The sequence below is a fragment of the Tenacibaculum sp. UWU-22 genome (assembly GCF_041021355.1).
Lineage (GTDB): Bacteria > Bacteroidota > Bacteroidia > Flavobacteriales > Flavobacteriaceae > Polaribacter.
Map to the genome: position 1 here is coordinate 1 of NZ_JBFNGP010000004.1, position 57,671 is coordinate 57,671.

The window sequence follows — 57,671 nt, forward strand, 5'->3', positions numbered from 1 at the left end:
TTACCTATTTCAATTCTGTCGTTCAATTCTTTTTCAAAAACATCTTTAGGTTTAGTTAAGACAACTTCCTGTTTTTCGATTGGTATTTTCTTTTTTGCCATTGGTTGGTTTTGCTTGTTGCTAACGTCCAAATATACAGAATTCATTTTAATTTATCTTTATAAATTCGGCATAACCATACTTATAAAAACAAAATAATACCCTTAAAAGTTCGATATCTACTAATAATTTCATAAATTGCTATGAATTACACATTTTTAAAATGCAGAACTCATGATACATGTTGAAAATGAAATAAAAACTTTTGTAAAAATGTTAACCATTCAAAACTATGCTAAACAAACCATAGCATCGTATCAATATTCTGTTAAACAATTTTTAAAAGCATTTAAAAAGTATAAAATAGATGCTATAATGCCTCTTAATATAAGTAATTATTTACACCATTTAATAACTTCTCAAAATATTAGCGTTTCCACACAAAAAATGACATTAGCAGCAATTGGTAAGTTTTTTGAGTTAAATTATAATACCATTTTACCGCTAAAATCATTGTACCCAAAACGTAAAGAAAAACAGTTGCCAAAATCGTTAAGTAAAAACGAAATTCAACGTCTTATTTCAGTAACAGAAAATATAAAACATAAGTGTATAATTATGTTACTTTACAGTTCAGGGTTGCGTATAAGTGAATTATTAAATTTAAAAATTTCGGATATTGATTCTAATAATATGATTATCCATATATATAAATCGAAGGGAAATAAAGACCGTAAAGTAATGCTTTCAGAAACCGCTCTTCAGAGATTACGCACCTATTACAAAGCGTATAAACCTGTTAAATATTTGTTTGAAGGATATAATAACACAAAATACTCGGCAAGTAGTGTACAAAAAATGGTAAAACGTATGGCTTTTATTGCCAATATTAATAAGTATGTAACCCCTCACATTTTGCGACATAGCTTTGCAACACATCTTATTGAAAATGGTACTGACATACGCTATGTTCAAGAGCTTTTAGGACATCATTCTATAAAAACTACACAAATTTACACTCATATTACCGATATAACAAAGTCTAAAATTAAAAGTCCGTTAGATGCATTAAGCTAATAGAGTGTTTAAAAAAATGTTAAATTTATACTAACGAAGTAACCTTTAGCTATTAAATGGGTCTTACTAAATATAACACACTAAAATTAGTGATTATAAATTAGTTAGTTTTTAATAGTTAATAAAAAAGAGCTGGTATTTTTTTAAAAAATTCCAACTCTTTTTTTTAAAAACAAACTCTCGTGTTATTTTATTTAGAATTTAAGCGAAAGCCCTAGTATTATTTGATTTACTCGAGTATCAAAATTTACGTTGCCTTGCGTATTGTTATCTACAAATTTAGTTTCGGTATCCGATAAAGCTCTTTCCCATCGTAAATCAAGACCAACTTTACCAAACTCAATACCTGCACCAAACTGTAGCCCTAATGAAAAACCATCTGAATTGAGCTCTTTTAAATCGTTAAAATCAAAATCAGATTTTAGTATGTATTGAAAAGAGGGGCCCGCAAAAATATTGCCGATACCAAAAATTTTAGTACCTAGTAAAATAGGGAGGTCAATTTTCTTAAAATCATAAGTGGTTTTAGATGAATTTGACTCACCCTCAGGGGTGTAAACTACCTCGTTTTTTAACTGTGTGTAAACTAATTCAGGACGAATGTACAGGCCTATAAGTGGTAATTTGCCACGTAACCAAACTCCCACATGGTATCCTGTTTTACTTTTAGCTCCAGAAAACACATCGTTTTTTACGTCTTGAAATGAATCAGAATTGTAGTTAATACCAGCTTTAATACCGCCTTGTAGTTGACCAAACGACATTTGATTTACCCCAACTAATAAAAAGCATACTAAGATTAGTTTTTTCATAATTATTTTGTTTTTGGTTAGCCTTTAAAACGATAAAAAATGAAAAATAGTTTATTTTCGATTAATAACTTTTTCTACAGCCTTTATAATTGCTTTGTCGTTTAGGTGATATTTTTCCATTAATTGATCAGGCGTTGCTGATTCTCCAAAACTATCGTTTACAGCAACAAATTCTTGTGGGGTAGGGCGCTTTTGCGATAAACATCGAGCTACGCTTTCGCCTAAACCACCAAATTTGTTATGTTCTTCGGCGGTTACAATACAACCTGTTTTAGCTACGGATTTTAAAATAGCATCTTCATCTAATGGCTTTATAGTGTGTATATTAATAACTTCTGCTGTAATTCCTTTTTCTTCTAATTGTTCTGCTGCTTGTAAGGCTTCCCAAACCAAATGTCCAGTTGCTACAATCGTTACATCACTACCTTCAGTTAAGGTAATAGCTTTACCAATTTCAAATTTAGTTTCAGGCATAAACACAGGAACTTTAGGGCGTCCAAAACGTAAATATACAGGGCCTTTATGCTCGGCTATAGCAATAGTAGCGGCTTTAGTTTGGTTGTAATCGCAAGTGTTAATTACGGTCATGCCTGGTAACATTTTCATCAAACCAATATCTTCTAAAATTTGGTGTGTAGCCCCATCTTCGCCTAAAGTTAATCCTGCGTGTGACGCACAAATTTTTACGTTTTTACCAGAATATGCAATAGATTGTCTAATTTGATCGTACACTCTACCTGTAGAAAAGTTAGCAAAGGTTCCTGTAAAAGGAATTTTTCCGCCAATAGTCATCCCTGCAGCAATACCCATCATATTTGCCTCGGCAATACCTATTTGAAAAAAGCGTTCTGGATGATTTTTTTCAAAATCATTCATTTTTAAAGAACCTGTTAAGTCTGCACATAATGCAACTACGTCTGGATTTTTTTTGCCTAATTCTGTTAAACCGTCACCAAAACCAGATCGGGTATCCTTTTTTTCTGTGTACGTGTATTTTTTCATCTATTTGTTTTTTATAACACCTTGTTATATATGTGTTTAGTTGTAATAATGGTGTCGGTTAGCATTGTTAACCAAATTCTGCTATTTATTTTATTAAAATTAAAACAATACTTTATCAAAAGTGTTTTGTGTTGTTTTTTGGGCTTCAAAAATAAGAATAATATTGTGGGTTTGTTTATAAATTAAGTAATTCTTTATACAGTTTATGAACAGGCAACCCCATTACATTAAAATAACTTCCTTTTATTTTGCGTATACCTATTTTACCAATCCACTCTTGTATTCCGTAAGCACCAGCTTTATCGTAGGGTTGATAGTTTTTTATGTAATAATCAATTTCGGTATTTGATAATTTTTTAAAAAATACTTTAGTAGTACAATGTATAACTTTTTCAGCATTTTTATTTTTTATGCAAACAGAAGTAATTACTTTATGTTTTTTACCCGAAAGTTTACTAAGCATGGTAAATGCTTCTTCGTAATTTTTGGGTTTACCTAAAGCTTTGTTTTTTAACCAAACAATAGTGTCTGAAGTAATAAGAAGATCATTTTTGTTGAGTTCAGCTTCAAAAGCTCTTGCTTTTAAAAGAGCTAAAAAATCGGTAATTTGTTTTCCTTTTAATTTAGGAGGATAAATTTCTTCAATTTTTTTAAGGCGAATTTCAAAATCTGTGGTTACTGTTTTTAATAACTCTTGTCTTCTAGGAGAGCCAGAAGCTAAAATAACCGTATAATTTTTTAGTTTTTCTTGTAGCATTTAATTTAAAATCAAGTAAACTATTATTTAAAATTCTTTTTAATTCGAGCTAAGTCTCGTTTATTATCGCGGTCTTTGATTGTTTCGCGTTTGTCGTGAAGTTTTTTTCCTTTGGCTAAGGCTATTTCTAGTTTGGCAAATCCATTTTCGTTAATAAACAAGCGTAACGGAACAATGGTGTTTCCTTTTGCTTCAACATCTTTTTTTAAACTTCGCAATTCACGTTTGTTTAGCAATAACCTACGCTCGCTTTTGGGTTTATGGTTAAATTGATGGCCATAAATATATTCTTCAATATACATGTTAATCACAAACAATTCTCCTCGGTCGTTAAATTCGCAAAAGCTTTCGGTAATACGCGCTTTACTTAGCCTAATCGATTTTATTTCGGTGCCTGTTAACTGAATTCCTGCAATATATTTGTCGATTATTTCGTATTCAAAACGCGCCTTTTTATTTTGTATGTTAATTTTTTTTTGCACTTAATTATTAGGTTAAATGGTAATGGTAACGAAAATCTTGTTTAAAGTTAAGGAATATTTAAATATTTATGGGTTTGTAAGGATATTTTCCACTTCGGATTTTTCATTACATACTCAATAAGTAAAGGAATCATTTTTTCTTTATTACTCCATTCGGGCTGTAAAAATAGCTGACAATTTTCGCATACTTTTTTAGCTTGTTCTTCTGCAAATAAAAAATCGTTCTTATTGTAGATAATCATTTTTAATTCATCGGCATTTTTATAGGCTTCAAGTAAGGGTAGTTTTGTTTTTTTGGGTGATAAACAAAACCAGTTCCAAACACCAGATAATGGATAGGCTCCAGAGGTTTCAATATGGGTTCGTATGCCTTTTTGTTGCAATTGTTGGGTAATGTAGTTTAAATTCCACATTAACGGTTCTCCACCAGTAATTACAACAGTATTAGCATATTTTTCGGCATTTTTAACAATTAAATCGGTTTGTGTTGGTGGGTGTAAATCGGCATTCCAACTTTCTTTAACATCACACCAATGGCATCCTACATCACAGCCTCCAATTCTAATAAAATAAGCAGCGGTACCTGTATAAGCGCCTTCGCCTTGTATGGTATAAAATTCTTCCATTAAAGGAAGCATTTTGCCAACATTAATTAATTCGTGTACTTCTTTTTTTACCATAAGTATGCAAAGATATACAACATTCAAATTTTATAACGGTTTTAGTAAATGATTTTTCCTATTTTTACATGATTTTTTAATAGAAACAAAACTATGAGTAAGACAGACGAATTTTTAAATTACATTAACGAAGGATACGAAACCAAAGGAGAGTATATTAACTTGGGAGCGGCTATGTTAGGCGAAGAAACCATTACAGACGCTTTTGTAAAAATTCCTCTAAAAACTTTAAATAGGCACGGATTAATTGCAGGTGCCACAGGTACAGGTAAAACAAAAACGCTACAAGTATTGGCCGAAAACATGTCTGATAAAGGGATACCTGTATTATTGATGGATGTTAAAGGAGATTTAAGTGGGTTGGCTGAGCCAAGTCCAGGAAATCCGAAAATTGATGAGCGCCACGCTAAAATAGGTTTTCCGTTTGAAGCTAAGAAATTTCCAGTAGAAATTTTATCCATATCAGAACAAGATGGTGTGCGTTTACGAGCTACAGTTTCTGAATTTGGACCTGTTTTATTATCTAGAATTTTAGATTTATCAGAAACTCAATCGGGTATTGTTTCTATTATTTTTAAGTACTGTGATGATAATCAATTGCCCTTATTAGATTTAAAAGACTTTAAAAAAATATTACAATTTATTACTCAAGAAGGAAAAGAAGATATACAGTCTGAATATGGATTAATATCAACTTCAAGTACAGGAGCAATTTTAAGAAAAGTAGTAGAGATAGAACAACAAGGCGGAGATTTATTTTTTGGTGAAAAATCGTTTGATGTTGAAGATTTAACTCGAGTTGATGAAGATGGAAGAGGGGTTATTTCAATACTTCGATTAACCGATATTCAAGACAAACCAAAGCTTTTTTCTACCTTTATGTTGCAGTTGTTAGCTGAAGTTTATGAAACTTTTCCAGAACAAGGTGATAGTGGTAGACCCGAATTAATTATTTTTATCGACGAGGCGCATTTAGTGTTTAGTGAAGCATCAAAAGCGTTATTAGATCAAATAGAGAGTATTGTAAAACTTATTCGTTCAAAAGGTGTTGGGTTGTATTTTGTAACCCAAAATCCTGAAGACGTGCCAGAAGATGTATTAGCTCAATTAGGGTTAAAAGTACAGCATGCTTTAAGAGCATTTACAGCTAAAGATAGAAAAGCCATTAAATTAGCCGCAGAAAACTATCCAGATTCAGCATATTACAAAACAGACGAAGTATTAACCCAATTAGGTATTGGTCAAGCTTTTGTATCGGCTTTAAATGAAAAAGGAATACCAACCCCTTTGGCAAGAACTATGTTACGAGCACCAATGAGTAGAATGGATATTTTAACGCCGAAAGAAATTAAACAAGTACTCGATAACTCACGTTTAGTACCTAAATACAATGAAAATATTGACCGAGAAAGTGCTTATGAAATTTTAAATGATAAAATTGAAAAGATAAATAAAGATAAAATAGAAGAAGCTCGTGAAGAAGAAGCTGAAAAAACAAAACGTAAAAGTACCTCTTCAAGATCTCGAAGCTCAATAAACCCCGTGGTAAAAGTGTTAACAAGTGCTACATTTATTAGAGCTGCTTTTGGAATTTTAAAAAAAGTAATGAAATAGATAAATTTAAACACCCTTTAATTCAAATGACTAAAAACACCCTAAAACTAGCAGCTATAATCTTTGTAAGCATATTTTTTGTGAAGTGCAATACCAGCGGAAAATTTGATGTTGCTAAAGGAAAAGTAGGCCAATTAACACCTAAAACTACTATAGATCAATTAGATAAAATATTTAAAAACGACTCTATTGTAAAAATTTTAAGTGAAGGCGCTAAAGGCGATAATTATTTTCAAGATGACGATGAATACGAAATATATGAAAAAGGAGGGAAGCATTTATTAACCATTGTGCCTAAAGAACAGTTAGATTCTACTTCAACTATAAAAAGTATTCAAATTTACGACGATCGCTACAAAACAAAATCAGGATTAAATATTCGTTCTACCTTTCAAGAAATTAATGCGAACACTAAAATTAATAAGGTAGAAACTTCGTTTTCTTCGGCTACCCTTTTTATAGATCAGCTTAATGCTACAGTTACAATTAATAAAGAAGATTTAGGGTTGAAAGATTTTAGTACACAAAAAGTAACCTTAGAACAAATACCCGACTTAGCTAAAATAAAATCGTTTATTATTTGGTTTAATTAAAAAATAATTGATTTTAATCGTGTTGTTTTTAAATAGCACTATGCACGAGTAATCCTCATAAAAAAACCTCACAAATTTAAAATTTGTGAGGTTTTTAATTTATAGTGTACAAAAATAGCTAACTGTGCTATTGTTTTAAAATTACATAACAAATAATCGTCTATAGTGCATTAAATCATATACTTTATCACTTAGTTCTTCTAAAAAGTCTTCGTTGTTTCGATTTTCCAGAACTTCATCGATTAAATTTACAATAGTTTCCATATCATCTTCTTTTAATCCACGGGTAGTAACCGCAGCAGTACCCACCCGAATACCTGAGGTAATAAAAGGCGACTCTGTATCAAAAGGCACCATGTTTTTATTAACCGTAATAGCAGCTTTTCCTAGTGCTTCTTCAGCTTCTTTACCGGTAATGTTTTTATTGCGTAAATCTATCAGCATCATATGGTTATCTGTTCCTCCTGAAATAATATGATATCCTTTAGCAATAAAAGCCTTTGCCATAGCTTGTGCATTTTGTTTTATTTGAATTTGATATTCTAAAAACTCATCGGTTAAAGCCTCGCCAAATGCTACTGCCTTAGCAGCAATAACGTGTTCTAACGGACCACCTTGATTACCTGGAAAAACAGCAGAGTTTATTAATGTAGACATTTTTTTTAGCTTCCCATTTTTTAAGGTTAAGCCTAGTGGATTATCAAAATCTTTTCCTATCATTATCATACCACCACGAGGGCCTCTTAATGTTTTATGAGTTGTAGTGGTTACAATATGGCAGTGTGGTAAAGGATCAGATAAAATACCTTTGGCAATTAAACCTGCAGGGTGCGAAATATCGGCCATTAAAATAGCATTTACGCTATCTGCAATTTCTCTAAAGCGTTTAAAATCAATATCTCTAGAATAAGCTGAAGCCCCTGCAATAATTAATTTAGGTTTGTGTTTTAGTGCTTGTGCTTCTAAGTGATTATAGTCAATTCTTCCAGTTTGTTCATCTACACCATAAAAAACAGGCTTGTATAATTTTCCTGAAAAATTTACAGGTGATCCATGTGTTAAATGCCCACCATGAGACAAATCAAACCCTAAAACCGTATCTCCAGGTTGTAAACAAGCTGCATATACAGCTGTATTTGCTTGGCTACCCGAATGAGGTTGTACATTTACATATTCGGCACCAAATAGTTCTTTAGCTCTATCTATAGCTATTTGCTCTACAATATCAACTACTTCACATCCGCCATAATACCTTTTATTAGGGTATCCTTCGGCATATTTATTAGTTAACACAGAACCTTGTGCTTGCATTACCTGATTACTTACAAAGTTTTCTGAGGCTATTAATTCTAATCCATTAAGTTGGCGTTCTTTTTCTTCTTGAATTAAATCAAAAATTTGATGGTCGTATTGCATAGTAAAAATTATTATAATAAAAGATTGTCAAAAGTAATAAAAAACATTTTGCTACTGATAACTTTCTGTTATATTTGGCAGACACTTTTTAACACTTAAACTAATATCGCAATGCTAATAACAGCCAATGACCCCAAAAGAAAATCTTGGTTAAATGTTGATAAAAATTCTGATTTTCCTATTCAAAATATTCCTTTCGGTGTTTTTTTAACTCGTGATGATATTATTACTATAGGTACTAGAATTGGCGATTATGCTATTGATTTAGGTGCTTTTCATCAATTAGGGTATTTTGATGGAATACCTTTAACAGATGATATGTTTCTTCAAGATACATTAAATGATTTTATTGCTGATGGCCGCAAAACTTGGCGTTTAGTACGCAATAGAATAGCTGATGTTTTTGATAGCACCTATAGTGCATTACGAGATAACGAAGAGCATAGAGAAAAAATAATTTTTAAAATAGAAGAAGTAGAAATGTTGTTGCCCGTAAGTGTGGGCGATTATACCGATTTTTATGCGAGTAAAGAGCATGCTACTAATGTAGGAAGCCTTTTTAGAGACCCTGAAAATGCGTTGTTACCTAACTGGCTACAACTTCCTGTAGGGTATCATGGTAGAAGTTCTTCAATTATTCAATCAGGCATTCCAGTTCGTCGTCCTGTTGGGCAATCTCGTCCAAATGAGGGAGAAACAACCCCTAATTTTGGTCCATCTAAATTATTAGATTTTGAGCTAGAAATGGCTTTTATAACTACGGCTTCTAATAATTTAGGAGAAAGAATTCCGATAGAAGAGGCTGAAGATTATATTTTTGGATTGGTATTGCTAAACGATTGGTCTGCTCGAGATATTCAATCTTGGGAATACGTTCCGTTAGGGCCTTTTTTAGGCAAAAACTTTGCTTCAACCATTTCTCCATGGATTGTTACCTTAGATGCTTTAGCACCTTTTAAAGTAGATAACCCAGAACAGGTGCATACACCTTTACCCTATTTACAAGTTGAAGGGAAAAAAAGTTACGATATTAATTTGCAAGTAGGGATTAAACCCGAAAATGCCACAGAAACCATTATTGTAAATTCTAACTTTAAATATATGTATTGGACCATGGCGCAACAATTAGCACATCATACGGTAAATGGTTGCCCTGTTAATGCTGGTGATATGATGGGTAGTGGCACTATTTCGGGACCAACAAAAGACAGTTTTGGCTCTATGTTAGAACTTACTTGGAAAGGGCAACACCCTATAACCCTAAACGATGGTACCCAACGTAAATTTATTAATGATAACGATACGGTTATTATACGCGGTTATAGTAAAAATAACGATGTTCGAATTGGTTTTGGTGAATGTGTAGGTAAAGTTTTACCAGCAAATAAATAAATATACCCATTGCTATAAAAATAGCAGTTAAAACAGTTTTGTTATAGGGCTAATTGCATTAAAACAGAATTATAAATACCGTTATTTTACCTTTTTTATTGGTTACCTAAAATAATAGGCATTCCATTTTTTCCAGAACCAATAATAACCACCTTACTATTCGATGACTCGGCAAGTTTTATTGTGGCTTCAATACCTTTGTCTTGTAAAATTTTGTCGGTTAATGAAGCACTTAAAATTTTATTAGCATCGGCTTTACCTTTTGCTTCAATAATTTGTTTTTGAGCTTCTTTTTGAGCAGTTACTAATCTAAACTCGTATTCTAGCGACTCTTGTTCTTGTTTTAATTTACGCTCTATAGCTTCTTTTATGGTACTTGGTAAGGTTACATCGCGAACCAATACCTCGTTTAATTGCACGTATTGCGATTCAAGAATTTTTTTAGTTTCTGTAAATATTTCATCTTGAATAGCATCGCGTTTACTCGAATATAACTGCTCAGGGGTATAGCGACCTACCACGCTACGAGCAGCAGAACGAATAGCAGGCTGAATAACTCTTTGTAAATAATTTTCACCAACATTTTGATGTAAATGTCCTAAATCTTTATATACAGGTTGATACCAAGCAGAGGCATCAATTTGAATTTCTAGTCCGTTAGAAGAAAGTACTTTCATTTTTTCAAATAATTCTTGTTGTCTAACCTCGTATATATGCATTTCATTCCAAGGCGCAACAATATGAAACCCTTCTCCGTAAGTTTTATCGGTTTCTACACCTCCGCCAAATGTTCGGTATAAAACACCAGCTTGCCCAGATTTTATGGTTTTGGTAGATTTTGAAATAAGAATAATTGCTAATACTACTAGTACTATAAAAAATATGCCTCGTTTTGGAGAGCGCATATCAAATTGTTTGATATTGTTCATGGGTTATATTTTGATACTATTCAAATATACTATTTTAATCACAATTATTTTCAACACACTTATCATTACTAGTTTCAAACTGTAAGGTAACATGTTGAATGTTTTGATGAGCCAATTGATGATTAATCTCTTTTTTTAGTTTTGAAATAATTTCAGGAGTATAATTTTTAGTATCTACATAGATATGCGTAGTTAAAGCATTTGTATTGGTGCTAATCGCCCAAATATGAGTGTGATGTACTTCTTTAACAAGTGGGTTTTTAAGTAATAAAGTGTTTATTTTTTCTGTATCAATATCTTTAGGTACACCATCTAAAGAAAGTTTAACACTTTCTTTTAACAAACCCCAGGTAGAAAAAATAATAACTAAGGCTATTATTAAACTAATAAAGGGGTCAATAATATTCCATCCCGTATAATAAATTACAATACCAGAAATTACCACACCAAACGAAACCAAAGCATCTACAACCAAATGTAAAAAAGCACCTTTTACATTAATATCATCTTTTTGACCTTTAAAAAATAAGAAAGCCGAGATTGTATTAATAAAAACACCAATGGTAGCGGTGATTATAATTACTTTTCCTGTAATTTCAGGTGGATTGTTAAACCGCTCTACTGAAGCTTTAACAATGTTAATTACAACGATAATTAATAAAACGGCATTAATTAATGATGCTAATATAGACGCTTTTTTATAACCATAAGTGTAAACCTTTGTAGCTGCTTTTTGCATTAATTTTAAACCAATTAACGAAATAATTAAACTAGCAACATCGCTTAAATTATGAGTAGCATCGGCTATTAAAGCGAGTGAATTATTTTTTAAACCAACAATGTATTCGATAAGAGTATAAGCAGCGTTTAAGAAAATACCAATGTAAAAAGCATTGTTTATTTGTGATAAACTAGCCACAGAATGATGATGGTGATCTTCGTGATTATGCCCTGTATGATTATGAGTCATAGAAACCTATTTTAGAATAAACAAAATTAAAGAAAAGGTATTTTATAAACTAAAAACAACTTTCTTTTTGTGTAACCATAAGTAAAAGTACACGATTTTTTACTACATTTAAAGGATGTTTTAGGGGCTGAATATAAATAATAGAATGTTTGTGTAAATAAAGTACGTAAAACTTGATAGATGAATAATTTTACTTTAAAAACATATCTAACTTCAAATCTAGACATTGATGAAAGCGAAATTTTATCTATCCAAAAAAATTGTTTGATAAAAGAATATGCAAAAGACGATTTTCTTTTACGAAACAATGAGCGTTGCCAACATATATTTTTTGTTGAAAAAGGGTTGCTAAAACAATATATGATTGATGCTAAAGGTAAAGAACACATTTTGCTTTTTGCTCCAGAAAACTGGTTTGTTACCGATATAGAAAGTGTTTATTTTAATCAACCATCACAGTATTTTATTCAAGCATTAGAACCTGCAAGAGTAGCTTTTATTGATGATGATTTTATAAGAAAATTAGAACAGAAAATCCCGAAATTTAGAGATTTTAATAATTTGATGTTGCATAACCAAATTAGAACCTTACAACGTAGAGTAATTATGCTAATGAGTCAAACGGCAGAAGAAAGGTATCAACAATTTATTAAAACGTATCCTGATATTTTATTGCGAGTGCCGCAAACCATGGTTGCTTCTTACTTAGGTATTACACCAGAAAGTTTAAGTCGTGTGCGTAGAGAGTTAGTAAATAAAAACTTTAAAAATTAATTTCTTATCATAGGTCAATGTACAGCTTATAAAGCAGTAGTAATTTTGCATTGTAATTATAAATGAATTAAAAATGAAAAAACGTAATGTAGAATTAGTGGTAAAACCAACACAAACACACTGGGTAGGCGATGGTTTTAAAGTGCATAACTTTATACCGAGTACTTATCGTTTAGAAATGGAAAGAATGAACCCTTTTATTTTGTTAGATTATAATTCGAAAATTAATTTTGCTCCTTCTCAAAAACCATTAGGTGTTGGTGTACATCCTCATCGCGGTTTTGAAACGGTAACTATTGCTTATAAAGGCCGAGTTCAACATCATGATAGTAGTGGTGGTGGCGGTATAATAGGAGAGGGTGATGTACAATGGATGACGGCAGCAAGTGGCGTTTTGCACAAAGAATATCATGAAAAAGAATGGAGTAAAAAAGGTGGTGAATTTCAAATGGTGCAATTATGGGTAAATCTACCCGCAAAAGATAAAATGGCAAAACCTAAATATCAAGCTATACCTAATACCGAAATGGGAAAAGTGGTATTAGAAAATAATGCAGGAGTTATAGAGGTAATTGCAGGTAATTATAACGAAGTAAAAGGCAAAGCGAATACTTTTACCCCCATACAGTTAATGAATGCTAAGTTAAATAAAGGAGGAGAAGCAACGTTTAATTTTCCGTTTAATTATAATACGGCACTACTTGTAATTGAAGGTAATATAACTGTAAATAATTCAGAAAAAGTGCCTACAGATAATTTTGTGCTTTTTGCAAATGATGGTGAAACCTTTACCATAACAGCTTCTGATAAGGCAACTGTACTTATTATGAGTGGAGAGCCTATAAATGAGCCTATTGCAGCTCATGGCCCCTTTGTTATGAATACGCGTAAAGAACTTATTCAGGCTTTTGAAGACTTTAATCAGGGTAAATTTGGATATTTAGAAGATTAATTTTAAATTTTAAAAGGTTTTAGGCTATTGCTTAAAGCCTTTTATAGTTAGGTGTAAATAAATAATAATGAAAACAGGAAGATTAGAAGCTTTTAGCGATGGTGTTTTAGCTATCGTTATTACCATAATGGTTTTAGAAATGAAAGTTCCAGAAGGCTCAAGTTTTGAGGCTTTAAAACCAATTATCCCTAAATTTTTATCGTATTTATTAAGTTTTATTTACTTAGGCATTTTTTGGAATAATCATCATCATTTATTTCAAGCCATTGAAAAAATAAATGGCAAAGTGCTTTGGGCAAATTTAGCCTTACTTTTTTCACTATCCTTAACACCCTTTACTACTGCTTGGATGGGCGAAAACAATTTTGAAAAATATCCGGTAATGCTTTATGGTGCCAATTTATTGTTAAGCGCCATAATATTTGCGGTTCTTGAAAACACGGCGGTTAAGCACGAAGGAAAAAATTCTGTTTTAGGACAAGCTTTAAAAAACACAGCTAAAGAAAAATTAACTATTATAGTATATTTAGTAGCATTAATAGCAACTTATTTTTTACCTTTATTAGGCATTATTGGCTATACAATAGTGGCTATTATATGGCTTATACCCGATAGTCGAATTGAAAAACAGTTAAAATAAAACGAGAAAATAATTAGCCTAAATTTTAATAAATGGGAAAGAAATTAGACTATATAACACAAGAGCTTAAAGATTTTATTGAAACTCAAAAAATATATTTTGTAGCAACAGCGGCAGCAGAAGGTCGAGTTAACATATCTCCAAAAGGGGCAGACTCTTTTCGAGTAATTAATAAAAACAAAGTTATATGGCTAAACCTTACAGGTAGTGGAAATGAAACAGCAGCTCATTTACTGAAAAATGATAGAATGACCATTATGTTTTGTTCTTTTGAAAAAAGACCTTTGATATTACGATTGTATGGTAAGGCTAAAGCTTATCATAAAAGAGATCAAGAGTTTCATAACTACTCAAATTTATTTGAAGAAAATATAGGTGCGCGACAAATAATTGAAGTGAAAATTGATTTAGTACAAACGTCTTGTGGTTTTGCAGTGCCGTTTATGGATTTTAAAGAAGAACGAACCGCATTAAATGCATGGTCGAATCAAATAGGTGAACAAGGAATAATAGCGTATTGGAAAAATAAAAACACAGAAAGTATTGATGGGTTTGAAACCAAAATTTTTGAGTAAAATTCTTCTAAAAACGGGTTTAAAATTTAAAAAATAGTCAATATATAATTGCCTTTTTGTATCGATAAGTATAATACCATTTATTTATAAAGAATTTTCCTATTTTAGTGATAAATTAGATTAAAAGGTGAAAGAGGTTGTTTTAATTACAGGGGCAAACGGAACGGTAGCAAAGAGCGTATCGAAAATTTTACAGAACAATTTTGAGATTAGATATTTAACTCGAAAAAGTAAGCGTGAAAATGAATTTGAATGGGATGTAGAAAACAAGTTTATCGATAGTAATGCTTTTACCAATGTAAAACATATTATTCACTTAGCTGGTGCAGGAATTGCCGATAAAAAATGGTCAAAAAAACGAAGAAAAACTATTTTATCAAGTAGAGTTGATTCTTCGAAATTAATTTTAAATACCTTAACCCAACAGCACTTAAAAATAAATTCTTTTATATCTGCATCTGCAATAGGATATTACGGAACGCAAACTTCAACTACAATTTATAGTGAAGACATGAATAAAGGCAATGATTTTTTAGGTGATGTTTGTTTTAAATGGGAAAATGTTGCTAAAGAATTTCAAAAACAAGGTGTTTGTGAACGAACCGTTATTTTAAGATTGGGAATAGTGCTGTCTAAAGAAGGGGGCGCTCTAAAAAAAATGATGACTCCTATTAAGTATTATGTAGGGGCTGCTTTAGGTAGTGGAAAGCAATACATGCCATGGATACATATTACCGATTTAAGTTATATGATTAAATATGCATTAGAAAATAGCTCATTAAAAGGAGTATATAACGCTGTTTCACCAGAATACATTACCAATCAAAAATTTACAGCAACACTAGCAAAAGAAATGAAAAAACCTATGTTTTTTCTAAACATACCTAGTTTTATACTGTATTTAATATTTGGTGAGCGAGCCACACTACTTTTAAAGGGCAGTAGGGTGTCGTCTAAAAAAATTATACGTGAAGGTTTTAAATTTAAATATAATGATTTAAAAAGTGCACTTCAAAATTTATTGAACGAGCAAAAAAAAAGCGAGTAAAACACTAAAAGGTTACACTCGCTTTTTTTGTTAAAATAATAGTTTATAAAACAATTTCTTGATTTCGAACAATGTCTTCAAAAGTTTCTCGTTTTCTAATCAAGTAATCTTTTCCTTGGTATACCATAACTTCGGCAGGGCGATAACGCGAGTTATAATTAGAAGCCATAGAATAACAGTAGGCTCCAGCATTACTAAAACATAAAATGTCTTCTTCTCTAATTTCAGAAATTTTTCGGTTAGTACCAAAAGTATCTGTTTCGCAAATATAACCTACGATTGAATAGTATCGCTCTCGACCATTAGGGTTAGATATATTTTTTATATGATGATATGAATTGTAAAACATAGGGCGAATTAAATGATTTAAACCCGTATCAATACCAGCAAAAACAGTAGAGGTAGTTTGTTTAATAACATTTACTTTTGCTAAAAAATAACCTGATTCACTAACCAAAAACTTACCAGGTTCAAACATTAATGTAAGTTCTTTACCATATTCTTTACAAAACTCGTTAAATCGTTTAGATAGTTGTTTACCTAACTGTTCAATATCGGTTGCAATATCACCTTTTTTATAAGGCACCTTAAATCCGCTACCAAAATCTATAAAGTCAATGTTGTCAAATTGTTTAGCAACATCAAATAATATTTCTGAAGCACGTAAAAAAGTATCTATATCTAAAATATCAGATCCCGTATGCATGTGTATACCATTAATATGCATTTTCGTGTTTTCGACCACTCTTTTTATATGCGGAACTTGATGAATTGAAATGCCAAATTTAGAATCGATATGACCTACAGATATTTTACTATTACCACCAGCCATAATATGTGGGTTTATTCGCACACATACAGGAATATTAGGATATTTTTGCCCAAACAATTCTAAAATAGAAAGGTTATCAATATTAATTTTAACCCCTAATTTAGCGGCATCTTCAATTTCTTTTAGCGATACGCCATTAGGTGTATAAATAATATCATCTGGCGAAAAACCAGCCAATAAACCTAGTTTTACTTCTTGTATAGAAACGGTATCTAAACCAGATTTTTGGTTGTTAAAAATCTTTAAAATGTTTAAATTTGACAAAGCCTTTGCTGCGTAGTTAATTTTTACATTTTTAACTTTCGAAAAAGCTTTGGTAATTCGATTGTATTGTGATATTATTTTTTCGGTATCGTACACATACAGTGGTGTGTCGTATTTTTTCGCTAAACTGAGTAAGGTGTTATTATCCATTTTTTAATTATAAAGCGTCAAAAGTAGAAAAATATATATTATACCCAAAATTGTGTGAGGTAATAAAACATATCTTTAGTTTTTGTAAAATTATTATACAATTTTATTTTTTATTAGTAATATTTATATAGGATGTCTGTTGTTTTTCTTACGTTATACCTTATTGTTTTATTAGCTGTATGCTATAGAATTCTTTTTTATGCAGATACTCCTAGTAAAGCATTGGCATATTTGTTTTTGGTGGTTATTTTTCCTGTTGCAGGCATTATCTTGTATTTTAGCATTGGCTTAAATTATAGAAAACGCAAACTATATAAAAAAAAATTAGAAATAGATAAAGAAATTTTTCCTAAGCTAACCGAAAAACTAATTTCTCGCTCTACAGATGTTTCATCAAGGCATAAAAAAAGTATAGGTTATTTTTATCCGCTTGCTAATTTTCATAGCCATCAAGGCTTTTTATCCGACAATAATACGGTTCAGCTTTTGATAAATGGAGAAGAAAAGTTTGCTGAAGTATTAAAAAGTTTAAAAAGCGCAAAACAGCATATTCATATTCAGTATTATATTTATGAAAATGATGAAATTGGTAATAAAATTGCTCAAATACTTATAGACAAAGCTAAAGAGGGTGTTGAGGTTCGGTTTATCTATGACGATTTTGGTAGTAAGAATATTCGAAATAATATTGTAAAAAAACTTAAAGAATCTGGGGTAGAGGCGCGACCATTTTATAAAATAAATTTAATTTTATTAGCCAATAGAATAAATTATCGCAACCATAGAAAAATAATAATTATTGATGGTACCGAGGGCTATGTTGGTGGTATTAATGTAGCTGATAAGTATATTAATAATAAAAAAAATAAGTTATTTTGGCGCGATACCCATTTAAAAATTACTGGGCCAGCAGTATTTAACTTACAGTTTGTGTTTTTAACCGATTGGAATTTTTGCGCTAATCAAAACATTGCTTTTTCAAGAACTTACTTTCCTATTTCAACACCTGAAAAACCCTCTTCAAACCAATTGGTACAAATAGTATCAAGCGGTCCAGATTCTGATTATCAGAATATAAAATATACCTTAATACAAGCTATTTTATTGGCAAAAGACGAAATTTGTATTACTACACCATATTTTATTCCTGATAAATCTTTTTCAGATGCTATTATTATTGCGGCGTTAAGTGGTGTAAAAATTAAATTGTTAATTCCAGGGGTTTCAGATTCGTGGACTGTAAACTTAGCCTCACATTCTTTTTTCCAAGATTTGTTAAATGCAGGTGTAGAAATTTATAAATATCAAAAAGGCTTTGTACACGCTAAAACTATGGTATGCGATAAAAAAATTATGGTAGTGGGTACAGCAAATTTAGATAATCGAAGTTTTGACTTAAATTTTGAAATCAATGCGGTTGTTTTTGATGAAAAGGCAGCACAAAAATTAGCTGAAGTTTTTTATGAAGATATACAAAATGCAACACCATTAACTCTTGAAATTTGGAAAAAACGCCCGTTTTATATTCGGTTTTTTGAAAGAGTTTTTCACCTCTTTTCACCATTAATGTAGCTTTTTTGTGTTAGTATATAAATACAATTATACATCTAACTCAAATGTGTTTTTTAGTTTTTCAACTAAAGGATTTTTCTCTTTTAGTTTTTTATATTTTTCTTCGGGTGTATAGGCTATTTTATTGGTTAATGTTTCATCTATTAAAATTTGTAAGGTAATACCGTAATTATTTAACGATTCGCGAAGGTGTTTTAATAATTTGGGTTTACCTCGTTCTAATTGTACTTTCATTAAATTATTTGTTAACGTTAATTCGATAACAAAATTAGAAAGTAGGGTAGGTTGATCGCTTATAATTATTGAAGCTATATTTTTTTCACCTTTCTCTATTAACTTCGTATAATAGTGTTTCCATGCTTTATTTAATTCTTTTTCAGTAAAAGGTGTTCGTGGGTAGTCGTCGTAATTTTCTTCTTTTAGGGTTGATTTTTTTTGAGCACGTTTGTTTTGTATGCTTTTTAGTGATAGGGCAGAGGGTCTGCGTTCAGTATTTTTTAATACGGGTTTCGTAATTGTTTGCGTTTCTGAAACCGTAGAACTTGGTTTTTTGTCAACAGTTTTTTTATCGGTAATAGTGGTTTTCTTCGCGGGTGAAAGTGCTGTGAAAAAAGTAGCTGGTATTATGTAGTTGCTAGATTTTTTTTTTGCTCCATCAAAAGTGATAGAGGCAATTTGCATCAGTGTAAGTTCTACCAGTAGCCGTTGATTTTTACTGACCTTGTAATTTAAATCACAATTATTCGCTTTATCGATAGCTTTTAGCAAAAAATCCATCGGGGCTTTTTCTGCCTGATTAATATATTTTTTCTTAGCGGTATCACCTACTTCTAACAACGCAACTGTTGCGGGGTCTTTAGCAACTAATAAATCTCTAAAGTGAGAGGCTAATCCGTTTATAAAATGATGTCCTTCAAACCCTTTAGATAAAATACCATTAAATGCAATTAGTATTTTTGGTATATCGTGTTGCAATGCTAAATCAGTAAAGTCAAAATAGGTTTGGTAATCAAGAACATTTAAATTTTGCGTTACAGCTTCTCTAGTTAAATTAGCTCCTGAAAAACTTACAATTCTATCAAATATAGATAAGGCATCTCGCATAGCACCATCTGCTTTTTGAGCAATAATGTGTAAGGCATCGTCATCGGCAGTTATACTTTCTTTTTCACAAATAGTTTTTAGGTATTCTTTGGCGTCAATAACACTAATTCGCTTAAAATCAAATATTTGACACCTAGATAAAATAGTAGGTATAATTTTATGTTTTTCGGTAGTTGCTAAAATAAAAATAGCATGAGCAGGGGGTTCTTCTAAGGTTTTTAAAAAAGCATTAAAAGCAGTCTGTGAAAGCATATGTACCTCATCAATAATATATACTTTGTATTTTCCTGTTTGAGGCGGAATACGTACTTGGTCGGTTAAATTTCGAATGTCATCAACCGAATTGTTAGAGGCAGCATCTAATTCAAAAATATTAAAAGCAAAATCGTTATCTTGTGTTTGTTCTGTTTGGCTGTTTTGATTTATTTTTTTTGCCAAAATTCTGGCACAAGACGTTTTGCCTACTCCTCTAGGTCCTGTAAATAGTAATGCTTGTGCTAAATGATTTTTTTTGATAGCATTTTCTAAAGTATTGGTTATCGCTTGTTGCCCCACCACATCTTTAAAATCTTGAGGACGATATTTACGCGCCGATACTACAAAATGTTCCATAAACATCATTTATATTAATATAACAAAAATACACATCTAGCCTCTTATTTACAAAGTAAAATGAAATATAACGAACAAAGTTGTAAACAATTTATGATAAAAAACTTAGGGTGTTATCGTTTTTTAAAAATTGATAGAAAATCTAACTCTGTTTTTGTTTTGATTAATATCAGAACTACAGTGTACTAGTTACCGAAAGATATCTAAAATTTTTTGGTTTTTGCTTCGTAGATTCTCTCTACTTTTTCGATGATATTTTAAAATATATGGCGTTATTAATTTACTGATTACCCGTTATAAATTTTGGTATATAAATTGTTATACATTTCTTTAATTACCTTTCGCTTCATTTTCATGGTAGGGGTAAGTTGTCCGCCTTCTACAGACCATTCATCAGGTGTTAATTCAAACCTTTTTATTTGTTCCCATTTTCCAAAGTGAGCATTACACTTATCAATTTCTTTTTGAATGCGCGCTAAAACTTTAGGGTTTGTAATAAGATCTTCATTATCTTTAAAAGGTATCTTTTTTATTTTAGCCCAATTTTGTAGGTATTCGAAATTAGGTTGAATAATTGCGGCAGGCATTTTTTCGCCTTCACCAACCACCATAATTTGCTCTAGAAAAAACGATTGCTTTAATTCACTTTCTAATAAGGTAGGCACTATATATTTACCACCAGAGGTTTTAAACATTTCTTTGGTACGCCCCGTAATTTTTATAAAACCGTCTTCGGTAATTTCGGCTTTATCACCCGTATGAAACCAACCGTTTTCGAGAACACTTGCTGTTTTTTCAGGGTCTTTATAATATCCCATCATTACGTTTGGTCCTTTAACTAAAAGTTCACCATTACTACCAATTTTAACTTCAACACCGCTAATAATTTTGCCTACGGTTCCAGGTCTAAAGCCTTTATTTTTAACGGCATTAACTGAAATAACGGGAGAGGTTTCGGTTAAGCCATAGCCTTCCATAATCGGCATTTTGGCAGCAGCAAAAATATTGGTTAATCGTAATTGTAAGGCAGCGCTACCCGATACCATAATTTTTAGTTGTCCGCCTAATGCGGCTTGCCATTTAGAAAAAATTAATTTTCGGGCTAATTTTAGTTTTTGTTCGTACCACCAACCATTTTGCTTATAGGGTTTGTATTTTTCGCCTAAGGCTAAAGCCCAAAAAAAGAGCATTTTTTTTATTCCTTTTAGCTCATTTCCCTTTGCATAAATTTTATCATAAATTTTTTCATATAGTCGAGGAACAGCAGTCATTACATTAGGCTTAATTTCTTGTGCATTTTCACTTAATTTATCAATACCCTCTGCAAAATATATAGCCAAGCCATTATATTGATATAAATATAAAATCATACGCTCAAAAATATGACAGACAGGTAAAAAACTTAAAGCCTTGTCTTTACCCATTTCTAAAGGTACTCGGTCATTCGAGGCAATAACATTAGAAACGATGTTGTTGTGAGAAAGCATAACGCCTTTAGGTTTACCAGTGGTGCCAGAGGTGTAGATTAATGTTGCTAAATCATCTGGTTTCACCTCTTTTTTTCGCGCTTCAACTTCGGGCTGATTTTCAGTGTCTTCACCTAGTTTTAAAATTTCGTTCCAACTTTTTTCGCCTTCAATATCATCAAAAGTATAAACAGCCTTAAGCTTCGTTTTATTTTTTATTTTATTGAGCTTTTCAATAATTATACTATCAGAAGCAAAGCAATAAATTGCTTCAGAATGATTTAGTACGTATTCGTATTCTTCTTCAGAAATTGTAGGGTAAATAGGTACATTTTGCGCTCCGGTTTGAAGTATACCGATATCACAAATATTCCATTCGGTGCGATTGGTATTTGAAATTACAGCAATTTTATCATTAGGTTGTACACCTAAACGTAGTAACCCTCTACTAATGGCGTTTGCCTTGTTTATATAGGTTTGGGTAGAAGTAGCTTGCCATACGCCATCATACTTTGTAATTAATGATTTTGATAAATTAAATTTTTCTAATTGATAATATGGAAAATCAAATAAACGTGTAATTTCTATCGGCATGTTTTGCTGTATTTAATCTATGCAAAGTATAAAAAAACAAGCTATCATACAAGTGATTTTAAGAGCTTGTTTTAGAATTTTAAAAAAGAGCTTTATAGTAGTTTTCTAAATAACAAATATTTAGCTTTTAAATTGACGTTGCCGTTTTGCTTCAAAAATAACAATGGCAGCCGCTACTGAAACATTCATAGAATCAATTGCGCCCTGCATTGGAATAACAATATGTTGTGTTGCATGTTCGCGCCAAATTTGGGTTAATCCAGTTGCTTCTGTGCCTACCACAATTGCTGAAGCAGTAGTATAGTTTTCTTTGTAATACGCATTGGCATTTTGTAGTGTGGCCACGTATATATTAATGTTATTTTGCTGTAAATAACTAATAATTTCATCAGAAGTAGCTACGGCAATTTGATTGGTAAAAATACAGCCAACACTAGAGCGGATGGTATTTGGGTTGTATAAATCGGTTTTCGGATTGGCTATTAAAACAGCATCAATATTAGCAGCATCGGCAGTTCGTAATAAAGCCCCAATGTTTCCAGGTTTTTCAATAGCTTCCATCACTAAAATCAAGGGTTTTTTAGTTTTAAAACGGATATTTTTTAGTGAAAAATCTTTTGTTTTAGATACCGCTATAATACCTTCGGTTGAATTTCGATATGCTAGCTTTTGATAAACCTCTTTGGTAATTGTAATAAGATTAGGGGTAGTTAAATTAAATAAAGTAAGGTTTTTTTCTGAAAACAAATCAGGAACAAAAAGTACTGCTTCAATGTCGTAGTTTGCTTTTAATGCTAAGGTAATTTCTTTTTTTCCTTCTACGATAAATCGCTGTTTTTTATTGCGTTCTCGCTGTTTTTCTTGCAATTTTAGCAAGTCTTTTATATACGGATTTTGTGTGCTGCTGATGTGTTTCATTAAAAAACAAAAAGGGTTTTAGCGTTTTGAATAAGGTTTTAAACTTTAATTTTGTTGAATAGGGCTAATTATTTTTACATCACTAAACGAAATAGCTCCTCTTACAACACCGTCAATAGTGTTTTTTAAAGCTTCTATAGTTTGTTTTTTTAATTGCGACTTATGATAGATTAAGCTTACTTCACGAGCGGGAGAGGGGGCAATAAATTCTCTTAAATAGCTTTTGTCAACTTCGTTTAAATCCAATGTGTGTAAATAGGGTAATAGGGTCATTCCTAAACCATCTTTTGATAACTTAATTAAGGTATCAAAGCTACCGCTTTCAAGCTGAAAACTTTTTTTATTATTAATTTTTTCAGCCATACATAGGTTAATTATGCTGTTTTTAAAACAATGCCCATCTTCTAACAACAAAATATCCTCTATTTCTAGTTCTTCAGGAGTTATTTTATCGTTATTAAATAATCGATGATTTTGCGGAACAAGACCAACAAAAGGTTCGTAATATAAAGGGCGTTCTTTAATGGCTTCATTTTCTAGCGGAGTTGCAGCTATAGCTGCATCGATATGCCCGTCGATTAATTTTTTAATAATTTCTTCGGTTGTTAATTCTTCTATAATGAGTCTAACTTTTGGGTATTTATTGGTGAAATTAGGTAAAAACATAGGCAATAAAGTTGGCATAATTGTAGGGATAATACCTAGTTTAAACTCACCACCAATATATCCTTTTTGTTGATGAACAATATCTGTAATTCGATTGCTCTCGTCAACAATTACTTTTGCCTGTTTAATAATTAATTTGCCTATTTCAGTTAATTCGATAGGTTTTTTTGATCGGTTAAAAATTTTAACATCTAACTCTTCTTCTAGTTTTTGAATTTGCATACTTAATGTAGGCTGTGTAACAAAACTATGCTCAGATGCAATAGTAAAATTTTTGTATTCAGCTACTGATAAAATATATTTTAGTTGGGTAATGGTCATTAGTATAATTTTTTATGATAAAAATAAAAATATTATCAACAATAATTATATACAGTGATAATAAAATTTTATAAATAATAGTAGTAGCACTTTTTTTACCGACTCTATAGTAATTTTATTGTTAAAACTTAAAATTAGCAACTCTTATTTTTGACTTTTAAAATACTAATTTTCCAATTTTATTATTGCCTGATAACCAAGCTGTAGTTGCATTTACAAATTGTATACTATAATAACTTTCGTTACTTACTTTTTTCCATGTTATACCGCCATCATTAGAAAAATCGATTCCAGTTTTACCAACAGCAAAAATTTCTTTTCCATTGGTGTTGGGTACATATTGCACACAACTTTTATAGGCAGGGTTTTGCCCGTTGGCAACTAATTGCCATGTTTTACCGCCATCGGTAGTAATGGCTTTGTTTGCTATATTTGCTTCTGGATTTGCATAGTTGCCTCCAATAATAATTCCGTTATTTTTATCATAAAAATCTATTGAGTAAATACCTTGTGGTCCATTACCTTGAACAATAGGGGTGTTGTATACTTGCCAAGTTTTACCCTTATCGACCGATTTTAATACTCTCGCTTTTTTTCCGCCGGAGGCAATCCAAATAATATTGTCAATAATTTTAATATTCGTATTGCTCGCAGCAAAAAAGGCTTCTTCTTGTTCAAATTTAGGTAGGTTGTCGCACGAAATCTTAGTCCAGCTATCACCTCCATTATCAGTTACAATAACAGAGGGGCAGTTGGTTATTGGGTCTCCAACAGCAATTCCGTGTATTTTGTCGCTAAAAAAACGCATAGCATCGTAAAATACTTTATTGTTGTTTTCTACATAAACAAGTTTGTTTTTATCGGCTGCTATTTTGTATAGTAGTGCAGGATTAGCAATTGATAAAACAAATATATCCGAGCCATTAAAAGCAATACTTCTAAAATGCGGTATAAGAGTATCTTGGTATCGTAAATACTCTATAGTCCATGATTTTCCACCATCTTTAGTATATCCTACATCGCCACGAGAACCCGCGAAATAAAGCGTGTTTTTATCAATTGCTTTAATGGCTCGGATACTGGTGCTATCCATTTTAAACGCTTTAATAGCTATTTTGTCAAGAGTTCTAGGTTGATATTCTTTTTTACAAGAAATTATAACTATGCTGATAAAAAAAAGAAACGCAATTCTGCTCATTTTGTTTTTCGATTTAAACGATTGTAATACTAAGAACTAATTACAAATTAGTAAAAGATAATCGTTAAAAGATTAATGAATTTTTACAGTTTTTGTAAACTTAAAATAGAACAATAGTTAGGTTATAGGTAAATAATTGCCCTATAAATTTACTTTTTTATACTTTTAACGCTCGAAAGTAATTAATTTTTATTTAAAATTAATGAAAAGGTGTTAGATGGTTTAAGAACAATAGTTACTACATTGATTCTTTTTTGTAATCGTATTTATATTTAAAAATTGAATGAAAAAAGCATTGGTTATTTCGGGAGGAGGCAGTAAGGGAGCATTTGCAGGAGGTGTGGCAGAGTATTTAATTAGAGAAAAAAAGAATAATTACGATTTATTTTTAGGCACTTCTACAGGTAGCTTATTGGTTTCGCACTTGGCTTTAAATAGAGTTGATCAATTAAAGTTGTTATACACAAACGTAAATCAAAAAGCAATATTTAGTAATAGTCCGTTTAAAATAAAAAAGAGACACGGTGCCGATGTAATTTCTATCCGTCATAGAAATACACTTTGGAATTTAATAAATGGTAGAAAAACTTTTGGAGAAAGTAAATCGTTACGAAGGCTTATCAAAAAAAATATTACCCAAGCTATGTACGATCAAATTAGAGAAGAAAATAAAGAGGTTGTAGTAACGGTTGCTAACCTAACAACAAATCAAATAGAGTATAAATCGATATTAGAGTGTTCTTACGATGATTTTTGCGATTGGGTTTGGGGTTCGTGTAATTATGTTCCGTTTATGAGTTTGCTAGAAAAAAATAATTGCCAATATGCCGATGGGGGTTTTGGTTGTTTGGTACCTATTAAAGAGGCTGTTTTACGAGGGGCTAAACAAATCGATGTGGTTATATTAGAAACCGAAGTAACACAGGTAAATAGAATTCCTGTTAAAAACCCATTTTCATTGATGTTAGATGTTTTTGATTTTATGTTAGAACATGTAGAAAAACACAATATCGCTATAGGAAAACTAATGGCAAATGCAAATGATGTTGAATTAAACTTATATTATACGCCTACTGTTTTAACTACAAATTCATTAGTTTTTGATAAGAAAAAAATGGCTAAGTGGTGGCAATATGGTTTTGATCATGCAAAAAGAAAAAACGACAGTGCTATGAGCGATTACAGACCAAATTAATTAAGGAAACAAAGTGGTTTTTGATGTTTTTTCAATTAAAATAGAGGAAGATAAATAAAATTAAACATAAAAAAACCTCGATGTTATTTAAACAACGAGGCTTTTTTAATTTTTTGTACGTTTTGTTTACCTTATACGCTTGCTTTTTTATCGGCTTTTATATTTGAAACATCATATCCAGCAAATTTTTTTAGATACTGTTCAATCGAAGTTCCAAAAGCGTCATTAAATTGGTATTTACCATAACTTCGTAAAAACTTTTTTACATTACCTGCGCCACTTAAATGAGCGGCAGCTAGTATACCAGATTCGGTAATTTTTATTCCGTTAATTTTTTTACCATTAAATCGCTCAATGTCGCGTCGTAAAATGTATTTGTTAACTTTGCAAAGTGCAATAAAAGCGCGTTCTTGTAACTCTGCGTTATGTAAAAAATCTTTAGTATTATAAACTTTTAAGCGGTGTAGTGTAGTTTTTCCAAATTGATATTTACCTAAATATCCTAACGAATTTACAACGGTATACTTACCTTGAGATTCTTTAAATGCAATAGCTTCTTTAAAACCGATGAAGTCTTTTTTTAAAAAAGGAGCTTTGATGTTGTACTTTTCAACCCTCGAATTTGTTATGGTTTTTGGGTTTTTCGGATTGTTGATTGTAAAACTTATTACAATTCCAATTCCTAAAATTAGTAAAAGTAGATTTTTAATAATTTATTAATTTCTGTTTCGCGCCGCAAATTTACGAAAAAAAACGTAAAACACACATAATCAACCCTCTTTATTATTTGGTTGTGGTTTTTTTAACATAAAAAGTAATATTTTTAATAACATTATAAATAAATCTACCATAATATTATCAGATTAATAATAGATGTAGTTTTACTTTGGTAATAAATTTTTGTTAAAAAAACTAAAATACTTAGCTAGTAAGCTGTTTTTTAGCTTTTAAACCTAATAATCGTGTTATATTTGTTGATTATTTATAACATAAAACCGAATGAAAACTACTTATCTATCGCTTTTTATAATTTTGATAACAGCTTTTTCTTGTAAACAAATGTCTAAAAAAGAACAAACACCAATAAAAGAAAATAGTGCCTTTAATCAATTATTGCACGATTATAACGAGGGTAAGTTAGCATTAGACCCAATAAATGCAACCTATGCTGGCGATAATAGATTTAATGATAAGTTTCCAAATACTTTATCTGATGCCTATCAATTAAAAGTTAAAGACTTTTATACTCGATACAAAACCTTGTTAACCGATTTTAACGATTCTGATTTAACAAAGAGCCAACAGATGAGTAAAAAAATTTTGGATTGGGAATGTAATATGCAGTTAGAACAAAACAGTTTTAAAAATGATTTATTAATGCCTATAAATCAAATGTGGACTGTAAATTTAGTTATGGGGCAGTTTGCAAGTGCAGAGAGTGCACAACCCTTTAAAACAGTGAAAGACTATCATAATTGGTTAAGTAGGCTAGATAAATTTGATACGTGGCTTCACTTTGCAGAACAACGTATGCAACAAGGAATAAAAGAAGGGTATGTATTGCCAAAATCGTTAATAAAAAAAATTATTCCACAATTTAAAGTGTTAGCAGATACAAAACTTACAGATCATTTGTTTTACAGTCCGATAAAAAAATTTCCAGCTAGTTTTTCTTCAAAAGAAAAAGAAAATTTAACCGATTTGTATACAAAAATGTTGCATGATAAATTGATACCAACATTTAAGTTAGTATCTAAATTTTTACAAACCGACTATCTTAAAGCAGGGAGGGAAGATAGTGGTATAGATGGTGTGCCACACGGAAAAGAATATTATAACCATGCGATAAAATTCTATACAACAACCGATATGACGGCTGATCAAATACATTCGTTAGGGTTAAAAGAAGTTGCTAGAATTTCCTTAGAGATGGAAAAAGTAAAGCAAGAAGTAGGTTTTAAAGGTAACTTAAAAGATTTTTTTAATTATGTAAGAGAAGATAAAGCGTTAATGCCTTATAAAACGCCTAAAGAAATTATTGATAATTTTTATGCTATTTTAAAAAGAATGACGCCGCAATTAAACAAACTGTTTAATCATAAACCCAAAACACCTTTTAAGGTTAAACAAACTGAAAAATTTAGAGAAGCTTCTGCTAGTGCCGAATACAATCAAGGTTCTTTAGACGGTACACGCCCTGGAATTTTTTACGTACCCATACCTGATGCTTCAAAATACAACGTTTATTCTGATGAAGCTTTATTTTTACACGAGGCTATTCCTGGTCACCATTATCAAATTTCATTAACTCAAGAAAATACAGAACTTCCTGAATTTAGAAAAACTCTATGGTATAGTGCTTATGGTGAAGGGTGGGCTTTATATACCGAAAGTTTAGGTAAAGAATTAGGTTTGTATACCGATCCATATCAATATTTTGGTATGTTAAGTATGGAAATGCATCGAGCTATTCGATTAGTAGTTGATACAGGTATACATGCTAAAGGTTGGAGTAGAGAAAAAGCCATTCAATACTCTTTAGATAATGAAGCAGAACCTAAAGCCAGTATTATTTCTGAAATTGAACGTTATATGGCAAATCCAGGGCAGGCTTTGTCGTATAAGATTGGACAAATGAAAATTAGAGAACTACGAACAAAAGCACAAAAAGAATTAGGTGATAAGTTTGATATTCGAGAGTTTCACAATCAAGTTTTAGAAACAGGGTGTATTCCGTTAAAATTACTCGAAAATAAAATAAACAATTGGATAGCTGCTAATAAGTAAGCTTTTTAAACACCATTTTATTTTAACAAGGCAGGGTGTTTTAAAATATAATGAGGGGGTTGGTTAGTCTCTTAAAAAGAGTTTGACTAGCCCATTTTGTATTTTATCCCCAGAAATTACGTTGTTTATTTAAAGCCTCTTCTTGTTTAGCATATTCTTCTACCGAAATTACTTTTAAAAAGGAGGGGTCTTGTTCTATAGCGAATTGTATTTTTTTTATAATTTCACTTATTTCTTCATTTTCATAATCAATTTCTAAAGGCTCTTTAATAACCATTGATTGTAAAACATTTCGTTTTTTTATTTGCAATCCTTTTTTGTCAAAAGAGCGTCTGAAACCATCAATAACAATAGGTACAACTATTGGTTTATATGTTTTTATAATGTGTGCTGTGCCTCGTCGTATGGGTTTAAAAGGAGTAGTTGTACCCTGCGGAAAAGTAATAAGCCAACCATCTTTTAAAGCTTTACCAATATTAGAAATATCGCTCATTTTAACTTGTCTGTTTACATTTTTACCGGCACTACGCCAAGTACGATCAATAGAAACAGAACCCGTATAGGCAAATAATTTTGGTAATAAGCCAGCACGCATAGTTTCTCCAGCAGCTACATAGTAAATGTTTAATTTGGGGTTCCAGATATACCCTACATTTTTTATAGAATCATCACGCCCTTTTAAAGCTGCATTAAATACATGAAGCATTGCGGCTACATCTGCAAAATAAGTTTGATGATTAGAAATAAACAACACATTTGTTTCAGGAAGCTTTCTAATAATTTCAGACCCTTCAATTTGCAGGTTATTAAATCTGTGGTAACGTCCATGAGAAATTAATCCGAATATTCGGATAAGCCACTTTTTTATAAATAATACTTGACCAAAGATGTTCCTTTTAAATAAAGGCATTAATTTTAAATTTTTAGAGCCGCAAAATACAAAACAAAATGCAGAAGTCTAAGAAATTAATAATTCTTTAATTTCTGCTAGTATCATGGCAGTTGCCCCCCAAACTACATAATTATTTAGTTTAAAGCAAGGAACCGTTACATTTTTCATATATGGTGTGCTAATTTTTGCTGAAGTTAAATTTAGCTTATTTAATAAATCAGATGCCAAAACTTCAATAAGTTCAGCTACTTCACTATTGTATTTAAAATTAGGTTGTGTATTAGTATAGGCAATAAAGGGGGTTGCTAAAAAATTACTAGGCGGAATATATATATCGGTAAGTTCTCTAATAACTTTTATAGTTGGTGTTGAAACGCCTACTTCTTCATAGGTTTCTCGTAATGCTGTTTCTTGTAAATTAAGGTCGGTTTTTTCTGTTTTCCCTCCTGGAAAGCTTATTTGTCCTGAATGTGTTCCGTTATAGCTCGCCCTTTTAGTCAATAAAAAAGTAGTTTTATTATTTTTATCAGGATAAAAAAGAGCTAAAACGGCTGCTTTTTTTGGATTTTTATTTTTTATTTTTTCAGGAGTATATTGTAGCCGAGTAGCAGGGGCAAGCTTATATTGTGTTTTTAAACCGCCCAATTCTTTTACTTTTAATAAATTTATTTTAGATAAAAACGAGTCAAAATTCATATCTTGGTGTTTTAAGACAAACTTATTAAAATTTGTATTGCATAATGAAAAAAATAATTAAAGTGCTATTAATCTTGTTGGGTTGTTATTTTTTACTAACACTTATCGTTCCTACTGTAATTGATAAGATAAAAAATACTACAACATTATTACCCCCATATAAAATATCAAGCGAGGCAAAAAAGTTATACGATTCGCTTAATTTTAAAGCCGATATGCATTGTGATGCATTGTTATGGAATAGAAACTTATTAACTAAAAACACTTACGGACATGTTGATATACCTAGATTGTTAGAGGCTCATGTAGCTTTACAAGCCTTTACTATTGTTACAAAATCGCCTAAAGGGCAAAACTTCGATAAAAATGACGGTAATTCTGATCAAATAACCTCGCTTGTTATTGCGCAAGGTAATCCTGTAAAAACATGGTTTAATTTAACCGAACGAGCTTTACAGCAATGTAAAAACTTGTATAAATTCGCTAAAAAATCAAACGGAAAATTTAGAGTGATTACCTCTAAAAATCAATTAGAAAAATACATTCTTGATAAGAAAAATAATACTGAAATCACAGCTGGGTTTATAGGTGTTGAAGGAGCGCATGCTCTTAGTAAAAAGCTTGAAAATGTAGATGTGCTATACAATGCAGGAGTTAGAATGATGGCACCTACACACTTTTTTGATAACGCTTTAGGAGGGTCTGCTCATGGAGTTTCTGGAGAAGGATTGACTGATTTTGGTAAAAAAGTAATTGCTAAAATGCAAGAAAAAAATATGCTTGTCGATGTAGCTCATGCTTCACCAAAAATGATTGATGACATATTAGCCATGACTAAAAAGCCAATAATAGACTCACATACAGGGGTTAAAGGAACCTGTGATAATGTTAGAAACTTATCTGATAAACATATAAAAGGTATTGCTAAAACAGGAGGTTTAATTTGTATTGCGATGTTTAAAAAAGCAACTTGTGACACTACTGTTAAATCAACAGCTAAGGCTATTAAATATGTAATTGATTTAGTTGGGGCTGATTTTGTAGCTCTTGGCTCGGATTTTGATGGAGCAGTAGAGGCAAGTATTGATGTTACGGGGTTACCCTTAATTGTTGAAGAACTTTTAAAGCTTGGTGTTTCTAAAAATGATATTCAAAAAATTATGGGCGGTAATGTTAAACGTTTGCTATTAAAAAGTTTACCAACAAATTAAAATTAAAGTGTATGAATACTGAAAATAAATATACAAAATTAATGCTAAGCCTGTTTTTTGATGCGATAGGATATGTTTCTTTTATTATTCCTGGGTTAGGCGAATTTTTAGATATCGCATGGGCACCAGCCTCTGCTTATATAATGACAAAAATGTATAAAGGCAATAAAGGTAAAATAGCGGCAGCTGTTAGTTTTATTGAAGAAGCATTACCAGGTTTAGATGTTATACCTACCTTTACACTTATGTGGTTATACACCTATGTATTAAGTAGTAAAGAAGTAAAACAAACGATTGAAGCATAAAAAATACTTTTTTATTTGGTCTTATATAGCGTGTTGGTATACTACCAGCATATAGTTATTATATTGATGCGCTATATAATTCTAAACAGTTTTAGAGTAATTTACCGCTTAAAAATAGGGCTGCTATAGTAAAATAAATTATTAGCCCTGTAACATCAACTAAAGTTGCTACAAACGGAGCTGACGCTGTAGCAGGGTCTAGACCAATCCATCGTAATAAAAACGGAATTAATGACCCTGATAATGTTCCCCAAAGGACTATAAAAATTAGAGATATGGCAACTGTAATGGCTATTGAAAACCAATATTCTCCGTAGTCGTAAATACCTGTTTTTTGCCAAATTAATATTCTAATAAACCCTATTAACCCTAAGATAGAACCAAGCATTAAGCCCGAAAAAAATTCTTTTCGCATTACATACCACCAATCCTTTAATTTTAGTTCTTGTAATGCCATTGACCGAATTATAAGTGAAGCCGCTTGCGAACCCGAATTACCACCACTAGAAATAATTAACGGAACAAAAAGGGCTAATACCACCGCTTTTTGAATTTCTCCATCAAAATAACCCATTGCTGATGCTGTAAGCATTTCACCAATAAATAGTATAATAAGCCATCCCGCTCTTTTGTGTACTAATTCTAACCAGGGTGTTTTAGTATATGACAAATCTAAACCTTCTGTACCTCCAAACTTTTGAATATCTTCTGTGTCTCGTTCGGTAATTTTGTGCATAATATCATCAAAAGTTACAATGCCTACCAATATACCGTTATTGGTGGTTATAGGCAAAGCAGCTCTATCATATTTATCAAAAATATTAAAGCTATCTTCTAACGAGGTTGTTGTTGTAATGTTTGTAAAAGCATTATCCATAAGTTCTGATAATTTTGTAGAATTATCAGCCATTAAAAGTTGTCCTATTTTAAGGTCGTCAATTAACTTATTATTTTCGTCTACAACATAAACAAAGGTTAAGGTTTCTGCTTTTTTTCCGTATTTTTTGATATTATCTAATACCTGTTGTACAGTCCAGTCTTTTTTTGCCTGAATGTAATGTGGGGTCATTAATCGAGCGATACAATCTTTTGGGTAACCAATCAGATTTAAAGCGGTTTCTTTTTCTTTTTCGTTAAGTAGATTTACCGAATATTTTATAAGGTTATCAGGAAAAGTTTCTAAAATGGTTGTTCGATCATCTGGACTAAGATTATTTAATACTTCTGCAAATTCTTTATCACCCAACGATTTTACAATTTCTTGTTGTGTAGATGTATCAAAATAAGGAAATACTTTTGATTTAAGCTCTCCTGAAAGCATCAAAAATGATATGTTTCTGCTTTTAGCATCAAGTTCGGTAAGCTGTTCAGCTATGTCGGCAGGGTGCTTATCTTGTATTTTTATATTTTCCATTTTTACTCAACGTCAGTTTGTTTTAGATACCCATTTTAGTTTTCTTTTTCAGAGAGTTTTGTGCCAATTTTCTTATTTAATTGTATTATACTGATGATAAAACAATTATTTTGAAGAATTTTTAAATAGAAAACCTAATCCTAAACGTGTTAGAAATCTTTTTTCAAAACTCCAAAAAAATCGAAATTGACCAAATAACCATCCCACTATTGGTAGCGTTATTTGATATATTGGAAATATTAATATAATTCTTAAAAACCAGTATAATAGCGGGTGTAAACCTGTAGGGTGTAGCCCTAAAAATTCAGTAATGGGCTTAGCTACCCAAGCAGAAAAAGAGCCATTGATGGCAAAAACAATAATAATAGCTATTACTGACCAGTTGCTTTTTATGCCCCAACGTTTTTTTAATTTTTCCATTTGTTAAAAAAGAAACAAAAATACAATAAAAAAGGTGGCTGTTTTTATTTTAACCATGAACCTTTGCAATAGAGCCTCTTTTTTTCATTATAGAGGCTTCAAAAGCAAGTAAGTCATTCCATTTTTTATCAACTATTTTTCTATCCATATACTTGCGTGCATAACCTAAAAATAAAGTATAATGGTTAGCTTCTGAAGCCATTAAATCTAAATAAAATTGTGCTAATTTTTTATCACCTATATTATCGGCAAATACTTTAAAGCGTTCGCAACTACGAGCCTCAATTAAAGCCGCTACCAATAATCTATGTATTAAAGCTTCATTGCGGTTCGTTGTTTTGGTAAAGTGTTTTTGTAGTTGTAAAGCGTAATCGTTTTTAGTAGCTTTTCCAAGGGTCATACCGCGTTCTACCATTAAAGCATGTACCATTCTAAAATGTTCCATTTCTTCGATAGCAATATCACTCATATCTTTTACTAGTGCAGTTTCTTCAGAATAGTTGATAATAATAGAAACAGCATTAGAAGCTGCTTTTTGTTCAGCAAATGCATGATCGGTAAGTAGTTGTTCTAATCCGTTTTTAGCAACTTCTGCCCAAGAAGTTTTAGTTTCAAATTGTAAGCCTAACATAATTTTAATTCTTGCAACAAATTTATAAAATAAACAATTATATATCTTGTTTTGTTTAATGTGTTTTTTAACGATTAAATTTTGGTGTTAAAGAAAAAAATAACGCATAAATTGTTTACTTTTATACAATTACATATTAGACATCATTATAAATAAACTAAACCTTTTTTTGTTTTAATAGTCTAAGTAGAAAAAGTAGAAAATGGAAATCAATCATTTAAATTCTTTACGATTGGGGTTTTCAACTAAACAAGCCTCAATTATTAAAAGTAAGGGTGTTGCTAAATATATAGGTAAACAACTTAGTGCAACAAATAAGTTATCTGAGCCTAATTTTATTTCTAGTAGCCCCAAAAGTTTAAAAGAACTACAGGCTTTAAGGCAAAAAGTAGTTAAAGAAGGAGGCGATAAAAAAGATATTACAAAACAGTTAGCCAAATTAAATTTTGATTGGAAAGCATTTGTAATAAAACGCTGTAATGAAACGGAATATCCGTTAAGAGAAAAAATAAATTTATTTTTTCAAAATCATTTTGTGGTAACGTCTAAATCAGTAAAAGTTCCTTTTTGGATTTATAAACATTATGAGACTATTAATAATAATTCGTTAGGTAATTATAAAGTATTAGTTAAAGAAATGGTTTATTCTAACGCAATGATTAAATACCTTGATAATCAGCAGAATAAAAAGGGTAATATTAATGAAAATTTAGGGCGAGAATTATTAGAATTATTTACTTTAGGTGAGGGGCATTATACCGAGTCTGATATTAAAAACACAGCTCATGCATTAGCAGGTCTTTCGTTTGGTAAAGAAAAAGGTGTTTATCGCCGATTTTTAAAAGATAATTCTACAAAAACAGTTTTCGGTAAATCGGGTAATTATAGTATTGATGATGTAATTGATATCATTTTTGAACAAAAAAACACGCCTTATTTTTTATCAAAAAAAGCCCTAAAATGGTTTTTTTACGATAATCCACCTGAAGATAAAATTGTTAAGTATGGTGATGTTTTAAAAGAAAATGATTTTGAATTAAAGCCTTTTTTTAACACCATGTTTATAGACGAGTGTAAAAATTTAAATGGAGGTAATCAAATTAAAAATCCGCTTATTTATTTTTTACAAGTTCATAATGATTTAAATATCGTTCCCAATTATAAGTTAATGGCTTTTATACTCAAAAATCAGAGTATGGATATTTACAACCAACCCAATGTGAAAGGGTGGAAAGGCGGAAAAGATTGGTTGACCTCACAAATATATGCCGATAGAAATCAATTTATTGATTTTGTTATTGATAGACGGAAGAATTATGAAAAACAATTAAATAAACAGTTAAAAAAAATCAAAGGCGGTAATGTTAATTTTACACCTGAAATTAACATTAATAAAGATGATAGTGCTAAAGTTATTTTGAATGAATTGACTGATAGAATGATTTTTAAGACCAATAAAGAGATGTGGTCTGAGCTTAATGAAATACTAAAGTATGATTTTGACCCCCATGCTGAAAATGTTGAAAAAAGTGTTTTGAGAGTATACCAATATTTAGCCAAAAGACCTGAATTTCAAGTTATTTAATCATGAAAAGAAGACAATTTTTTAGACTTACTGCAACCAGTACAGGGGGTATGTTGCTTTTACCCAATTTTTTAACAGCACAAAATTTGTTTGATATTAATACAACACTTAGCGATAATGTTTTAATATTTATTCAATTAAATGGAGGCAACGATGGGTTAAATACTTTTATTCCTTTTAGCGATCCGTTGTATTATCAAAAACGACCAAAAATAGGAATTCCTAAAGATCAAATAATCAATTCAGTAAACGGAATGGGTTTTCACCCTTCATTGAAAGACTTTGCAAAAATATCGCAAGACGGTAATCTTACGGTTGTTCAAAACGTGGGGTATCCAAACCCTAACCGTTCGCATTTTAGAAGTCGAGAAATATGGCAAACCGCATCAGATAGCAATAAGTATTTAGATTATGGTTGGTTGGGTAGATTTTTAGATATACAATGCAACGACAAAAGTTTAGCGGCATTAAATGTTGACAATATAGATAGTCTTTCTTTAAAATCTAGTCTTGCAAATAGTATAACGGTAAAGAATTTTAATAAAATTAAACAATATAATGCGACACCTGAAAATCAATTAAAATTATCTGACAATCCGCAGTTAGATTTTGTAAGAAAGTTAGAGTATGCTTCTTTAGAAGGCATGGACGAAATAGATAAAGCGTTAAAGAAAGCTGAAAAGTTAAATGAATCGTATGCAAACAATCCATTATCTAAAAATTTAGAATGGATGTCAAAGCTTATTAAAGGTGGTTTAAATTCTAGAATTTACTATACCTCATTAAATGGTTTTGATACGCATAACAATCAAATTCAAAGACACAAAAAACAATTAAGTATTTTAAATGATGCTATTTTTTCTTTTTATAAAGACATGAAACATAACAATTTGTTAGATAGGGTTACTTTAGTAGTTTTTTCGGAATTTGGTAGAAGGGTAAAAGAAAATGGTATGGGTACCGATCATGGTACTGCAGGTCCAATGATTATTGTAGGGGGTAACAACAAAGGAAGCGTAATCGGTAAAAACCCCAATTTAATTAATTTAGATAAAGGCGATTTAATTTTTGAAAACGATTTTAGAAGCGTGTATGCAACCTTGTTACAAAGCAAGTTTAATTTCGACTCGAAAGCAATAAATATAAATAATGATGTAATTAGCGGTATATTTTAAAGTTTAGCTACTGCTTTTTTGTATTACCTTTTTTAACCGAATACCAAAATCAGCTAACGCTTTAATTTCTTTTACACCAGCTAATCGCTCTTTACTGATAATTAAAAATCCGTTTTTATTGGCTTCTATATGATAATATTTGTTGCTTTCAAAAAACAAAATTAAGTCGTTGGTAAAAAACGCTTTAATTTTTTCAGGTTCTTTACCTGATAAGTAAAATCGGCGAGAAAAATCGGGATGATTTTCAATAATAATATCTTTAAACCCTGTAAAGTGATAGATGTATTCAAAAATACCTTCTTTGTCTAAGGTAAATTCGGGTATCTCTTTTTTGGTAGCTATATACATCATAGTAGCCTTGATGTCTTGCTTGGCAATTAATTCGCCTTCAGAAAATTCGATATCAAATAATGTACAGTTTTTGTTATATAAAATATTAGATATTTTAGTAATTTTCCGCGTTTTAAAATATCCAAATTTGGGTAAATTATTTATTTTTTCAGTAAGGTATAATTGATATTTCCACCCCAATTCATCACTAATCTTTTGTATATAGGTTTGTCGTTTAGTTAGGGTTTCTTTTTTATTGGTTTGGGTTTCAAAAGTATTTTTACGTAAGGCAAAGGGGTGTTCGCTACCTGTTTTATATCCATCTAACCCAATTACTTCAAAGTGTCCACCTTTGCGGTCAAATGTTTCAGCATAATTATGTAGGTTTTCCATTACCGAGTGGTCTACAAAATCGCATAAAGAAAAATCGACAATGGCATCTTCTGTTTCGGGTATTTGATCAAGTTTCGATTTTAATTTGGTGTAATTTAAAAAACTCGAAAAATTATCAACAGAAACATAATATTTACCATCTTCTTTAAACATTAAAACATTAGGTTTAAAAACATTTCTAACAAACAATAATGCATTTTTATTTATAATAATATGAATTATAAATGTAGCTAAAATACCAACTAAAATACCCGTTATTAGATTGGTTGAAATGGTTGTAAGTAATGTAACTAAAAAAATAACAAGCTGTTCTTTACCAATTTTAAATACTTTTTTAATGTTTTCTGGAGAAGCTAATCGGTAGCCCGTATATACTAAAATGGCGGCTAAAGCGGGTAATGGAATTTTACGTAACTCAACGGCAAACAATAATATAAAAAGGGCTAAAAATAGGGCGTGAAAAAAATTAGAAGACCGATTTGTACCGTTATTATTTGCATTTACCGAACTACGAGCAATTACTGCAACAACATTTAAACCACCTAAAAAGCCACTAATAACAGTTGCTATACCTAAAGCACGAATATCTTTATTTACATTTGATCTTCGTTTTAGAGGGTCTAATTTATCAACAGCCTTTATACTTAATAAACTTTCTATACTAGCAATTAAAGTAATACTAATAACAGCATTGATAAAATCGAATTGGTATATTTTACTAAAATCAGGAAAAACAATAGTAGAAAAAACATTATCAGGTAAGTTAATTAAATATCGACTCTCAATGGGGTATTTTGCAGTGGTAAAAAAATCGTAATAATAATACATTCCAACAGTTAAAAACACAATCCACATAGGAGCGGGGATTAGTTGAAAATATTTATTTCTTATTTTACTATAAAAAATCATAATTAATAAACTGCCAATGCCTACCAATCCTGCATATAATGTGCTTTGGTTTTGTGTGTGTAATAAATTTGAAATTTCTTGAGGTACTTGTTGTAATAAAGCAATAATGCTTCCTTTTGCATCTAAATTACCTAACATTACATGTATTTGTTTGGCAAAGATACCTATGCCAATAGCAGCCAGCATACCTTGAATAGCCGAGCTAGGGAAAAAATCACCTAAGGCTCCCATTCTAAAAAAACCGAGAATAATCATTATAAAACCCGAAATAACAATAGCTGCTAAGGTGTATAAAAAGCCTTGCGACATATCGCCATTACCCAAAGTAGTAATAGCAGCAAGAGTTACCACCACTAATCCATTACCAGGCCCTGTAATAGTAATATGTGAACCGCCTAAAATAGCTACTACGACACCACCTACTATTGCTGCAATAACTCCAGAAATAGGAGGAGCTCCAGAAGCTATTGCCAACCCTAAGCCTAGCGGTAAGGCTATTAATGAAACCACAAAGCCTGAAAATAAATTTTTAGGAATGTCGTTTATAAACGTTTTATACCTATTTTTTTTATTCATCTAACTTAACTATTAATACATCGGTTGGTAATTCGGATAAAATATATTCTAAATCATGTGGAAAAATTCGGTCTAATAAACCTAATTTAGAAGGCGGATTTATAATTAATAAATCGGCTCGTTTTACTTTAGCATAATGCCCAATTGAATACCCCCGACGACCAAAAATACTTTGAGTTTTTACAATAATATCTTCGGTGTCAATTTCTTTTAAAATACTTTTTACACGTATATCTTCGCGTGTTTTTATTCTTTCTTTAGAAATAGTGGTTTTACGTAATGTTAAGTCATCACTTACCTTTACGTCAAGCTCTGCTTGACTAATTTCTTCAACAATAGTAACTCTTTTGCAGTTTAATTTTTTGCAAACCTGAAAACCAACTGCTATTGTTCTTTTAGTTTTTTCACTTTTTAATCCATTTATTATAATGTGTTTACAAGGTACTCTTTCAATTGAAGGTTTAATTAATAATAGTACCGAGCAGGGAGCCTTTCTAGTAAGTTTTCGAGCAATAGAACCTACATAGTATTTATAAATATTTTCTTTTTGTAATGCACCAAGTATCAATAAATTTACTTTTTGGTTGTGTGCGGTTTGTAAAATAACATCTACAGGTTCTCCTTCTTGCCAAATACTTTTAAATGATTTAGAAACCTTTGGTGCTTCTTGTAAAAGGGCATTTAGTTTGGTTTCTTTTTCAGAAGTTTTTTGTCCAACATGTACACCAATTAAAGTGGCTTTAAATGTATTAGATAATCTAATAGCTTCAAATAAATTAGCCTTTAAGTTGGGCGAAAAAGCAATACCTATTAATATTTTATCAATCAAAATTATATTTATTTTACCCCGAATATAAGTATATTATTATTTATACGCTCCTTTTTATTTAGATTAAGTAAACAAAAGTAATTAATACAATAAGGTTAAGTGGAATAAAAAATAAAAAGAATTAATTATAAAAGATGCATTATTTTTTTAAATTGCTAAAAGTAAAATGGTTATGTTATATAATGTTGTAATAAGTTAATGAAAAATATGAAGAGAAAAATATTAATGTATATTATAATAAATATAATTTTAATTAATTTTTCTTTAGGTCAAAACAAAATTAAATTTAAACCAGGAGTAGGAGAACTAAAATTCAACATCAATAGTTACCATACAATAATTACTCAAAACAAGAATTTGAGTAAATTAATTACTGAATAAATCTGTAATATAAAATTCAATACGCCGATAAGAAAAAAATCAGAAAAATTATAAAGAATAATATCACATCTATAAAAAAAATAAAGGAAAAGAATAGAAATATTATTCTCTCAATTATGTGATTAGTTTATGATTAGACGAAATTATACTAAATCTTTTAACAGTTTAAAAACTAGAATACTATCGAAAATAACCGCTTTGACAACAATATAATACAACAATAAGTTTATTTTTAATAGAAAAATAAATAATATTAAATAGGTGTTATTTAAAATGCACAACAGGTGATAAATATATAATTTTATTTCATTTAGTTGATTTTCAGTTAATTTTAAACTATATTTGAACGTAAAATCAATCCCCCTTTAAAAAATAATAACTATGAAAAAGAAAATGAAATTAATTTCAGCAATTTTGTTGATTGCTGCAGTTTGCCACAGCCAAAATTCTAAAAATGGAACATCACGGTCTACAACTAATGCTAGTCAAAAAGAGGTCGTAGAATTTACCAAAGCACTTAATGTAGCTGTTTATCAAGAGTTTAACCTTGACGATAAAACAGCATTCGAAAATGTAGATAGAGGTTTCATCGCTCCTCGAATCGACAATGGAGATATTGAAGGTATAATGAGAACCAAACTATTCACAACAAAGCGCTAAACGTAATTTGGCTCTACTTTTCAAACTCCCAATACAATAAATTTAACAAAAAATGATTGCCAAGGGCAATCTATTGACGAATTAACACTAGTGATAAACAATCAACATCCTAGTAAATATTACTAGTATTTATTATTCAAACTTATTGTATTTGCCTTTTCAAAGTAGAACTACGTTTAGCACTTTGTCGGAGCACATTTCTTACATCTTATAAAACACAAAATTAAATTTATCGACCAACGTGCAAATTTAAAGAGAAATATGAAATTTAAAATTTGACGTTAGTCAGAATTATAATTAAAGAGAATCCTTAACAAATAAAATAAAACTAACATGAAATCTACTAAATTATTTTACTTGGCAATCTTATTTGTATCTATAGGTTGCCAAAATCTACAGACCCAACAAATTAAGCAGACTGAAAAGGATGCTAAGAATGTTCCAACTTTTTCACAAACCACAGACATTCCTGAAGGGCTGGTCACACCTGATGTCGTTGAAACATCAATTGGGACATTAAAATTTATGGATGGTGCACCACTCCCCGAAACGGCTGAATTGGTTTACGACAACCTAGACCGCATGCGTGGGGTTGATGCCTATTTAAAAGGAATACAAGGAACTTCTTTGAGAATGCTTATAAAAGGTCCAAAATCTTTAGGTATAAATGCGTATAATAAAATTCTGATTACTGCAGATCTTTTAGATTCTAAATCCTTTTTTCTGACAGGGAATACTTCTACACTATATATCGCTCCAACATTAGACTTAAAGGCGAATGGAGCAATGGTTGTGGAAGCTCCCCCGGGCTTGCTGGGTGGATTTAATGATGCCTGGTTCAGATATATAAATGATATTGGAGTTTTTGGTCCTGATAAAGGAAAGGGAGGAAAATTTTTAGTGTTGCCGCCAGATTATGAGGGCAATATCCCCAAAGGATATTTTGTAGTTAAATCTCCTACCTATAAAGTGTGGATTTTTATGCGATTATCAATAAGCCAAGGTTTGGAAAAAGCGGTACAGTTAGCCAAAGAAACGGTAAAAGTGTATCCTCTTTCAATGAAAGACAATCCTCCTAAAATGGAGTTTATAAATGTGTCACATAAAGTCTTCAATACCATTGATTTTAACGATTATACCTTTTTTGAAAACTTGAATGAAATCATTCAGGAAGAACCGCTAGAAATGCTCGACCCAGAAACAAGAGGTCTTTTTGCATCTATTGGAATTGAAAAGGGAAAACCCTTTGCTCCCGATGAAAGAATGAAAAAAATATTAACCGATGCAGTGGCCATTGGTAATGCAACAGCGCGTTCCATATCATGGTATCCCAGAGTTGAGGGTAGTGTAGATAATATGAAAGGAATACAGATTTACCCTGATACCAATAGCGGATGGTTAATGGCCTTTCTTGACAAAAATGTTTTCTTTAATGGGAAAGATGGGCAAACCATGAATAGCGATGCCAGAACATTTTTCTACTATTCCTATACGGTTGTTACTCCTGCTATGGCTGTAACTATCCCTGGAAAAGGCTCGGATTATGCAATCGGGTTTGTAGATGCTAATAAGAAACCGCTTGATGGCTCGAAGACTTATAAAGTTCATTTACCCCCTGATGTTCCTGTGAATAATTTTTGGGCATTTACTATATATGATACACAAACAAGGTCTCAATTACAAACGGATCAACCGTTTCCTACTGTGGGTAGTCAAACAAAAGGTTTCAAGACAAATGATGATGGATCGATAGATATCTATTTTGCTCCCGAAGCACCTGTTGGATTCGAAAATAATTGGTTGCAAACTATCCCCGGTAAAAGTTGGTTTACCATTTTGAGAATGTACGGTCCATTACAACCTTGGATCGATAAAACTTGGAGACCCAGCGAAATAGAACTTGTTAATGACTAGTTGAAATTAGATAAAAATTCACACATTTATAATAATGTATTACGACATACCATTGGGTATATTAAAATAATAATTAAAAATAAACAACATGAAACGATTAATCTCACTATTTTTTATTGGGCTCATAGCGCTAAGCGGTATTAATGCCCAAGGGCAAAATACGAGCCCATCAAACCAAATTCCCAGTTACAGAATCACAGAATACCTGCAATGGTATCCGGCTATCAAGCAAGCAGAAATGCGCGATGAATGGTTGACTAAATATTCTTACGGCGAATGGCAATTTTCAGGCGCCGTAACAGCTAAAGATAGAACAGTTATCACCCCACAGTCTGATGTAAACTATGGGTATTCATGGTTTAATATAGCCGACAATCCCATTGTAATAACTATGCCTAAATATCAAATGTATTCTTCATTAAGTGTGTTTGATATGAATCATTATATGGAGGTATTGATTTCTCCTGATAAACCAGTAGTGGTTCGTTTACCTAATCAAAAAAATCCTATTAAAGATTCATATGATATTGTCATTAATACCATAGAAGGTTTAGCTTTTACACGTCATGTAATTGTTAATAATGAATCTGAAGTATTAAACCTGGTTAAAAATAACCAGAAAATAACAGTAGGAAAAAGTAATAAGAAATTTTTAATTCCAAGTTTTACGGATAAAGAAGCCAAAGCCGGTCTTGAAATAATTAAAGACTACTCGCTCAATATTATCAAAAATGCAAGAAAACTATTTGGTAGTGAGTACGAAGGTGTTGGAATGATGGATCGATGCGCAGGAGTTTTTTTAGGTCAGTTAGGTACCCAAGCTTACGTTGCTGACTATTTACAATATCTAAAAGACCAAAATGGAGACCCGTTAAATGGTGTGGATAGCTATGAAATCCAAGTTCCTGCCGAATCATTAATGGCCGATAAAAATGGATATTGGTCTGTTACCGTTTACAATATAGAGGATCGTTACCTAATTCCGAACCGTAAAAATGTGTACAATGTAAATTATTATCGTACGGTTAAAAATAAAGATGGATCGGTAACCGTAAGAATTAATCCAAAGGGAGAAGGCGACAATGCAATACCCACCAATGGAAAGAATTTTTACGGCGTATTTAGGGTTTATAACCCAAAACTAGGAATAGTTTTTCCGAGTATTAAGAAAGTAGATTAAAAATAATTTCTGTATTGAAGGTTCACTTGTTTTGTCTACATAGCTAATTTTTATGTTTTGCATATAGATAAAATAATTATAAAATATTGATAAATATATATTTTTATTTCATTTAGTTGATTTTAAACTATATCTGAGCGTAATCAAAATAAATAACCCTTAAAAACAATAATTATGAAAAAGAAAATGAAATTAATTTCAGCAATTTTGTTTATTGCTGCAGTTTGCCATAGCCAAAATCCTAAAAATGGAACATCACGAACTACAACCAATGCCAATCAAAAAGAGGCCACAGAATTTACCAAAACACTTAATGCTGCTGTTTATAAAGAGTTAAACTTTGCCGATAAAACAGCATTCGAAAATGTAGATAGAGGTTTCATTGCTCCTCTAATCGATAATGGAGATATTGAAGGAGTAATGAGCGCCACTAAAATGAATTTCATGCAGAATAAAAAAGCCCCTGCTACTGTCAACCCAAGTCTTTGGCGTCATGCTCAATTAGTTAACCGAGGGGGGCTTTTTAAGGTAGTTGACAATATCTATCAAGTTAGAGGTCAAGATCTTGTAAACCTTACTATTATTGAAAGCGACAACGGTATTATTTTATTCGATATTGAGTATTCACCTAAAACACTAGCCAATTCTATTAAACTGTATGAGAAATATAGAGGCAAACGTCCGCTAAAAGCTGTAATAATTTCGCATAGCCATGCCGATCACTTTGGAGGGATAGATGGTATATACGATGCGGGACTAGCCACACGAGAGGACATTAAAAGTGGTCGCATTTTATTGCTAACACCTGAACATTTTGTAGAAGAAGCTGTTAGCGAAAACGTAATGGCAGGCAACGTAATGGCCAGAAGAGCTGGGTATCAATATGGAAATGTTTTGAAAGCTGGGCCAAAAGGCAAAATAACTGCTGCATTAGGTCTAGCTTTAGCTGATGGTGCATCGGGTTTACCCATTCCCAATAAGGTTATTACCAAAAATTGGGAAACCCTTACTATTGATGGCGTTGAATTTGAATTCTATTTAACCCCTCATGCTGAAGCTCCAGCAGAAATGGTATTCTTCATCAAAAAATGGAAAGCCATGTCTATGGCAGAAGATCTTAATCACCTTCAGCACAATATTTATACGCTACGAGGAGCAAAAACAAGAGATGCTAATTTATGGTCGAAGTATCTCGGTGAAATAATAGCGAGATGGGGTGGCGATGTTGAAGTAAATTTTGGTCCACATACTTGGCCAGTATGGGGCAATAAAAATGTAAATGAATACATGAAAGCACAACGTGACTTATATAAATCAATGTACAATACGGTTCTACGATACGCCAATTACGGCTATAGCCCACAAGAAATTGCCGAATACGCAAAACTTCCTGAACCTGTTGTCAAGAATTGGGACAATCGCCCTTATTATGGTCACTTGAAAAACAACCTGAAGGCCACATATATACTCAATCTGGGTTGGTTTAGTGGAAATGCCGCAGAATTAGCAATTTACCCTGATAATGAAAGAGGTAAACGTTATGTGGAAGCTATGGGTGGAGAAGACAAAATGTTGGATGCAGCCTTTAATGCTTTTAACAAGGGAGATTACCGATTTACGGTTGACCTACTGAACAACATCGTTGCATACAATGGAAAAAATACTGATGCAAATTATTTAATGGCTGATGCATTGGAACAACTGGGGTATCAAGAAGAAAATGCACTATACCGCAATCTTTATCTTTCTGGAGCTTATGAACTTAGAACAGGTGGCAATGTGCCAAATAAACTTAATACCGCTTCTCCTGAAGTAATTGCAGCTCTTCCTCCTGATTTGTTAATCTCTTATTTAAGTATGACAGTAGACCCAAAAAAAGCTTTGGTACTTGGTAATGTTGAAATGGATCTTGTGTTGAAAGGTGAAGGTCAATTTAGCCTAGAACTTCACAATGGCGTACTAAATAGTGTAATGGGCTACAAAAGTAAGAATCCTCAAGTTTCTTTAGAAATATCGAAACTTGATTTACTCGCTTTGATGTCAGGAAAAGTAACCTTAGACGATTTGATAAATAATGGAAAAGCAAAGGTTGATGGCAACAGGGAAGTACTCAAAAAACTGCATAGGATTTTTGACCTTGGCATGAAGAACAATATGAATTTGGTAATGCCTTTACAACCTGAAAACCAAATCAAATAGAAAGAAAGAAAAAAATGAGTCACCAGTATTTCTGGTGGCTCATTTTTTAACCTACAGTTTCAAGTATAAAAAGTATTTACCTATTGTAAGCGACATAAGAAAAAAACTTCATTTTTAACGCTAAGACCTTACAAAATATAAAGACATAGCTATAGAATACCTTTAAACCTGAATAATACTTTTAGCGGAGTTTTGTTTTATGAATCACATGAAAAATAAACTGAAATACTCGTGTACATTATAATTTATTGCTGGTCATAGGTAGTTTACAAAATTCTTGTCGATTTTCTGTTTGGTTTTTATTTGCTAAATTAACTGCTTTAAATATGTGATAAATTATGATTGAATTAGCTGCAATTGTTATTTTAGGAATTTTAGCTCAATGGGTTGCTTGGAAATTTAAAATACCCGCTATTTTACCATTAATTTTAATTGGATTATTTGTTGGCCCTATAGCCGCGACATTTTTTAGTGATGATGGTAGTAAGTGGATTGAGCCTGTTTGGAATGGCACAAAAGGGTTGTTTCCAGGTGATGGATTATTTTATTTTGTTTCGTTGGCAATTAGTATTATTTTATTTGAAGGAGGGTTAACACTTAAAAAAAATGAAGTTTCTAATGTAGGACCCGTTATAACAAAATTAATAACAATAGGTAGTGCTGTTACCTTTGTTTTAGGAGCTATTTGCGCTCATTATATTTTTGATTTAGATTGGGAAATATCGATGCTCTTTGCAGCATTAATAATTGTAACAGGCCCTACAGTAATATCGCCTATTTTACGTAATATACCTTTAAAAAAAGATGTTGCTGCAGTGTTAAAATGGGAAGGTATACTTATTGATCCTATTGGCGCTCTAGTTGCCGTATTAGTTTTTGAATTTATTAGTGTAGGCGGGGGTAGTGGTTTTACAAAAACAGCTTTGCTAGAATTTGGTAAAATTTTATTATTTGGTTCTACTTTTGGTTTTACGTTTGCTCATATCTTAATTTTTGTTATAAATAAAAAATTAGTGCCACATTACCTGTTAAATGTTGTATCGCTTTCAATGGTGTTATTGGTGTTTGTACTTTCTGATTTGTTTGCAAAAGAATCGGGTTTGTTAGCAGTAGTGGTAATGGGTATGGTAATAGCGAATAGTAAACTTAATAATTTTGACGAATTATTATATTTTAAAGAATCGTTGTCGATATTACTAATATCCATATTATTTATTGTGTTAGCCGCTAATATGGATATTAGCGAATTACTATTGGTATTTAATTGGAAAGCTTTTTTATTATTTTCGTTAGTAGTTTTAGTAATACGTCCTTTAGGCGTGTTTTTAAGCACCTATAAATCATCGCTTCAGTTTAACGAAAAATTGTTTATTAGTTGGGTAGGTCCAAGAGGTATTGTTGCTGCAGGTATTGCTTCTTTATTTGGTACAAAGCTTATTAAAGAGGGCTTTGCAGGAGCAGAATATATAACACCGCTAGTTTTTTTAATTGTTTTAGGCACCGTTTTATTAAACGCTACAACGGCACGCTTATTTGCTAAACTAGTAGGTGTATTTTTAAAAAATTCAGATGCAATAGTTATTATTGGAGCTTCAAAAGTAGCAAGAGTTATAGCCAAGTACTTAACAGCAAACGATAGAAGAGTGGTTTTATTAGATCAAAATAAGAATTATATAGACCAAGCTATTTCCGATGGCTTAGAAGCTTTTGACGTTAATATTTATAGAGAAGGGGTAAGTGATAATATAGAGTTGAGTGATGTAGGATATTTAATAGCTATGACAGGAAGCGATATTGTAAATAAATACGCAGTAAAAGAATTTTCGAAAACTTATGGGGAAAAAGGAGCATACAGAATAGCTACCCCTAATGAGGTAAAAACACATAAGCTTGAAAATAACGATGTGTTATTTACACAATACGACGACTATTTTAATTTAAATGAAAGTGCGAGAGATTATCCTATAATTAACGAGTTACAGGTAAGTTCGCCAGAAGATTATCTTGACAAAATAAAGCTGTTAAATAATGAGCTAAAAGCTATTCCTATCTTTGTAAAAAGAACTGGTGAATTTGATATTATTAGCACTTTTAACACCTCTAAAATAAAACAAAACGACGTTATTGTTTACCTAGGTAAAAAATTAAATATGTAATTAGTTTATTAACTAATCTAAAATTAACCGGTTAGTAGCGAGTGTTTTTATATTCTTCAAATGTACCATCATTATAAAAAACAACAATACGTTGTATTTCTTTAATTGTTTTTTTACCCTCCCTTTTTTCTTCTGCTTTTGTTGTAGAAGAGTCGAAAAGGGTGGTAGCATAAGAAGAAGTTGTTTTTTGTTCGGTTATTATTTTAGCCTTAGGAAAACTACCTTTACCATTTACCAACCAATAGATATCTACTTCGTTAAAAGTACTAGTGATTTTTAAAATAAAATCTAAACTAGGTTTATTTCTACCCGATAGGAGGTGTGAGATACTAGAACGTTGCACACCTATTTTGTCTGCAAAACTAGAAGCAGTTAAATTGTAGTGTGAAATGATTTCTTGAAGTCTATTTATAAAATCTTGATTATTTAACATTTGTAAACAATACTTAATATTACAAATGTAACAAAACTTTTTAAACTATACAAAAATCTCTTTTTACAAGGTTTTACAATAGTCTGTAAACCTAAACTTAAACATTAAATAATTAAACTTATTTACTTAAATGTAAGCACTTTATATTTTGTATATAAATTTTAATTATATTAAAAATATCAGCCTTGATAAAGCGTGCTTGTAAATGTAAAAAGAAGTTAGAAAAGTAAATTGACCATTAAAAAGATGTGGTTACAGAAGTAAACTAAGCTTGATTTACTTTTGTAACTTATATTGTTCAAAAAAAACTATTTTTGCAAATCATAATTTATTAATTAGCTATGCAATCAATTTTAATTTCTGAACTAGAAAACATTTATCGTCAACAAAAAGAACAATCACTTTTTGGCAAATGGATTACTTTTTCAGACATCAATCCGCTCTTGTCTAAATTTAACAAGTTTACAATTCAACAAATAGGTAGTTCTGAAAATAATACACCTATATATAGTATTAAAATAGGTAAGGGCGTAAAAAAAATTATGATCTGGAGTCAAATGCATGGCAACGAAAGTACAGGTACTAAAGCTGTTTTTGATTTACTAAATTGTTTTGCTAATTTAGATAATGCAATTTTTAAAATAATAACAAATAATTGTACTATTCAAATTATTCCAATGCTTAATCCAGATGGGGCATTGGCATACACCCGAGTAAATGCTCATCAAATCGATTTAAATAGAGATGCGGTAGACCAAAAAGCTAAAGAAAGTAAACTTTTACGTAAAGTATTAGAAGATTTTAATCCTAGTTTTTGTTTTAATTTACATGATCAACGCACTATTTTTGGGGTAGAAAACACAAAAAATACGGCTACTATTTCATTTTTAGCCCCTTCAGAAGAACCTACTCGTAAAATTACTGAGGGAAGAAAACAAACAATGGATGTTATTGTAGCAATGAATATGTTGTTACAGCAAGCTATTCCAAATCATATTGGGCGTTATACCGATGAGTTTTATCCGACGGCCACAGGTGATAATTTTCAAAAATTAGGGTATAATACGGTTTTAATTGAAGCGGGGCATTATCCTGATGATTATGATAGAGAGCAAGTCAGAAAATTTAATTTTTACGCATTACTACAAGGAATTTATCACATAGCTACCACGCAAGAGTTTACCAATTATAAGCCGTATTTTGATATTCCTAATAATCAAGAAATGTTTTTTGATGTTATTCATCGGTATCCACAAAAAAAAGCAGAAGACATTGCTTTTCAATACATTGAGTCGATAAAAGATAACCACTTTTTACGTACCTTAGAAAAGGTAAAAGAAGGTGATTTATCTAACTACTTCGGACATCATGAAATTATCCAATAAATAAAATTTATATTAATTTATTGATTTTTATATTAATTTATTAAATTTTGAACTAAAAATTTAAATAAAATTCATACTTTTGTTAAATTAATTGTATAAATTGAATAAAATGAAAAAATTTGTTTTAGATGAAATTGATCATCAAATTTTAGATATTTTGATTGAAAATGCAAGAACCCCTTTTACTGATATTGCAAAAAGGTTATTGGTTTCTGCAGGAACTATTCATGTGCGAGTTAAAAAAATGGAAGATGAAGGTATTATTCAAGGCTCTACACTTACGTTAAATTACGAAAAAATGGGGTATACCTTTATTGCCCATGTGGGTGTTTTTTTAGAAAAAACATCAAAAACCCAAGCTGTAATTGAAAATTTACGCCGTATTCCTAATATCACAGTTGCTTATGTTACTGCAGGTAAGTATAATATATTTTGTAAAGTAAGAGCTAAAGGAACAACAGATGCGAAAGAGATTATTTATAAAATAGATGATATACCGGGTATTAATAGAACCGAAACAATGATTGCACTAGAAGAAAGCATAAACGATAAAAAACGAATGATGCACGCTATATTTAAAGAATTATAATTACGTGTATTTTAAATTAACAATCCTCATTAAAATGAGGATTTTTTTATTTACATAAGTTCTATTTTATAATTAATAATTGAGTTTAGGTTGTCACAAACTGTTTTTTTTCCAGTATGTTTGTGTTTATTTATATACTTGGGCGGTATGTCAAATCAAATCATCTATCAAAAAAACAACCTTACCAATAAAACATTAGTACAGCTTTATAAATCGATGTTAAAACCTCGGCTGATTGAAGAAAAAATGTTGGTTTTATTGCGTCAAGGAAAAATTTCTAAATGGTTTAGTGGTATAGGGCAAGAGGCGATTGCTGTTGGGGTTACTATGTCACTAACCAAAGATGAGTATATTTTGCCAATGCATAGAAATTTGGGCGTTTTTACAACTCGTGAAATACCGTTATACAGGTTGTTTTCTCAATGGCAAGGCAAAGCAAACGGGTTTACAAAAGGACGTGATCGAAGTTTTCATTTTGGTACGCAAGCCTATAAAATTATTGGTATGATTTCTCATTTGGGACCACAAATGGGTATTGCAGACGGAATAGCATTAGCTAACAAGTTAAAACAAAACAAACAAGTTTGTGCTGTTTTTACTGGTGAAGGAGGTAGTAGTGAAGGTGATTTTCATGAAGCATTAAATGTGGCCTCAGTATGGAGTTTGCCTGTGTTGTTTTGTATAGAAAATAATGGGTACGGACTATCAACACCTATCTCAGAGCAATATCATTGCGAAAATTTAGCTGATAGAGGAAAAGGGTACGGAATTGAAAGTCATATTATTGATGGAAATAATGTTGTTGAAGTGTTTACAAAAGTATCAGAAATTGCTAAAAGTATTCGTAAAAAACCAAGACCTGTTTTACTTGAGTTTAAAACCTTTAGAATACGAGGTCATGAAGAAGCTAGTGGCATAAAATATGTACCTAAGCAGTTGATAGAATACTGGGAGAAAAGAGATCCTATTACCAATTTTAAATCGTTTTTATTAGCTGAAAAAATAATATCGGCTTCGCAAGATCAAGAACTTAGAAAAAAATTAAAAAAAGAAATAACTGCTCAATTAAAAATTGCGGATGGTGAACAAAATATAATCGCAAATCTACAAACTGAATTGGCAGATGTGTATAAGTCTCATGAATGCCAAGAAGCAGCCCCTTTATTTAATACTAAAAAAATAAGACTAATTGATGCTATTTCAGACGGATTAAAACAGTCAATGGAAAAGTATGACAACTTAGTTATAATGGGGCAAGATATTGCTGATTATGGCGGTGTTTTTAAAATTACAGAAGGGTTTGTTGACTTGTTTGGTAAACAACGTGTAAGAAATACTCCAATTTGTGAATCGGTTATTATTTCAGCAGCTTACGGATTAGCCATTAATGGTATGAAAGCCGTTGTAGAAATGCAATTTGCCGATTTTATTTCAACGGGGTTTAATCCTGTCGTAAATTTATTAGCAAAATCGTATTATCGTTGGGGGCAACCTGCCGATGTAGTTATTCGAATGCCTTGTGGTGCAGGGGTGGGGGCTGGTCCGTTTCACAGCCAAACCAATGAAGCATGGTTTACTAAAGTGCCTGGATTAAAAGTAGTGTACCCCGCTTTTCCTGCAGATGCTAAAGGCTTGTTAGCTACAGCAATAGCAGACCCTAATCCTGTATTATTTTTTGAACACAAAGCGTTATACCGTTCTATTTATCAAGAAGTTTCAGATAATTATTATACAATTTCTTTAGAAAAGGCCTCGGTAATTAAACAAGGTAATCAAATTACAATTATTGCTTATGGAGCAAGTGTACATTGGGCATTAGAAACCTTGAAAAATAATCCAGCTATTTCGGCAGATTTAATCGATTTAAGAATTTTACAACCCTTAGATGTCGAAACAGTTTACCAATCAGTCAAAAAAACAGGCAAAGTAATTATTTTACAAGAAGATTCGTTATTTGGTAGTATTTCAAGCGATTTATCGGCTTTAATTACTGAAAATTGTTTTAAATATCTGGACGCTCCTGTAAAACGTGTGGCAAGTATAGAAACTCCAATACCGTTTGCTAAAGAGTTAGAAAATCAATATTTACCAGCTGTTAAATTTGAAAAAGCATTAAAAACATTATTGGCTTATTAATTGTTTACAGCCTTTATTTTTAATGTAAATAACGCTTTATAACTTTTTGACCATCTTTTTTTTTAATTCAATTAATATTATTTGTACATTTGTTAACCAAACAGTTAAACTTTTTAGTTAATCTAGTGAGTTGAAATGATGAAAAAACAGAAAGACAATAAAACAGAAGAGCAAATATTAGTTGCAGCTCAGGTTATTTTTCAAGCAAAAGGAATGGACGGAGCGCGTATGCAAGAAATAGCTGATAAAGCCAATATAAACAAAGCGATGTTACATTATTACTATAGAAGTAAACAATTGTTGTTTGAGGCGGTTTTTAAAAAAGCATTTTCATTGTTAGCTCCACAGCTTAATGCAATACTAAATGATGATTCTTCGGTCGAAGAAAAAATAAGAAACTTTACCTATAATTATATTAGCTTTATTATTAAACACCCGTATCTGCCAAATTTTATTATTCAAGAATTAAATAGAAAACCTCAATTTATTGAAGAAATTAAAAATAACGTAGCGTTTCCAAATATTACAAAATTTAAACAACAGGTAGAAAAAGAAGTAGCCAACCAAATTATAAAACCTATAGCTGCAGAACAGTTATTTATTAATATTATGTCGTTAAATATTTTTCCCTTTATTGCTTCACCTTTAATTAAACCCCTTATTAATGTTGACAATAAAACATATCAGGGTTTAGTAGATGCTCGAAAAAAAGAAGTAGCAAATTTTATAATTAATGCGATAAAAAAATAAACGTATGAAAACTCTATTTTTAATCGGGTTGTTTTTGTTAACAATAAACCTAACGTATGGTCAACAAACAATTAGTTTAGAAAGTTGTTATGAGAACTTAAAAGCAAATTATCCTTTAGCTAAAAATCAAACCATTATAGCTCAACAAAAAGAGGCAGAACTTTCGGTTATTAAATCAAAAACATTACCACAGCTTTATTTTAATGCACAAGCTAGTTATCAGAGCGAGGTAACTCAAATACCTTTTCCTAATTCAAGTATAGAACCTTTAAATAAAGATCAATACCGTGCAACACTAACAGCAAACCAATTAATATATAATGGAGGCAGAATTAAAGCAACACAGAACCTACAAAATATTACTTCTGACAAAAAACAGCAACAGGTTGAAGTAAATCTATATCAATTAAAACAAAAGGTTAATCAATTGTATTTTTCGGTACTATTATTAGATAATCAACTAAAATTATTAGACTTAAGAAATCAGCAATTACACACAAAGTTAAAAGAAATAAAATCAGGCATAAAAAACGGTGTTTTATTACCTACTTCTGATAAAGTTATAGAAGCTACATTATTAAAAATTTTACAACAAAAAAAAGAAGTCATAAATAATAAAACAAAGCTAATAGGGTCTTTATCAATGTTAATAGGGGTTGCTATTGATACGCAAACTAAATTTAAAAAACCTTTAATTTCTTTAGTTAAAGATAGCGCGTTAAACAGGCCTGAGTTAACGTTGTTTACTTTACAAAAACAAGAGCTAACACAACAAGAGCAAGTGTTATCAAAAGCAAAAATACCTCAAATTATGGGGTTTGCAACAGGCGGGTATGGTAACCCTGGATTAGATATGTTAAAAAATGAATTTTCACCTTACTATATTGTAGGGGTAAAGGTAAATTGGAATGTATTTGATTGGAAAGAAAACAAGAAAAAAAGAGAAGTTCTAAACTTATCAAAAGATCTAATAAATAACCAAGAACAAGTATTTAAATTAAACACAAACACAGCCTTGAATGAACAGCAAAAAGAAATTGAAACCCTTCAGGCTAGTGTTGAAATTGATACACAACTTATTAGTTTGCAAAAAGAAGTGGTTGCCACTTCTGATTCGCAATTAAAAAATGGGGTTATTACAACTTCTCAATACCTTACAGAGCTTACAAAATTATATGAAGCCGAAAATATTTTTAATCAACACAAAACCCAATTACAATTAGCTAAAGCAAATTACAATACGCTAAAAGGTGAAATCAAATAAAATTACAATGAAAACAATAAACATACTAATTGTACTAACTGTTACACTTTTAACAGCTTGCAAAAACAACGATAATAGAGCAGATGGTTATGGCAATTTTGAAGCTACTGAAACCACTATTTCAGCTGAAAATTCAGGCAAATTATTGTTGTTTAATATTGATGAAGGAGACGTTTTAAAAGAAAATCAATTAATAGGCTATATCGATACCCTTTCGCTTCATTTAAAAAAAGAACAACTTATGGTGCAAAAAACCGTAATCCGAGCTAAATCTAAAGGCATTTTATCGCAGATTGGGGTGTTACAAGCTAAATTAAAAACTGCTGAAACCAATAAAGCACGAATTATAAGCTTAATTAAAGACAATGCTGGGACTCAAAATCAATTAGACGATGTAGAAGGAGAGGTAGCGGTATTAAAAAACAGTATTAACAGTATTGAAATTCAAAATGCACCAGTAGTAAGTGAATTTAAAAATATTGATGTGCAATTACAACAGCTCGATAACCAAATTCAAAAAAGTGAAATTGTAAACCCAATAAACGGAACGGTTTTATCTAAATATGCTCAAGCTAACGAAATTGTAACTTTTGGTAAACCGCTTTATAAAATTGCCGATTTAACAACAATGCAGCTACGTGTTTATGTTAGTGAAACTCAATTAGCAAATCTAAAAATTGGTCAAAAAGTAACCGTTAAAATTGATAATCAAAGCAGTATGAAATCGTATGATGGTATTATTAGTTGGATTGCTTCAGAAGCCGAATTTACTCCCAAAATTATTCAAACTAAAGAAGAAAGGGTAGCCTTAGTATATGCTGTAAAAATAAAAGTAAAAAACGATGGTAGTTTAAAAATAGGTATGCCTGCCGAAATGTGGTTAAATCCCGAAACAAATCAATAAGGTTTAAAATTTTAATTTGTGAGTATTACGATAACGAACATATCAAAATCTTATGGTAAAGTAAATGCTTTATCTAATATTTCATTTACGGTGCGCCCAGGAGAAATATTTGGACTTATTGGTCCTGACGGAGCGGGTAAAACCACTTTATTTCGCATACTTACCACATTGTTAATAGCCGATAAAGGAAAAGCTACTGTGGCAAATTTTGATGTAATTAATGATTATAAAAAAATACGAAATAATGTTGGTTATATGCCTGGTCGTTTTTCGTTATACCAAGATTTAACTGTTGAAGAAAATCTCCATTTTTTTGCTACTATTTTTGGTACAACCATACAAGAGAATTACGATTTAATAAAAGATATTTATGTACAAATAGAACCGTTTAAAAAACGAAGAGCAGGTAAATTATCTGGAGGAATGAAGCAAAAATTAGCCTTATGTTGTGCATTGATACATAAACCTAAAGTATTGTTTTTAGATGAACCTACAACAGGCGTAGACCCTGTTTCAAGAAAAGAATTTTGGGATATGCTCAAACGTTTACAACAAAAAAACATTACTATTTTAGTATCTACCCCATATATGGATGAGGCAGCTTTGTGTGATCGTATTGCCTTAATTGAAAATGGTAAAATACTAGAAATAGACGAGCCAAAGGCTATTGTTAGTCATTTTCCGAAGCCATTATATAATATTAATGCAGATAATATGTATAGGCTTATTCAAAGTTTACAAGCATATAAACACATGTATAGTGTTTTTCCTTTTGGTGAGTTTGTACACTATACCGATAATCGCAATGAATTTGATATTGCTGATTTAAAGAACTATTTACAGCAACAAGGGCTTAACAATATTTATATTAAAAGAACAGCACCAACCATAGAAGATACATTTATGGAATTGGCTAAATAATA

Annotated in this window: 52 protein-coding genes; 29 read left to right on the top strand and 23 right to left on the bottom strand. The window is 31.1% G+C overall.

The annotated features are described in order from the left end of the window. The first annotated feature begins 273 nt into the window (after nucleotides 1–273). Complete coding sequence (gene xerA / locus AB2B44_RS07695; RefSeq protein WP_369048993.1) at nucleotides 274–1,116, top strand: site-specific tyrosine recombinase/integron integrase; 843 nt, start codon at nucleotides 274–276, stop codon at nucleotides 1,114–1,116. A gap of 194 nt (nucleotides 1,117–1,310) precedes the next feature. On the opposite strand, the gene AB2B44_RS07700 is transcribed toward xerA, so the two are convergent. From AB2B44_RS07700 to AB2B44_RS07720, 5 genes are all read right to left on the bottom strand, one after another. Continuing rightward, nucleotides 1,311–1,928, bottom strand: coding sequence for a porin family protein (locus tag AB2B44_RS07700; RefSeq protein WP_369048994.1), 618 nt, complete (start codon nucleotides 1,926–1,928; stop codon nucleotides 1,311–1,313). A 51-nt stretch (nucleotides 1,929–1,979) separates the two neighbouring features. After that, a complete protein-coding gene (locus tag AB2B44_RS07705) occupies nucleotides 1,980–2,930 on the bottom strand; it encodes a transketolase family protein (protein ID WP_369048995.1) in 951 nt (316 codons plus the stop codon). Between the two features lie 175 nt (nucleotides 2,931–3,105). Continuing rightward, nucleotides 3,106–3,687, bottom strand: coding sequence for a Maf-like protein (locus AB2B44_RS07710; RefSeq protein ID WP_369048996.1), 582 nt, complete (start codon nucleotides 3,685–3,687; stop codon nucleotides 3,106–3,108). A gap of 23 nt (nucleotides 3,688–3,710) precedes the next feature. Next, nucleotides 3,711–4,169 (bottom strand): SsrA-binding protein SmpB, encoded by a 459-nt coding sequence (smpB, locus tag AB2B44_RS07715; protein WP_369048997.1) that lies wholly within the window; start codon nucleotides 4,167–4,169, stop codon nucleotides 3,711–3,713. A 47-nt stretch (nucleotides 4,170–4,216) separates the two neighbouring features. After that, a complete protein-coding gene (locus AB2B44_RS07720; RefSeq protein WP_369048998.1) occupies nucleotides 4,217–4,849 on the bottom strand; it encodes a 7-carboxy-7-deazaguanine synthase QueE in 633 nt (210 codons plus the stop codon). 93 nt (nucleotides 4,850–4,942) lie between these two features. Here AB2B44_RS07720 and AB2B44_RS07725 point away from each other — a divergent pair, with 93 nt between their 5' ends. Both AB2B44_RS07725 and AB2B44_RS07730 read left to right on the top strand, forming a co-directional pair. Then, on the top strand, nucleotides 4,943–6,463 hold the full coding sequence (locus AB2B44_RS07725; RefSeq protein WP_369048999.1) for a helicase HerA-like domain-containing protein: 1,521 nt from the start codon (nucleotides 4,943–4,945) through the stop codon (nucleotides 6,461–6,463). Nucleotides 6,464–6,489: 26 nt separating this feature from the next. Next, complete coding sequence (locus AB2B44_RS07730; RefSeq protein WP_369049000.1) at nucleotides 6,490–7,056, top strand: hypothetical protein; 567 nt, start codon at nucleotides 6,490–6,492, stop codon at nucleotides 7,054–7,056. Nucleotides 7,057–7,197: 141 nt separating this feature from the next. Here AB2B44_RS07730 and glyA read toward each other — a convergent pair whose 3' ends face one another. Beyond that, entirely contained in the window at nucleotides 7,198–8,472 is a 1,275-nt protein-coding gene (gene glyA / locus AB2B44_RS07735) for a serine hydroxymethyltransferase (protein ID WP_369049001.1), read from the bottom strand. 111 nt (nucleotides 8,473–8,583) lie between these two features. On the opposite strand from glyA, the gene fahA reads away from it, so the two are divergent. Next, entirely contained in the window at nucleotides 8,584–9,864 is a 1,281-nt protein-coding gene (gene fahA / locus AB2B44_RS07740) for a fumarylacetoacetase (RefSeq protein ID WP_369049002.1), read from the top strand. A gap of 95 nt (nucleotides 9,865–9,959) precedes the next feature. On the opposite strand, the gene AB2B44_RS07745 is transcribed toward fahA, so the two are convergent. Both AB2B44_RS07745 and AB2B44_RS07750 read right to left on the bottom strand, forming a co-directional pair. Then, a complete protein-coding gene (locus AB2B44_RS07745; protein WP_369049003.1) occupies nucleotides 9,960–10,793 on the bottom strand; it encodes a prohibitin family protein in 834 nt (277 codons plus the stop codon). A gap of 34 nt (nucleotides 10,794–10,827) precedes the next feature. After that, nucleotides 10,828–11,763 (bottom strand): cation diffusion facilitator family transporter, encoded by a 936-nt coding sequence (locus tag AB2B44_RS07750; RefSeq protein WP_369049004.1) that lies wholly within the window; start codon nucleotides 11,761–11,763, stop codon nucleotides 10,828–10,830. Nucleotides 11,764–11,943: 180 nt separating this feature from the next. Between AB2B44_RS07750 and AB2B44_RS07755 the strand changes: the two genes are divergently transcribed. The 5 genes from AB2B44_RS07755 (at nucleotide 11,944) to AB2B44_RS07775 (ending at nucleotide 15,752) form a co-directional block, all read left to right on the top strand. Next, the gene (locus AB2B44_RS07755) at nucleotides 11,944–12,537 is read left to right on the top strand and encodes a Crp/Fnr family transcriptional regulator (protein WP_369049005.1); all 594 of its coding nucleotides are present in this window, start codon (nucleotides 11,944–11,946) and stop codon (nucleotides 12,535–12,537) included. A 73-nt stretch (nucleotides 12,538–12,610) separates the two neighbouring features. Next, the gene (locus AB2B44_RS07760; RefSeq protein WP_369049006.1) at nucleotides 12,611–13,489 is read left to right on the top strand and encodes a pirin family protein; all 879 of its coding nucleotides are present in this window, start codon (nucleotides 12,611–12,613) and stop codon (nucleotides 13,487–13,489) included. A gap of 67 nt (nucleotides 13,490–13,556) precedes the next feature. Next, nucleotides 13,557–14,129, top strand: coding sequence for a TMEM175 family protein (locus tag AB2B44_RS07765; protein WP_369049007.1), 573 nt, complete (start codon nucleotides 13,557–13,559; stop codon nucleotides 14,127–14,129). A 32-nt stretch (nucleotides 14,130–14,161) separates the two neighbouring features. Beyond that, nucleotides 14,162–14,704: a pyridoxamine 5'-phosphate oxidase family protein gene (locus AB2B44_RS07770; RefSeq protein ID WP_369049008.1), complete on the top strand. Its 543-nt coding sequence runs from the start codon at nucleotides 14,162–14,164 to the stop codon at nucleotides 14,702–14,704. Between the two features lie 127 nt (nucleotides 14,705–14,831). Further along, nucleotides 14,832–15,752 (top strand): TIGR01777 family oxidoreductase, encoded by a 921-nt coding sequence (locus AB2B44_RS07775; protein WP_369049009.1) that lies wholly within the window; start codon nucleotides 14,832–14,834, stop codon nucleotides 15,750–15,752. Between the two features lie 43 nt (nucleotides 15,753–15,795). On the opposite strand, the gene lysA is transcribed toward AB2B44_RS07775, so the two are convergent. Then, on the bottom strand, nucleotides 15,796–16,998 hold the full coding sequence (lysA, locus tag AB2B44_RS07780; RefSeq protein WP_369049010.1) for a diaminopimelate decarboxylase: 1,203 nt from the start codon (nucleotides 16,996–16,998) through the stop codon (nucleotides 15,796–15,798). A gap of 132 nt (nucleotides 16,999–17,130) precedes the next feature. On the opposite strand from lysA, the gene cls reads away from it, so the two are divergent. After that, nucleotides 17,131–18,570 (top strand): cardiolipin synthase, encoded by a 1,440-nt coding sequence (gene cls, locus AB2B44_RS07785; RefSeq protein ID WP_369049011.1) that lies wholly within the window; start codon nucleotides 17,131–17,133, stop codon nucleotides 18,568–18,570. 27 nt (nucleotides 18,571–18,597) lie between these two features. Here cls and dnaX read toward each other — a convergent pair whose 3' ends face one another. From dnaX to AB2B44_RS07810, 5 genes are all read right to left on the bottom strand, one after another. After that, entirely contained in the window at nucleotides 18,598–20,286 is a 1,689-nt protein-coding gene (gene dnaX, locus AB2B44_RS07790) for a DNA polymerase III subunit gamma/tau (protein WP_369049012.1), read from the bottom strand. 287 nt (nucleotides 20,287–20,573) lie between these two features. Then, complete coding sequence (locus AB2B44_RS07795; protein ID WP_369049013.1) at nucleotides 20,574–22,346, bottom strand: long-chain fatty acid--CoA ligase; 1,773 nt, start codon at nucleotides 22,344–22,346, stop codon at nucleotides 20,574–20,576. Between the two features lie 120 nt (nucleotides 22,347–22,466). Beyond that, entirely contained in the window at nucleotides 22,467–23,264 is a 798-nt protein-coding gene (locus tag AB2B44_RS07800; RefSeq protein ID WP_369049014.1) for a TrmH family RNA methyltransferase, read from the bottom strand. Between the two features lie 45 nt (nucleotides 23,265–23,309). Continuing rightward, entirely contained in the window at nucleotides 23,310–24,251 is a 942-nt protein-coding gene (locus AB2B44_RS07805) for a hydrogen peroxide-inducible genes activator (protein ID WP_369049015.1), read from the bottom strand. A 157-nt stretch (nucleotides 24,252–24,408) separates the two neighbouring features. Next, entirely contained in the window at nucleotides 24,409–25,449 is a 1,041-nt protein-coding gene (locus AB2B44_RS07810; RefSeq protein ID WP_369049016.1) for an oxidoreductase, read from the bottom strand. Between the two features lie 283 nt (nucleotides 25,450–25,732). Between AB2B44_RS07810 and AB2B44_RS07815 the strand changes: the two genes are divergently transcribed. Next, nucleotides 25,733–26,644 carry a patatin family protein gene (locus AB2B44_RS07815; protein ID WP_369049017.1) on the top strand — a complete coding sequence of 304 codons (912 nt, stop codon included), beginning with the start codon at nucleotides 25,733–25,735 and terminating at the stop codon, nucleotides 26,642–26,644. Nucleotides 26,645–26,775: 131 nt separating this feature from the next. Here AB2B44_RS07815 and AB2B44_RS07820 read toward each other — a convergent pair whose 3' ends face one another. After that, complete coding sequence (locus AB2B44_RS07820) at nucleotides 26,776–27,300, bottom strand: peptidoglycan-binding protein LysM (RefSeq protein WP_369049200.1); 525 nt, start codon at nucleotides 27,298–27,300, stop codon at nucleotides 26,776–26,778. Between the two features lie 343 nt (nucleotides 27,301–27,643). Between AB2B44_RS07820 and AB2B44_RS07825 the strand changes: the two genes are divergently transcribed. Further along, a complete protein-coding gene (locus AB2B44_RS07825; RefSeq protein WP_369049018.1) occupies nucleotides 27,644–29,431 on the top strand; it encodes a DUF885 family protein in 1,788 nt (595 codons plus the stop codon). 103 nt (nucleotides 29,432–29,534) lie between these two features. Here AB2B44_RS07825 and AB2B44_RS07830 read toward each other — a convergent pair whose 3' ends face one another. Continuing rightward, the gene (locus AB2B44_RS07830; protein WP_369049019.1) at nucleotides 29,535–30,341 is read right to left on the bottom strand and encodes a lysophospholipid acyltransferase family protein; all 807 of its coding nucleotides are present in this window, start codon (nucleotides 30,339–30,341) and stop codon (nucleotides 29,535–29,537) included. A gap of 48 nt (nucleotides 30,342–30,389) precedes the next feature. Further along, nucleotides 30,390–31,019: a CoA pyrophosphatase gene (locus tag AB2B44_RS07835; RefSeq protein ID WP_369049020.1), complete on the bottom strand. Its 630-nt coding sequence runs from the start codon at nucleotides 31,017–31,019 to the stop codon at nucleotides 30,390–30,392. 44 nt (nucleotides 31,020–31,063) lie between these two features. On the opposite strand from AB2B44_RS07835, the gene AB2B44_RS07840 reads away from it, so the two are divergent. Next, a complete protein-coding gene (locus AB2B44_RS07840) occupies nucleotides 31,064–32,230 on the top strand; it encodes a dipeptidase (RefSeq protein ID WP_369049021.1) in 1,167 nt (388 codons plus the stop codon). 11 nt (nucleotides 32,231–32,241) lie between these two features. After that, nucleotides 32,242–32,535 (top strand): hypothetical protein, encoded by a 294-nt coding sequence (locus AB2B44_RS07845; protein ID WP_369049022.1) that lies wholly within the window; start codon nucleotides 32,242–32,244, stop codon nucleotides 32,533–32,535. Nucleotides 32,536–32,626: 91 nt separating this feature from the next. On the opposite strand, the gene mgtE is transcribed toward AB2B44_RS07845, so the two are convergent. From mgtE to AB2B44_RS07860, 3 genes are all read right to left on the bottom strand, one after another. Then, nucleotides 32,627–33,940, bottom strand: coding sequence for a magnesium transporter (gene mgtE / locus AB2B44_RS07850; RefSeq protein WP_369049201.1), 1,314 nt, complete (start codon nucleotides 33,938–33,940; stop codon nucleotides 32,627–32,629). A gap of 114 nt (nucleotides 33,941–34,054) precedes the next feature. Then, nucleotides 34,055–34,369 carry a DUF6787 family protein gene (locus AB2B44_RS07855; protein ID WP_369049023.1) on the bottom strand — a complete coding sequence of 105 codons (315 nt, stop codon included), beginning with the start codon at nucleotides 34,367–34,369 and terminating at the stop codon, nucleotides 34,055–34,057. 49 nt (nucleotides 34,370–34,418) lie between these two features. Continuing rightward, entirely contained in the window at nucleotides 34,419–35,000 is a 582-nt protein-coding gene (locus tag AB2B44_RS07860; protein WP_369049024.1) for a tRNA-(ms[2]io[6]A)-hydroxylase, read from the bottom strand. 202 nt (nucleotides 35,001–35,202) lie between these two features. Between AB2B44_RS07860 and AB2B44_RS07865 the strand changes: the two genes are divergently transcribed. Together AB2B44_RS07865 and AB2B44_RS07870 are read left to right on the top strand one after the other, a co-directional pair. Beyond that, complete coding sequence (locus AB2B44_RS07865) at nucleotides 35,203–36,585, top strand: DUF1800 family protein (RefSeq protein WP_369049025.1); 1,383 nt, start codon at nucleotides 35,203–35,205, stop codon at nucleotides 36,583–36,585. Between the two features lie 2 nt (nucleotides 36,586–36,587). Continuing rightward, complete coding sequence (locus AB2B44_RS07870; protein ID WP_369049026.1) at nucleotides 36,588–37,760, top strand: DUF1501 domain-containing protein; 1,173 nt, start codon at nucleotides 36,588–36,590, stop codon at nucleotides 37,758–37,760. A 3-nt stretch (nucleotides 37,761–37,763) separates the two neighbouring features. On the opposite strand, the gene AB2B44_RS07875 is transcribed toward AB2B44_RS07870, so the two are convergent. Together AB2B44_RS07875 and AB2B44_RS07880 are read right to left on the bottom strand one after the other, a co-directional pair. Next, nucleotides 37,764–39,968: a SulP family inorganic anion transporter gene (locus AB2B44_RS07875; RefSeq protein WP_369049027.1), complete on the bottom strand. Its 2,205-nt coding sequence runs from the start codon at nucleotides 39,966–39,968 to the stop codon at nucleotides 37,764–37,766. Continuing rightward, on the bottom strand, nucleotides 39,961–40,803 hold the full coding sequence (locus tag AB2B44_RS07880; RefSeq protein WP_369049202.1) for a universal stress protein: 843 nt from the start codon (nucleotides 40,801–40,803) through the stop codon (nucleotides 39,961–39,963). Before AB2B44_RS07880 ends, AB2B44_RS07875 begins: the two co-directional genes overlap by 8 nt. Before the next feature lie 201 nt (nucleotides 40,804–41,004). Between AB2B44_RS07880 and AB2B44_RS07885 the strand changes: the two genes are divergently transcribed. The 6 genes from AB2B44_RS07885 (at nucleotide 41,005) to AB2B44_RS07910 (ending at nucleotide 49,287) form a co-directional block, all read left to right on the top strand. After that, on the top strand, nucleotides 41,005–41,178 hold the full coding sequence (locus AB2B44_RS07885) for a hypothetical protein (RefSeq protein WP_369049028.1): 174 nt from the start codon (nucleotides 41,005–41,007) through the stop codon (nucleotides 41,176–41,178). Between the two features lie 381 nt (nucleotides 41,179–41,559). Further along, nucleotides 41,560–41,838: a hypothetical protein gene (locus AB2B44_RS07890; RefSeq protein ID WP_369049029.1), complete on the top strand. Its 279-nt coding sequence runs from the start codon at nucleotides 41,560–41,562 to the stop codon at nucleotides 41,836–41,838. Between the two features lie 333 nt (nucleotides 41,839–42,171). Continuing rightward, nucleotides 42,172–43,752: a DUF1254 domain-containing protein gene (locus tag AB2B44_RS07895; protein ID WP_369049030.1), complete on the top strand. Its 1,581-nt coding sequence runs from the start codon at nucleotides 42,172–42,174 to the stop codon at nucleotides 43,750–43,752. Between the two features lie 88 nt (nucleotides 43,753–43,840). Beyond that, complete coding sequence (locus tag AB2B44_RS07900) at nucleotides 43,841–44,932, top strand: DUF1214 domain-containing protein (RefSeq protein ID WP_369049031.1); 1,092 nt, start codon at nucleotides 43,841–43,843, stop codon at nucleotides 44,930–44,932. A 174-nt stretch (nucleotides 44,933–45,106) separates the two neighbouring features. Continuing rightward, nucleotides 45,107–47,131 (top strand): alkyl/aryl-sulfatase, encoded by a 2,025-nt coding sequence (locus tag AB2B44_RS07905; RefSeq protein ID WP_369049032.1) that lies wholly within the window; start codon nucleotides 45,107–45,109, stop codon nucleotides 47,129–47,131. A gap of 338 nt (nucleotides 47,132–47,469) precedes the next feature. Next, entirely contained in the window at nucleotides 47,470–49,287 is a 1,818-nt protein-coding gene (locus AB2B44_RS07910; RefSeq protein WP_369049033.1) for a cation:proton antiporter, read from the top strand. 31 nt (nucleotides 49,288–49,318) lie between these two features. Here the strand turns inward: AB2B44_RS07910 and AB2B44_RS07915 are convergent, their stop codons facing one another. Continuing rightward, the gene (locus AB2B44_RS07915) at nucleotides 49,319–49,720 is read right to left on the bottom strand and encodes a helix-turn-helix domain-containing protein (protein WP_369049034.1); all 402 of its coding nucleotides are present in this window, start codon (nucleotides 49,718–49,720) and stop codon (nucleotides 49,319–49,321) included. Nucleotides 49,721–50,061: 341 nt separating this feature from the next. Here AB2B44_RS07915 and AB2B44_RS07920 point away from each other — a divergent pair, with 341 nt between their 5' ends. From AB2B44_RS07920 to AB2B44_RS07950, 7 genes are all read left to right on the top strand, one after another. After that, nucleotides 50,062–51,105, top strand: a complete 1,044-nt coding sequence (locus tag AB2B44_RS07920; protein WP_369049035.1) for a M14 family zinc carboxypeptidase — start codon at nucleotides 50,062–50,064, stop codon at nucleotides 51,103–51,105. A gap of 109 nt (nucleotides 51,106–51,214) precedes the next feature. Then, nucleotides 51,215–51,694: an Lrp/AsnC family transcriptional regulator gene (locus tag AB2B44_RS07925; protein WP_369049036.1), complete on the top strand. Its 480-nt coding sequence runs from the start codon at nucleotides 51,215–51,217 to the stop codon at nucleotides 51,692–51,694. 147 nt (nucleotides 51,695–51,841) lie between these two features. Next, nucleotides 51,842–53,830, top strand: coding sequence for a thiamine pyrophosphate-dependent enzyme (locus tag AB2B44_RS07930; RefSeq protein WP_369049037.1), 1,989 nt, complete (start codon nucleotides 51,842–51,844; stop codon nucleotides 53,828–53,830). 135 nt (nucleotides 53,831–53,965) lie between these two features. Next, nucleotides 53,966–54,580 carry a TetR/AcrR family transcriptional regulator gene (locus tag AB2B44_RS07935; protein WP_369049038.1) on the top strand — a complete coding sequence of 205 codons (615 nt, stop codon included), beginning with the start codon at nucleotides 53,966–53,968 and terminating at the stop codon, nucleotides 54,578–54,580. A gap of 4 nt (nucleotides 54,581–54,584) precedes the next feature. Then, the gene (locus AB2B44_RS07940) at nucleotides 54,585–55,844 is read left to right on the top strand and encodes a TolC family protein (protein WP_369049039.1); all 1,260 of its coding nucleotides are present in this window, start codon (nucleotides 54,585–54,587) and stop codon (nucleotides 55,842–55,844) included. A gap of 7 nt (nucleotides 55,845–55,851) precedes the next feature. Continuing rightward, nucleotides 55,852–56,748, top strand: coding sequence for an HlyD family secretion protein (locus AB2B44_RS07945; RefSeq protein WP_369049040.1), 897 nt, complete (start codon nucleotides 55,852–55,854; stop codon nucleotides 56,746–56,748). An 18-nt stretch (nucleotides 56,749–56,766) separates the two neighbouring features. Continuing rightward, nucleotides 56,767–57,669 carry an ABC transporter ATP-binding protein gene (locus AB2B44_RS07950; protein WP_369049041.1) on the top strand — a complete coding sequence of 301 codons (903 nt, stop codon included), beginning with the start codon at nucleotides 56,767–56,769 and terminating at the stop codon, nucleotides 57,667–57,669. Nucleotides 57,670–57,671: the final 2 nt, after the last annotated feature.

Coding starts and splice junctions, on each gene's coding strand:
- AB2B44_RS07835 (WP_369049020.1), bottom strand. CDS start 31,019: ATGAATTTTGACTCGTTTTTATCTAAAATAAATTTATTAAAAGTAAAA.
- AB2B44_RS07875 (WP_369049027.1), bottom strand. CDS start 39,968: ATGAATAAAAAAAATAGGTATAAAACGTTTATAAACGACATTCCTAAA.
- AB2B44_RS07815 (WP_369049017.1), top strand. CDS start 25,733: ATGAAAAAAGCATTGGTTATTTCGGGAGGAGGCAGTAAGGGAGCATTT.
- AB2B44_RS07895 (WP_369049030.1), top strand. CDS start 42,172: ATGAAATCTACTAAATTATTTTACTTGGCAATCTTATTTGTATCTATA.
- AB2B44_RS07750 (WP_369049004.1), bottom strand. CDS start 11,763: ATGACTCATAATCATACAGGGCATAATCACGAAGATCACCATCATCAT.
- AB2B44_RS07890 (WP_369049029.1), top strand. CDS start 41,560: ATGAAAAAGAAAATGAAATTAATTTCAGCAATTTTGTTGATTGCTGCA.
- fahA (WP_369049002.1), top strand. CDS start 8,584: ATGCTAATAACAGCCAATGACCCCAAAAGAAAATCTTGGTTAAATGTT.
- AB2B44_RS07710 (WP_369048996.1), bottom strand. CDS start 3,687: ATGCTACAAGAAAAACTAAAAAATTATACGGTTATTTTAGCTTCTGGC.
- AB2B44_RS07905 (WP_369049032.1), top strand. CDS start 45,107: ATGAAAAAGAAAATGAAATTAATTTCAGCAATTTTGTTTATTGCTGCA.
- AB2B44_RS07745 (WP_369049003.1), bottom strand. CDS start 10,793: ATGAACAATATCAAACAATTTGATATGCGCTCTCCAAAACGAGGCATA.
- AB2B44_RS07705 (WP_369048995.1), bottom strand. CDS start 2,930: ATGAAAAAATACACGTACACAGAAAAAAAGGATACCCGATCTGGTTTT.
- dnaX (WP_369049012.1), bottom strand. CDS start 20,286: ATGGAACATTTTGTAGTATCGGCGCGTAAATATCGTCCTCAAGATTTT.
- AB2B44_RS07860 (WP_369049024.1), bottom strand. CDS start 35,000: ATGTTAGGCTTACAATTTGAAACTAAAACTTCTTGGGCAGAAGTTGCT.
- AB2B44_RS07720 (WP_369048998.1), bottom strand. CDS start 4,849: ATGGTAAAAAAAGAAGTACACGAATTAATTAATGTTGGCAAAATGCTT.
- AB2B44_RS07910 (WP_369049033.1), top strand. CDS start 47,470: ATGATTGAATTAGCTGCAATTGTTATTTTAGGAATTTTAGCTCAATGG.
- AB2B44_RS07795 (WP_369049013.1), bottom strand. CDS start 22,346: ATGCCGATAGAAATTACACGTTTATTTGATTTTCCATATTATCAATTA.
- AB2B44_RS07830 (WP_369049019.1), bottom strand. CDS start 30,341: ATGCCTTTATTTAAAAGGAACATCTTTGGTCAAGTATTATTTATAAAA.
- AB2B44_RS07865 (WP_369049025.1), top strand. CDS start 35,203: ATGGAAATCAATCATTTAAATTCTTTACGATTGGGGTTTTCAACTAAA.
- glyA (WP_369049001.1), bottom strand. CDS start 8,472: ATGCAATACGACCATCAAATTTTTGATTTAATTCAAGAAGAAAAAGAA.
- AB2B44_RS07920 (WP_369049035.1), top strand. CDS start 50,062: ATGCAATCAATTTTAATTTCTGAACTAGAAAACATTTATCGTCAACAA.
- AB2B44_RS07840 (WP_369049021.1), top strand. CDS start 31,064: ATGAAAAAAATAATTAAAGTGCTATTAATCTTGTTGGGTTGTTATTTT.
- AB2B44_RS07825 (WP_369049018.1), top strand. CDS start 27,644: ATGAAAACTACTTATCTATCGCTTTTTATAATTTTGATAACAGCTTTT.
- AB2B44_RS07730 (WP_369049000.1), top strand. CDS start 6,490: ATGACTAAAAACACCCTAAAACTAGCAGCTATAATCTTTGTAAGCATA.
- AB2B44_RS07870 (WP_369049026.1), top strand. CDS start 36,588: ATGAAAAGAAGACAATTTTTTAGACTTACTGCAACCAGTACAGGGGGT.
- AB2B44_RS07765 (WP_369049007.1), top strand. CDS start 13,557: ATGAAAACAGGAAGATTAGAAGCTTTTAGCGATGGTGTTTTAGCTATC.
- AB2B44_RS07915 (WP_369049034.1), bottom strand. CDS start 49,720: ATGTTAAATAATCAAGATTTTATAAATAGACTTCAAGAAATCATTTCA.
- AB2B44_RS07935 (WP_369049038.1), top strand. CDS start 53,966: ATGATGAAAAAACAGAAAGACAATAAAACAGAAGAGCAAATATTAGTT.
- AB2B44_RS07925 (WP_369049036.1), top strand. CDS start 51,215: ATGAAAAAATTTGTTTTAGATGAAATTGATCATCAAATTTTAGATATT.
- AB2B44_RS07930 (WP_369049037.1), top strand. CDS start 51,842: ATGTCAAATCAAATCATCTATCAAAAAAACAACCTTACCAATAAAACA.
- AB2B44_RS07810 (WP_369049016.1), bottom strand. CDS start 25,449: ATGAGCAGAATTGCGTTTCTTTTTTTTATCAGCATAGTTATAATTTCT.
- AB2B44_RS07945 (WP_369049040.1), top strand. CDS start 55,852: ATGAAAACAATAAACATACTAATTGTACTAACTGTTACACTTTTAACA.
- AB2B44_RS07770 (WP_369049008.1), top strand. CDS start 14,162: ATGGGAAAGAAATTAGACTATATAACACAAGAGCTTAAAGATTTTATT.
- AB2B44_RS07700 (WP_369048994.1), bottom strand. CDS start 1,928: ATGAAAAAACTAATCTTAGTATGCTTTTTATTAGTTGGGGTAAATCAA.
- lysA (WP_369049010.1), bottom strand. CDS start 16,998: ATGGATAATAACACCTTACTCAGTTTAGCGAAAAAATACGACACACCA.
- AB2B44_RS07760 (WP_369049006.1), top strand. CDS start 12,611: ATGAAAAAACGTAATGTAGAATTAGTGGTAAAACCAACACAAACACAC.
- AB2B44_RS07845 (WP_369049022.1), top strand. CDS start 32,242: ATGAATACTGAAAATAAATATACAAAATTAATGCTAAGCCTGTTTTTT.
- AB2B44_RS07940 (WP_369049039.1), top strand. CDS start 54,585: ATGAAAACTCTATTTTTAATCGGGTTGTTTTTGTTAACAATAAACCTA.
- AB2B44_RS07755 (WP_369049005.1), top strand. CDS start 11,944: ATGAATAATTTTACTTTAAAAACATATCTAACTTCAAATCTAGACATT.
- AB2B44_RS07855 (WP_369049023.1), bottom strand. CDS start 34,369: ATGGAAAAATTAAAAAAACGTTGGGGCATAAAAAGCAACTGGTCAGTA.
- AB2B44_RS07805 (WP_369049015.1), bottom strand. CDS start 24,251: ATGACCATTACCCAACTAAAATATATTTTATCAGTAGCTGAATACAAA.
- AB2B44_RS07900 (WP_369049031.1), top strand. CDS start 43,841: ATGAAACGATTAATCTCACTATTTTTTATTGGGCTCATAGCGCTAAGC.
- xerA (WP_369048993.1), top strand. CDS start 274: ATGATACATGTTGAAAATGAAATAAAAACTTTTGTAAAAATGTTAACC.
- cls (WP_369049011.1), top strand. CDS start 17,131: ATGTCTGTTGTTTTTCTTACGTTATACCTTATTGTTTTATTAGCTGTA.
- AB2B44_RS07800 (WP_369049014.1), bottom strand. CDS start 23,264: ATGAAACACATCAGCAGCACACAAAATCCGTATATAAAAGACTTGCTA.
- AB2B44_RS07885 (WP_369049028.1), top strand. CDS start 41,005: ATGAAGAGAAAAATATTAATGTATATTATAATAAATATAATTTTAATT.
- AB2B44_RS07725 (WP_369048999.1), top strand. CDS start 4,943: ATGAGTAAGACAGACGAATTTTTAAATTACATTAACGAAGGATACGAA.